At 43.3% G+C, this 57671-nt stretch carries 51 protein-coding genes and 1 riboswitch (2 of these 52 cut by a window edge); of the genes, 31 read left to right on the top strand and 20 right to left on the bottom strand.

What is annotated here, in order from left to right; all coding sequences use genetic code 11:
* From clcA to cqsA, 3 genes are all read left to right on the top strand, one after another.
* On the top strand, positions 1 to 927 hold the 3' portion of the coding sequence (gene clcA, locus L4D74_RS11375; RefSeq protein ID WP_428752220.1) for a H(+)/Cl(-) exchange transporter ClcA. It extends 474 nt beyond the left edge of the window; 927 of the gene's 1401 nt are visible here — the last part of the coding sequence; the start codon falls outside the window, past its left edge; it ends in the stop codon at positions 925 to 927.
* 111 nt (positions 928 to 1038) lie between these two features.
* Positions 1039 to 2007 (top strand): TDT family transporter, encoded by a 969-nt coding sequence (locus tag L4D74_RS11370; RefSeq protein ID WP_428752219.1) that lies wholly within the window; start codon positions 1039 to 1041, stop codon positions 2005 to 2007.
* A 212-nt stretch (positions 2008 to 2219) separates the two neighbouring features.
* A complete protein-coding gene (gene cqsA / locus L4D74_RS11365) occupies positions 2220 to 3401 on the top strand; it encodes an alpha-hydroxyketone-type quorum-sensing autoinducer synthase (protein WP_428752218.1) in 1182 nt (393 codons plus the stop codon).
* Between the two features lie 217 nt (positions 3402 to 3618).
* Here the strand turns inward: cqsA and L4D74_RS11360 are convergent, their stop codons facing one another.
* Together L4D74_RS11360 and folE are read right to left on the bottom strand one after the other, a co-directional pair.
* A complete protein-coding gene (locus tag L4D74_RS11360) occupies positions 3619 to 5667 on the bottom strand; it encodes a hybrid sensor histidine kinase/response regulator (protein ID WP_428752217.1) in 2049 nt (682 codons plus the stop codon).
* 203 nt (positions 5668 to 5870) lie between these two features.
* A complete protein-coding gene (gene folE, locus L4D74_RS11355; RefSeq protein WP_250616004.1) occupies positions 5871 to 6524 on the bottom strand; it encodes a GTP cyclohydrolase I FolE in 654 nt (217 codons plus the stop codon).
* A 174-nt stretch (positions 6525 to 6698) separates the two neighbouring features.
* Here folE and moeA point away from each other — a divergent pair, with 174 nt between their 5' ends.
* From moeA to L4D74_RS11330, 5 genes are all read left to right on the top strand, one after another.
* Complete coding sequence (moeA, locus tag L4D74_RS11350; RefSeq protein WP_428752216.1) at positions 6699 to 7934, top strand: molybdopterin molybdotransferase MoeA; 1236 nt, start codon at positions 6699 to 6701, stop codon at positions 7932 to 7934.
* Positions 7935 to 7944: 10 nt separating this feature from the next.
* On the top strand, positions 7945 to 8694 hold the full coding sequence (gene moeB, locus L4D74_RS11345) for a molybdopterin-synthase adenylyltransferase MoeB (RefSeq protein ID WP_428752215.1): 750 nt from the start codon (positions 7945 to 7947) through the stop codon (positions 8692 to 8694).
* 186 nt (positions 8695 to 8880) lie between these two features.
* Positions 8881 to 9189: a hypothetical protein gene (locus L4D74_RS11340; protein ID WP_428752214.1), complete on the top strand. Its 309-nt coding sequence runs from the start codon at positions 8881 to 8883 to the stop codon at positions 9187 to 9189.
* Positions 9190 to 9201: 12 nt separating this feature from the next.
* Positions 9202 to 10035, top strand: coding sequence for a sulfurtransferase (locus L4D74_RS11335; protein WP_428752213.1), 834 nt, complete (start codon positions 9202 to 9204; stop codon positions 10033 to 10035).
* 191 nt (positions 10036 to 10226) lie between these two features.
* A complete protein-coding gene (locus tag L4D74_RS11330) occupies positions 10227 to 11117 on the top strand; it encodes a LysR family transcriptional regulator (RefSeq protein ID WP_428752212.1) in 891 nt (296 codons plus the stop codon).
* Between the two features lie 81 nt (positions 11118 to 11198).
* Here L4D74_RS11330 and L4D74_RS11325 read toward each other — a convergent pair whose 3' ends face one another.
* Positions 11199 to 12194, bottom strand: a complete 996-nt coding sequence (locus tag L4D74_RS11325; RefSeq protein WP_428752211.1) for a sugar-binding transcriptional regulator — start codon at positions 12192 to 12194, stop codon at positions 11199 to 11201.
* Between the two features lie 420 nt (positions 12195 to 12614).
* Between L4D74_RS11325 and tal the strand changes: the two genes are divergently transcribed.
* The 4 genes from tal to L4D74_RS11305 all read left to right on the top strand — a co-directional run bounded on the left by tal (position 12615) and on the right by L4D74_RS11305 (position 17501).
* Positions 12615 to 13565 (top strand): transaldolase, encoded by a 951-nt coding sequence (gene tal, locus L4D74_RS11320; protein WP_428752210.1) that lies wholly within the window; start codon positions 12615 to 12617, stop codon positions 13563 to 13565.
* 67 nt (positions 13566 to 13632) lie between these two features.
* Complete coding sequence (gene tkt / locus L4D74_RS11315) at positions 13633 to 15624, top strand: transketolase (protein ID WP_428752209.1); 1992 nt, start codon at positions 13633 to 13635, stop codon at positions 15622 to 15624.
* A 343-nt stretch (positions 15625 to 15967) separates the two neighbouring features.
* Positions 15968 to 16435 (top strand): putative pterin-binding protein, encoded by a 468-nt coding sequence (locus L4D74_RS11310; protein ID WP_428752208.1) that lies wholly within the window; start codon positions 15968 to 15970, stop codon positions 16433 to 16435.
* Between the two features lie 4 nt (positions 16436 to 16439).
* Complete coding sequence (locus L4D74_RS11305) at positions 16440 to 17501, top strand: diguanylate cyclase domain-containing protein (RefSeq protein WP_428752207.1); 1062 nt, start codon at positions 16440 to 16442, stop codon at positions 17499 to 17501.
* A gap of 22 nt (positions 17502 to 17523) precedes the next feature.
* Here the strand turns inward: L4D74_RS11305 and L4D74_RS11300 are convergent, their stop codons facing one another.
* The 6 genes from L4D74_RS11300 to L4D74_RS11275 form a co-directional block, all read right to left on the bottom strand.
* Positions 17524 to 19890: an EAL domain-containing protein gene (locus L4D74_RS11300; RefSeq protein WP_428752206.1), complete on the bottom strand. Its 2367-nt coding sequence runs from the start codon at positions 19888 to 19890 to the stop codon at positions 17524 to 17526.
* Between the two features lie 62 nt (positions 19891 to 19952).
* Entirely contained in the window at positions 19953 to 21023 is a 1071-nt protein-coding gene (locus L4D74_RS11295) for an extracellular solute-binding protein (RefSeq protein WP_428752205.1), read from the bottom strand.
* Positions 21024 to 21095: 72 nt separating this feature from the next.
* On the bottom strand, positions 21096 to 21854 hold the full coding sequence (locus tag L4D74_RS11290; RefSeq protein ID WP_428752204.1) for a hypothetical protein: 759 nt from the start codon (positions 21852 to 21854) through the stop codon (positions 21096 to 21098).
* A 91-nt stretch (positions 21855 to 21945) separates the two neighbouring features.
* Positions 21946 to 22560 (bottom strand): LysE family translocator, encoded by a 615-nt coding sequence (locus L4D74_RS11285; protein WP_428752203.1) that lies wholly within the window; start codon positions 22558 to 22560, stop codon positions 21946 to 21948.
* A gap of 145 nt (positions 22561 to 22705) precedes the next feature.
* Positions 22706 to 24106, bottom strand: coding sequence for a sensor domain-containing diguanylate cyclase (locus tag L4D74_RS11280; RefSeq protein ID WP_428752202.1), 1401 nt, complete (start codon positions 24104 to 24106; stop codon positions 22706 to 22708).
* A 258-nt stretch (positions 24107 to 24364) separates the two neighbouring features.
* Complete coding sequence (locus tag L4D74_RS11275) at positions 24365 to 25060, bottom strand: aspartate/glutamate racemase family protein (protein ID WP_428752201.1); 696 nt, start codon at positions 25058 to 25060, stop codon at positions 24365 to 24367.
* A gap of 335 nt (positions 25061 to 25395) precedes the next feature.
* Between L4D74_RS11275 and L4D74_RS11270 the strand changes: the two genes are divergently transcribed.
* Positions 25396 to 27267, top strand: a complete 1872-nt coding sequence (locus L4D74_RS11270; RefSeq protein WP_428752200.1) for a methyl-accepting chemotaxis protein — start codon at positions 25396 to 25398, stop codon at positions 27265 to 27267.
* 148 nt (positions 27268 to 27415) lie between these two features.
* On the opposite strand, the gene L4D74_RS11265 is transcribed toward L4D74_RS11270, so the two are convergent.
* Both L4D74_RS11265 and narQ read right to left on the bottom strand, forming a co-directional pair.
* Positions 27416 to 28048, bottom strand: coding sequence for a response regulator (locus L4D74_RS11265; protein ID WP_428752199.1), 633 nt, complete (start codon positions 28046 to 28048; stop codon positions 27416 to 27418).
* On the bottom strand, positions 28041 to 29759 hold the full coding sequence (gene narQ, locus L4D74_RS11260) for a nitrate/nitrite two-component system sensor histidine kinase NarQ (protein ID WP_428752198.1): 1719 nt from the start codon (positions 29757 to 29759) through the stop codon (positions 28041 to 28043). Before narQ ends, L4D74_RS11265 begins: the two co-directional genes overlap by 8 nt.
* A 256-nt stretch (positions 29760 to 30015) precedes the next feature.
* Between narQ and napF the strand changes: the two genes are divergently transcribed.
* The 6 genes from napF to L4D74_RS11230 all read left to right on the top strand — a co-directional run bounded on the left by napF (position 30016) and on the right by L4D74_RS11230 (position 34605).
* Complete coding sequence (napF, locus tag L4D74_RS11255) at positions 30016 to 30495, top strand: ferredoxin-type protein NapF (RefSeq protein ID WP_428752197.1); 480 nt, start codon at positions 30016 to 30018, stop codon at positions 30493 to 30495.
* A gap of 21 nt (positions 30496 to 30516) precedes the next feature.
* Positions 30517 to 30825: a chaperone NapD gene (locus tag L4D74_RS11250; RefSeq protein WP_265677133.1), complete on the top strand. Its 309-nt coding sequence runs from the start codon at positions 30517 to 30519 to the stop codon at positions 30823 to 30825.
* Entirely contained in the window at positions 30822 to 33311 is a 2490-nt protein-coding gene (napA, locus tag L4D74_RS11245) for a periplasmic nitrate reductase subunit alpha (RefSeq protein ID WP_428752196.1), read from the top strand. Before L4D74_RS11250 ends, napA begins: the two co-directional genes overlap by 4 nt.
* 83 nt (positions 33312 to 33394) lie before the next feature.
* A complete protein-coding gene (locus tag L4D74_RS11240; RefSeq protein WP_428752195.1) occupies positions 33395 to 33856 on the top strand; it encodes a nitrate reductase cytochrome c-type subunit in 462 nt (153 codons plus the stop codon).
* A 25-nt stretch (positions 33857 to 33881) separates the two neighbouring features.
* Positions 33882 to 34460: a NapC/NirT family cytochrome c gene (locus tag L4D74_RS11235; RefSeq protein WP_428752194.1), complete on the top strand. Its 579-nt coding sequence runs from the start codon at positions 33882 to 33884 to the stop codon at positions 34458 to 34460.
* Positions 34461 to 34470: 10 nt separating this feature from the next.
* The gene (locus tag L4D74_RS11230) at positions 34471 to 34605 is read left to right on the top strand and encodes a TIGR02808 family protein (RefSeq protein WP_428752193.1); all 135 of its coding nucleotides are present in this window, start codon (positions 34471 to 34473) and stop codon (positions 34603 to 34605) included.
* A 207-nt stretch (positions 34606 to 34812) separates the two neighbouring features.
* Here the strand turns inward: L4D74_RS11230 and L4D74_RS11225 are convergent, their stop codons facing one another.
* The gene (locus L4D74_RS11225; RefSeq protein WP_428752192.1) at positions 34813 to 35484 is read right to left on the bottom strand and encodes a hypothetical protein; all 672 of its coding nucleotides are present in this window, start codon (positions 35482 to 35484) and stop codon (positions 34813 to 34815) included.
* A gap of 554 nt (positions 35485 to 36038) precedes the next feature.
* On the opposite strand from L4D74_RS11225, the gene L4D74_RS11220 reads away from it, so the two are divergent.
* The gene (locus tag L4D74_RS11220; protein ID WP_428752191.1) at positions 36039 to 38225 is read left to right on the top strand and encodes an EAL domain-containing protein; all 2187 of its coding nucleotides are present in this window, start codon (positions 36039 to 36041) and stop codon (positions 38223 to 38225) included.
* Positions 38226 to 38340: 115 nt separating this feature from the next.
* Entirely contained in the window at positions 38341 to 39204 is an 864-nt protein-coding gene (locus tag L4D74_RS11215) for a zinc ABC transporter substrate-binding protein (protein ID WP_428752190.1), read from the top strand.
* A gap of 91 nt (positions 39205 to 39295) precedes the next feature.
* Here the strand turns inward: L4D74_RS11215 and L4D74_RS11210 are convergent, their stop codons facing one another.
* Positions 39296 to 40270 carry a GGGtGRT protein gene (locus tag L4D74_RS11210; protein WP_428752267.1) on the bottom strand — a complete coding sequence of 325 codons (975 nt, stop codon included), beginning with the start codon at positions 40268 to 40270 and terminating at the stop codon, positions 39296 to 39298.
* A 15-nt stretch (positions 40271 to 40285) separates the two neighbouring features.
* The gene (locus L4D74_RS11205) at positions 40286 to 40978 is read right to left on the bottom strand and encodes an iron-sulfur cluster assembly scaffold protein (protein ID WP_428752189.1); all 693 of its coding nucleotides are present in this window, start codon (positions 40976 to 40978) and stop codon (positions 40286 to 40288) included.
* Positions 40979 to 41081: 103 nt separating this feature from the next.
* Positions 41082 to 41145, bottom strand: a riboswitch (Fluoride riboswitch).
* 312 nt (positions 41146 to 41457) lie between these two features.
* Here L4D74_RS11205 and L4D74_RS11200 point away from each other — a divergent pair.
* Both L4D74_RS11200 and L4D74_RS11195 read left to right on the top strand, forming a co-directional pair.
* Complete coding sequence (locus tag L4D74_RS11200) at positions 41458 to 43176, top strand: ArnT family glycosyltransferase (RefSeq protein WP_428752188.1); 1719 nt, start codon at positions 41458 to 41460, stop codon at positions 43174 to 43176.
* A 449-nt stretch (positions 43177 to 43625) separates the two neighbouring features.
* The gene (locus L4D74_RS11195) at positions 43626 to 43805 is read left to right on the top strand and encodes a hypothetical protein (protein WP_265677144.1); all 180 of its coding nucleotides are present in this window, start codon (positions 43626 to 43628) and stop codon (positions 43803 to 43805) included.
* 214 nt (positions 43806 to 44019) lie between these two features.
* Here L4D74_RS11195 and L4D74_RS11190 read toward each other — a convergent pair whose 3' ends face one another.
* Positions 44020 to 44262, bottom strand: a complete 243-nt coding sequence (locus L4D74_RS11190) for a hypothetical protein (protein ID WP_428752187.1) — start codon at positions 44260 to 44262, stop codon at positions 44020 to 44022.
* 111 nt (positions 44263 to 44373) lie between these two features.
* Positions 44374 to 45342: a LysR family transcriptional regulator gene (locus L4D74_RS11185; RefSeq protein ID WP_428752186.1), complete on the bottom strand. Its 969-nt coding sequence runs from the start codon at positions 45340 to 45342 to the stop codon at positions 44374 to 44376.
* Between the two features lie 100 nt (positions 45343 to 45442).
* Between L4D74_RS11185 and L4D74_RS11180 the strand changes: the two genes are divergently transcribed.
* Positions 45443 to 46789, top strand: a complete 1347-nt coding sequence (locus L4D74_RS11180; protein WP_428752266.1) for an MATE family efflux transporter — start codon at positions 45443 to 45445, stop codon at positions 46787 to 46789.
* Positions 46790 to 46860: 71 nt separating this feature from the next.
* Here L4D74_RS11180 and L4D74_RS11175 read toward each other — a convergent pair whose 3' ends face one another.
* Positions 46861 to 47541, bottom strand: coding sequence for a YSC84-related protein (locus L4D74_RS11175; protein ID WP_428752185.1), 681 nt, complete (start codon positions 47539 to 47541; stop codon positions 46861 to 46863).
* A 165-nt stretch (positions 47542 to 47706) separates the two neighbouring features.
* Between L4D74_RS11175 and mtgA the strand changes: the two genes are divergently transcribed.
* Positions 47707 to 48372, top strand: a complete 666-nt coding sequence (mtgA, locus tag L4D74_RS11170; RefSeq protein WP_428752184.1) for a monofunctional biosynthetic peptidoglycan transglycosylase — start codon at positions 47707 to 47709, stop codon at positions 48370 to 48372.
* Between the two features lie 10 nt (positions 48373 to 48382).
* Here the strand turns inward: mtgA and L4D74_RS11165 are convergent, their stop codons facing one another.
* Complete coding sequence (locus L4D74_RS11165) at positions 48383 to 49600, bottom strand: multidrug effflux MFS transporter (protein ID WP_428752183.1); 1218 nt, start codon at positions 49598 to 49600, stop codon at positions 48383 to 48385.
* Positions 49601 to 49687: 87 nt separating this feature from the next.
* On the opposite strand from L4D74_RS11165, the gene L4D74_RS11160 reads away from it, so the two are divergent.
* The 3 genes from L4D74_RS11160 (at position 49688) to L4D74_RS11150 (ending at position 52264) form a co-directional block, all read left to right on the top strand.
* Positions 49688 to 50590 (top strand): LysR family transcriptional regulator, encoded by a 903-nt coding sequence (locus L4D74_RS11160; protein ID WP_428752182.1) that lies wholly within the window; start codon positions 49688 to 49690, stop codon positions 50588 to 50590.
* 177 nt (positions 50591 to 50767) lie between these two features.
* Positions 50768 to 51115: a hypothetical protein gene (locus L4D74_RS11155; RefSeq protein WP_428752181.1), complete on the top strand. Its 348-nt coding sequence runs from the start codon at positions 50768 to 50770 to the stop codon at positions 51113 to 51115.
* Between the two features lie 264 nt (positions 51116 to 51379).
* Complete coding sequence (locus L4D74_RS11150) at positions 51380 to 52264, top strand: SDR family oxidoreductase (RefSeq protein WP_428752180.1); 885 nt, start codon at positions 51380 to 51382, stop codon at positions 52262 to 52264.
* A 116-nt stretch (positions 52265 to 52380) separates the two neighbouring features.
* Here L4D74_RS11150 and L4D74_RS11145 read toward each other — a convergent pair whose 3' ends face one another.
* The gene (locus L4D74_RS11145) at positions 52381 to 53427 is read right to left on the bottom strand and encodes an FAD-binding oxidoreductase (protein WP_428752179.1); all 1047 of its coding nucleotides are present in this window, start codon (positions 53425 to 53427) and stop codon (positions 52381 to 52383) included.
* Positions 53428 to 53517: 90 nt separating this feature from the next.
* Positions 53518 to 55179 carry a hydroxylamine reductase gene (gene hcp / locus L4D74_RS11140; RefSeq protein WP_428752178.1) on the bottom strand — a complete coding sequence of 554 codons (1662 nt, stop codon included), beginning with the start codon at positions 55177 to 55179 and terminating at the stop codon, positions 53518 to 53520.
* Positions 55180 to 55480: 301 nt separating this feature from the next.
* Between hcp and L4D74_RS11135 the strand changes: the two genes are divergently transcribed.
* From L4D74_RS11135 to L4D74_RS11125, 3 genes are all read left to right on the top strand, one after another.
* Entirely contained in the window at positions 55481 to 56203 is a 723-nt protein-coding gene (locus tag L4D74_RS11135; protein ID WP_428752177.1) for an amino acid ABC transporter ATP-binding protein, read from the top strand.
* Complete coding sequence (locus L4D74_RS11130) at positions 56203 to 57027, top strand: amino acid ABC transporter permease (RefSeq protein ID WP_428752176.1); 825 nt, start codon at positions 56203 to 56205, stop codon at positions 57025 to 57027. The genes L4D74_RS11135 and L4D74_RS11130 overlap by 1 nt, the downstream gene beginning before the upstream one ends.
* 75 nt (positions 57028 to 57102) lie before the next feature.
* Positions 57103 to 57671, top strand: the 5' portion of a protein-coding gene (locus tag L4D74_RS11125) for a transporter substrate-binding domain-containing protein (RefSeq protein WP_428752265.1). Its footprint extends 208 nt past the window's final position; the window shows 569 of its 777 coding nt (coding positions 1-569); its start codon is at positions 57103 to 57105; its stop codon lies off the right edge, out of view.

Here is a 57671-nt window from a genome sequence, read left to right as displayed (position 1 = left end):
ATGGTCACCGACATATTTCGAGTAAAAGATGATGATAGCCGGCATACTCTACTCGCATCGGGTGCGGCAGGTGGCTTAGCTGCGGCCTTCAATGCGCCACTCGCGGGCATTATGTTTGTCGTTGAAGAAATGCGCCCTCACTTTCGTTACTCTTTAATATCAATTAAAGCGGTACTGATTTCTGCCGTTGCCGCCACTATTGTCTTTCGTTCTATCAATGGACAGGGCGCGGTAATCAGCATGCCGCAGTATGACTCACCAAGTATGCAAGTATTATGGTTGTTCCTAGTACTCGGTGCACTATTTGGGATTTTTGGTGTTGCCTTCAATCGACTCGTCACCCTATTTCAAGATTTGTTTGTTAAGCTGCATAAAAATGATCTAAAGCGTTTCCTATTAACAGGTTCTGTCATTGGCGGTATTTTTGGGCTTTTACTGCTCTACGTGCCTGAGTTAACAGGTGGTGGGATTGGCTTAATACCTGAAATCACCAATGGGGATTTTGGTGCAGGATTTCTGTTTATTCTCTTTATTGGCCGTGTATTTACCACGCTTATTTGCTTTGGTTCTGGCGCTCCGGGGGGCATTTTTGCTCCTATGCTTGCCTTAGGCACCTCCTTTGGTTATGCCTTTGGATTGATGGCACAACTTCTCTTTCCTGATCTACCTATTGAGCCCGGTGTTTTCGCTATTGCAGGAATGGGGGCGTTGTTCTCTGCCACGGTACGTGCCCCTATCACTGGTATTCTATTGGTCATTGAAATGACCAATAACTATTACCTTATTCTTCCACTAATTATTACCGCTTTGGGAGCAACAATCATTGCTCAAATGCTTGGTGGTCAGCCAATTTATAGTCAGCTTCTTCACCGCACACTAAAGAATACTAAATTGAAACAAGAGGATCTGCCAAGTCGAGAAAACTAGGGCGCAATTTCAAATGATTTGAGATACAATCAGACGGCTAGACTTCTAGTGCTTAACTATCAGCGCTGGCAGTATTCACTTAAATAATCATAGGGAACTGATTAGGTGACGATGTATATAGCTGCTCTAAAACGACTGACTCAGTTTCATAATGTTCCGACCTCACAGGCCTCATTAGCCCTTGGTATTATAGGGCTTGGACATGCTTGGGCGTTGTACTTGCCAAATATAGGCAAACAAATACAACCGATTCTGGCGAGTATTGGTGCCCTGCTGCTGCTCCCGGTTTTATTAAAATACCTTTTAAATAAGCATATTTTTTCAGCGGATATAAAAAACTCAATTACTGGTAGCTTAATGGCTCCAATGAGTATGGCGTTACTTATTCTTTGTGATTATTTAGCATTAATATTGCCACTTATTGCATATCCTTTGTGGTTTGCAGCTTTAACCCTTCACCTCTCACTTGCCGTTTTATTTTTCTTCTACCAATTACGTAATTTTAAAATTGCAAATATTCTCCCAAGTTGGTTTCTATATCCAGTTGGCTTAATTAGTAGCTCACTCGCAGGCACTCAGTTTGGACATACTGTATATTCTGAGACCATTGCGAGTGTCTGTATTGGCATTTACTTTTTTATGCTACCGCTAGTTCTATATCGCCTAGTTTTTGAAGGCATGCTAAAGAAACGGGCAAGACCAACCATTGCAATTATGGCAGCGCCAATTAACCTCACATTAGCTGCCTATCTAGTAAACTTTGATGAGCCTGATCCGATCCTGACTGGAGCGCTTGCTGGCATCGCTATCACCATGACTCTAATGATATATTTATGTTACTTCCGACTTCTTAAACTCAAGTTTCAACCCTCCATCGCTGCGATTACTTTCCCCTCCGTTATTAGCTCGATCGCCATGCATAGACTCACTGCCTTTTTCGAGGTTGAGTACCCTCAATGGCACTGGCTTCATAAGTTTGGGTTTCTTGAACTCACCATCGCTACGTTTGCAGTTATTTGGGTGAGTGTTGGGTTTGTTGCTATGTATTGGCCTGAGTTAAAATACTCGAACAAAAAATGATGCTTTTATCAGTAACAAGGCTTAAACGATAAGTCTCACTTTGCCTAGACCCCCAACAGGTATAAGCAAAATCAATATATTAATATAAGTTATAGTTCATTCTGCAGGTATCACCAAAGAATAAGTTTTTGGGTAGTGACAGTCATTCTATTATCGGCAATAAATAAGTGCATCGGCCGACATATAATTTCAATTACTCAGAGAATACTGTTATGCATTTAACTCAGATTAAAAAGGCTCTCCCTGACTTTATTACCCAAAAACATGATTTTTTCATAGAAGATCGTATTCATTCTAATGCCGATAAAAAACCGATTATCTGTGGGATGCAACCAAAGGCGGGTGATGTCGTCATGCAGACCAACGATTACCTGAGTCTCAATAGCAACGAAACCATTAAAAATGCACATATTCGTGCCATTCAAGAAAACGACGAAAGCCTGTTGATGTCGGGGGTTTTCTTGCTAGGCAGCGATAAGAAGCCGGCTTTTGAAACCAAACTCGCACAACTTACTGGATTTGAAAGTTGCTTGGTAGCCCAATCAGGTTGGACAGCCAATGTGAATTTGCTGCAAGCGATTTGCAATAAAGACACCAATGTTTATATAGATTTTTTTGCCCACGCATCCCTTTGGGAGGGGGCGAGAATAGCAGGCGCAAAACTTCATCCATTTATGCATAACAATACTCGACACCTAGCAAGGCAAATTAAGCGTAATGGACCTGGCATCATCTTAGTCGATTCGATTTACAGTACCATTGGGACTATTGCGCCACTGGTTGACCTTGTTTCCATTTCTTATGAACATGAATGTGCTCTGGTCGTTGATGAATCGCATTCTCTTGGAACCCATGGTCCAAAAGGCGCAGGCCTAGTGGCTGAGCTTGGCCTCACCGCCCATGTCGATTTTATTACTGCTAGCTTGGCTAAAACGTTTTCTTACCGTGCAGGCGCAATACTTGCCAATCAGAAAACCGCGTACTGTATTCCTATGGTGGCCTACCCTGCTATTTTCAGTTCAGCTATGCTTCCGTATGAAATGAAGCGCTTGGAAACGACTCTTGATGTCATTGTAAAATCAGATGAGCGACGTGCGACGTTGCAGAGCAGCGCAGAATACTTAAATCGAGCATTGCGAAACATTGGTTTTGACATTCGTAGCGAATCTCAAATATTTGGTCTCGATACTGGTGATGCGCAGAACACACTTAAGATTCGTAACTTCTTTGAGAGTAACGGAATTTTCGGTTCAATATTCTGCCCACCAGCGACGCCTAACGGTAAGCATATATTAAGATTCTCGATTAATGCAGAGCACACTATAGATGAGTTAGACCGTGTTATTAATGTGTGTCAGCAAGCGTGGGACAACCCTGAATTCACCTTTGACTAACGGTCGCTTCATGACTTTAAAGTGAGCGCTATCCCACGTAAAGATACGGTTGATAGCGACAAGTAATGAAAGATAAAGTGAGACTTGTAACCAACGGCCGGTGGTAAGCGAACGCCTAATCCGGCCTTCGAAACTCACTGCGCCGTTAGTCAACGATAGACTAACGGCGCAGTGAGTTTACAAATAGAATGCTGAAGCATCGATGATGAATGAATAACTAGATCCAAGACGCGACTTTATCAATTAACTCATCTTTTGGCGTAGGTTTAACAATATAATCGTTCATACCAAAGTCGTTGATTTTGATAACGGTTTCTTCGCTTTTATCTCCGGTGTAGCCGACGATCGGAATAGATGCATACTCTTCATTAGACTCTCTAATCATCCGCGTCGTCGTCAAACCATCGAGTACTGGCATCTCGATATCCATCAATATTAGATCCACTGATTCTTGCTTTAACGTATCTAAAGCGACTTGGCCATTTTCAGCCTGCAAAACGTGCAGCCCTTGCTTTTCTAGCATAATCGATGTGATAGAGCGAAGAGAGTGATTATCATCAACGATCATGACCGTTCTCTGAGTTGAGATCTCATTATACGACTGTACGTGATCAATCTGTTTTAGCTGATCAAACATCAGGTAGTCTAACGAGTCCGCCGTCTTATCAAAAAACTGTTGCCATTCGAACAACTCTATCGCGACATAACGTTGAAAATATAAATTACGAGTATCGTTAGGATCATGTAGAAATGCGATCCTTGCTTCAGTAAAAGACAATTTACCTTCTAATCGAGACATAAACGCCCAGCCTTGGCGATCAAGTCGGCCATCGATTACGATAAGGTTATACTCAAATTGATGCTCTTCGTACTCTGAAGCTTCTTCCATCGATACCGTTTTGAGTGTCAATTCAGTTTGGCTACTCACTTCACTCAGTTTTTCCTGAATCAAAGAATGCGCTTGACCAATATAAAGTAGGGATTTTGATTTCATTAGCTCGCGCTTAATATGAGTGATTTTATTGGAGGTATAATACGGAAATTGAAGTTCAAACTCAGTCCATTTTCCTTGGGTAGAACGACACTTAATTTTTCCTCCAAACGACGTCATCACTTTTTTACAAAATGATAACCCTAATCCAAATGTGCCATTTTTCCCTGTCGTGTAAAAATCTTCAAAAATATTCTTAATCAATTCAGGTTCAATACCTAAGCCTGTATCTTTGAAAAACAAGCTGTAGCCATCGCTAGTTTTCTTTGAGCGTATAGAAATACTGAACTTACCGGTTCCACGGTGGCGAAACGCATTCTTTAACAAATTATAAACCACGTACTTTAATAGTGTGTCACTACCTAGATACTCAAAATCTTCATCGATCTCTAAATGAATCGCTCTACGCTCTGATTCATTTTTATAAGCGTAACTTTTCACCGCGTTTTCCAGCACCACTTTCGCACGGTGTTTGCAAAACGTCGACGTCGATACTCTGTTTTTATCAATCGATGTCAGCAGCAAATCAATGGTTTCATTACCCGCCCAAATAACCTTCATTGAATCATCAATAATGTCATTCATTGTCTGTATTTCTTGTGCATTAAGATGATAAGAGTGTCGATAAGAAGAATTGCTGTTAGGTACCACCGAACGCATCACCTCAAACGAGGATAGCAACGCACTCAATGGATTTCTCATTTCATGGGCAATACCAGCACCAAACGACTTAGCGATCGACACCTTAGCTTCATGTTCAGTTTGATTTCGAAAGTAAAACAGATTTCCGAAAATATAGGTGAAGCCAAAAATAGGGATATAGCTGGCTTTATGTGCTAATTCAATAGCGCCATTAGAAGCAAAGTACGCCGCACCAGTCGCGAGTAACAGTGATATCACAACTTGTATAAACATCACACGTGTATCGTGAACCAGCAAAATATGAATAAAAATAGACGACATGAAGGATAGCACCCACACATCTGACCAATTATTCATCAACATCATATAAAAGAAGAAAAAGGGCAAACAAAGCCCGATGGCGAATAAGTAGTAATGGGGAAGGTATTTCTTAAAGTACCTAGGAAACGAATGACGAAACGCTAGTAACAGTGCAGACGCACTACAAAAAAGTCTTAGCCACACGTTCTCATACGGTTGAGGGAATAGAAACTCCCATACCCAGTAATACAGCGGGTAGCCTAACCCGCCCATTATTACCACTAAAAATAGGTTTGGCTCTGCATAATTGTAGATCTTTTGAAGTCTGCTCATCCACTCGTCCAGCGAGACTGAGGTTAGCGCAAGTGGTGAAAAAAACATCGCACCCATTGCTTAGAGAAATATGCCAACTCTGTCTTATAATTTCCTTCGATTATCAATAGTATGGCTGAAAACGGATACGAAATACAACAACGCCTTCAGATCTAGAAGGCGTTGTTGTAAAAATAGTCATTGGCTAGTGAATAAACATCACATTATCGCAGTCCATGTAAGAATTCATGACGCGTTGCAGGGATAGATTTGAAGATTCCGCCTAATGCCGTTGTGGTGGTTTCACTGGTTGCATCCATGACCCCACGGGATTTAACGCAATAGTGCACCGCATCGATAGTTACGGCGACATCATCCGTTTCAAGTAGCGTTTGCAACGCCACTAAAATTTGTTGCGTCATTCGTTCCTGTACTTGAGGTCGTTGAGCAAAGAACCTTACAATACGATTGATTTTAGACAACCCGATAATTTTACCGCGTGGAATATACGCCACTGCGGCCTTACCATCTATGGTAACGAGATGATGCTCACAGGTACTCGTGACCGTAATATCTTTCACACGTACCATTTCACTGACATTCATTTTATTTTCAATGACGGTGATCTTAGGAAAACGCTCGTAGTCTAAGCCTGAAAAAATTTCATCTACGTACATTTTCGCGATACGTTGTGGCGTTTCCATTAAGCTATCATCAGCTAAATCGAGTTGCAGTAACGTAAGGATTTCCCGCATATGATGTTCAATGCGTTCTTTTTTTTCTTCTCGACTGACGGTGTTTGGCAACATTGGTGTCTCTAACCCGCGCTTCGAGAGAGCTTCCTTGACCAATTGTGCTGATTCGCTTAACTCTGACATTTGTATACCTCTTACTAGTCCCGCAAGGGACGACAGGATACTCGGAATCCATTTGAATTACACCCCCATTTTATCGTTAGTTTTGTCGTACAGCCCTGCTTTACTTAGGGGCTACAGGATAAAAATATGATAAAGTTAGCCTGATATTAGCAATGAATTAGGAAGACATATTTTATGGGTTGCTGCGACGCTCCGGGCTTAATGCCAATAGAAGAAGCATTATCAAAAATGCTCACACCAATCAAACCAATTACAGACATCATTGAACGCTCGCTTCCTGAAGCATTAGGGTTTGTCCTAGCCGAAGATCTACGCTCCCCAATGAATGTGCCACCATTTGACAACTCCGCAATGGACGGATACGCCGTTCGTATTGCCGATTTAGAACAAAGTACCACATTGCCGCTTGCTGGTAAGTCTTTTGCAGGCCAACCATTTGAAGGTGTATGGCCTGAGAAAAGCTGCATTCGAATTATGACTGGGGCAAAAATCCCTACTGGTTGCGATGCCGTGATCATGCAAGAAAATACGCAGGTTAACGGTAATGCCATTACTTTCAACCAAGACAACATCAAGCCCAATATGAACATTCGTCCAACCGGCGATGACATAGAGCAAGGTAATGTTGTACTGGCACAAGGCGCTCGCCTCACAGCTCGCGATATTCCAATGATTGCGACACTGGGTTTTAGCCACATCAAGGTATTCAGAAAACCAAAAGTGGCATTTTTCTCTACGGGTGATGAACTCAGACCGTTAGGTAGTGAGCTGCAAGATGGTCAGATATATGATAGCAATCGCTACGGTATCAAACCTCTCATTGATAACTTTGGCTGCGAAGCCATTGATCTTGGTATTATCCCAGATTGCCAAGAAACACTGCGTAACACCTTTATTAATGCCCAACAAGAGGCTGACGTTGTCATTACCTCTGGCGGAGTTAGCGTTGGTGAAGCAGATTACACCAAAGACATCCTTGAAGAGTTAGGGCAAATCGGCTTTTGGAAGCTCGCTATTAAACCAGGCAAACCTTTTGCGTTTGGCGAGCTTGACCACGCGTGGTTCTGTGGACTCCCTGGCAACCCTGTTTCTGCAGTCTTAACCATGTATGTCTTAGTGCAGCCACTCATTGCAAAACTGGCTGGCCATACACAATGGAAAGCTCCCGAGTCAATCCCTGCAACCACTAAAACCGCGTTCAAAAAGGGACCTGGTCGAACAGACTACCAACGTGGCATTTACTCCATTGTAGATGGCAAGTTTGAAGTAGAGTCAACAGGTAACCAAAGCTCCGGCGCGTTCCGTTCAATGAGTTTGGCAAACTGCTTTGTTGTTCTTGAGCAAGACCGAGGAAATGTGTCGGTTGGAGAGACAGTGCAAATCCAACTTCTCAATTCAACACTTTATTGAGGTGGACGTTGTGGATATTCTCTCCGACAAGGAAATGCTTCGCTACAACCGTCAAATCATCTTGAAGAACTTTGATTTTGAAGGGCAAGAGGCACTTAAACAGTCATCAATATTGATGATTGGTGCAGGCGGTTTAGGCTGCGCTGCCAGTCAATATTTGATTGCGGCTGGTATTGGTCAATTAACTATCGTTGATGACGACCACGTTGAACTGTCTAATTTACAGCGCCAAATACTCCATACTGATGGGGATATTGGTACAGCAAAGGTCGAGTCAGCGAAAGCATCGCTACAAGCGCTAAACCCAAATGCTAAGATTATTGCTATTCAAGAACGTCTCGATGACTCTGCACTATCTGACTTAATACGACAACACTCGCTGGTCCTTGATGCCACGGATAACGTTGACACGCGGAATCAACTCAATCGGCTTTGCTTTGAATCGAAAACACCTCTGGTTTGTGGTGCCGCAATTCGGATGGAAGGACAAATATCGGTATTTACCTATGACGATGAGCAGCTCCCTTGCTATCAGTGTTTAAGTGCGCTGTTTGGAGAAACGTCATTATCGTGTGTAGAGGCTGGTGTCATGTCACCCGTTGTTGGCATTATCGGTGCAATGCAAGCCTTAGAAGCGATTAAAGTCATTGCGAACTATGGTCAAGTTAAAAAAGGCAAACTATTGTTATTTGATGCATTGACCCTGACTTGGCGCGAACTGGGCTTACCTAAATCCCCAACCTGCCCAACTTGTCGCTAACGCGTTAAATGGATGAATGCCTTCGGTTTAGCAAACTATTTTCCGTTTTGCTAAACCGACTTTAATGCTATAGGAGTTTTATGCTTAATGACGTCAGGATTTAGTGCCGTTAAGGTTTAATGACGTTAAAGCTTAATAACGTTAAAGCGTAGCGTTATTTTGTCTCAGAAGTTTAAGGAGTGCACTTTGAAATCATTGAAAGCCGCAATTATCCTACTCGGCGCAGGTCTTGGCCTGCTGGTCGCCCTTCTCTGGTTTCCTTTAACGCATTCGGTCGACACAATACAAGGTCAAGTAATCAGCCAAACTCTGACACAGTCTTTAGATGGCAACCGCTACTATTTAACCATTGAATTACCCGATAAATCGACGGTAAGAGTCAACACAGATCCTGCACGTCGTTGCCAAATCGGCACACTTGCTACGTTGGATCAGCTACAAAGCCCACTCTCTTCGACAAGCACCTATCAACTGGTTTCTTGTCAGCAGCAATAGAAGGAAAATGCTATGACATCGCCACTTGTCACACCCTCATGGTTATATGAAAAATTGGGTGAAGATGACTCACTAGTCATTTTAGATGCCAGTATTGAGTTTCAAATTCCAATGGAGCCAACAAAGGACACCAGTGGAGTAATTCCGCAATCTCAGCGCTTTGACTATGACAACGTCTTTTGTGACTCCAATAGTCCCCTGCCACATATGATGCCGTCAGAGTTAGTATTTAATCAACTAGCCTCACAACTTGGTATCACCCCAACATCGACGATAGTGGTGTATGACAACTCAGGTACATTCGCCTCCCCTCGCGCTTGGTGGATGCTAAAAGCACTAGGGTTAGAGCATGTCTATGTATTATCTGGCGGGCTCCCTGCATGGAAGGCACATCAGTATCCCGTTGATACAGCATTTGTTACCCCCCAACCGAGTACGCTTGAACAGACCATTGACCCAGAGCGCTTTCTTAACGCGGAGCAAGTATTAGCCATTGCCAACAAGCGATCGCGAACTATTATTGATGCTCGCGCACATGCCCGGTTTAACGGCGAAGTAAAAGAGCCTAGAGAAGGCTTGCGCAGTGGACACATCCCTTCTTCTGTTTGTCTGCCATTTTTGGAGCTCATGCGAAATGGTACATTAAAGCCCGTTAATGAACTTGAACCATTATTTTCTTCAATCAATGACGATAAACACACACCACTCGTGTTTAGTTGTGGCTCTGGTGTCACCGCTTGTATTTTGGCGCTTGGTGCTTCCATGTGCGGGTATCATAACCTTGCCGTTTATGATGGTTCTTGGACTGAGTGGGGACAGAGACACGACCTGCCAATCGAGTGCTAATCACTATTTGGCTTATTAATTAAGATCCCGTCCGATTAATTTAAATCACTATTATTTGCAGAGCTTCACTCAACATAAATCAGTGGTTGCGATAATGCAGCCACTGACTCATGAGATGAGATTCGAGTGTTTATAAAGCACTATTTTATCGTATACTGATTACATGATAACGTTTTGTTATGGAGAGATTCATGGTAAACGCGACTTGGCTACATACTTTTAGAACCCTCGTCGAAGTGGGTCACTTTACTCAAACGGCAGAAAAGTTATTCATGACTCAGCCAGGAGTCAGCCAGCACATTAAAAAATTAGAGCGAGATTTAGGCTCTGAGCTTATTCGCCGTGAAGGTAAAACATTCGAACTGACTGAGCAGGGGCATATCGTCTATCAATACGCGGTGAACCTTGCCAAGCATGAAGATTTGCTAAAAGAACAGCTCAGTTTCGATAACCCACATCAAGGTGCTTTTCACATTGCAGCACCCGGTGCTATTGCTACCGCTATCTACCCTGAGCTTATTAAGCTGCAAACCGAATACCGAGGACTATCTACGCACCTAGAGGCAGGCCCCAACAGAAAAATCATTCAAGATGTCCTTTCAGGAAGCGCTGATATAGGCATTGTTACCTACATGCCTAACCAGTCTGAACTCACATGTGAATCCATTGGGCATTTAGAAATCAGCCTCGTGATGCCCAAAAATCATCCTCCAAGCCCGAGTATTTTGAGTGATATTGAATCATTGGGTGTCGTGGCTCACCCAGATGCGCAACACTACTTTGAGAAGTTTTTTGAACACAGTGGTGACAAAGCGCTGCAAGATTTGGACTGGTCAAAATTGACTAAAGTGACTTATATCAACCAGTTGAGTCAAATTCTTCAACCGGTTGCTATGGGGGTTGGGTTAACCGTGCTACCTAAAATTGCCATCAATCACTCAGCGTATCAAAATCAAGTAAGCGTGACTCCTACCCCGAACGTCATCAGCGAGCCTCTTTATCTCATCAAAAAGAAACGAAGAGAACTACCAGCCCGTTATCAAACGCTATTAAGCATATTCAAAGGTTGGGACTTTTCTTGAACCGCTGATTGACAGTAAGTTTGCTGGACAACCCATTTAGAGAACCATACCTATCACTGACTCCGTGCTAGCCAGCACTCATCAAGTTGAAGGGGTTTGACTACTTTCTATATTTCTCATCTGTTCATCGAGGTTCAAGACCGTCAGTGCGTTACTTACGCTTGTTGCGATAACGTCAATAACGCCAGTTCTGAGTGCTCCAAGCAACGCCATAGGTTTACTATTTTCCGATGCAATAGCAATCACTTCAGAAATCATTCGGTACTCTTCCAAACCTAAACCGATAACGCGATCGCTCATAACGGTATTCGCAGCTTGACCATGGATATCAAAAAAATCATAACCTGCAAAATCACCGACAACGCCTTGGTGAAGCCGTGACTGAACCACTTCATCAGCCGTAAACCACCCTAAATCAACCATATAACTATTTTCGCTCATATCACCGACACCAACGAGTGCCATGTCGGCCTTACGCGCTAAATCCAGTGTTTGCTTGATAGTTGCATTTTGCATAAAGGCGAGCTTTTGCTCTTTATTCTCAGCATACGCGGGCGCATAGAGAGTTTCCGATGAGCCGCCATAGATCTTCGCTAACTGTCGGCATATATGGTCGGCATTAAAAAGACCACCTCTCGGGTGAATACCACCAATGCCACACACAAACTTACAGGCGCGCGGGCTGATCACTCCAGTATGATGAGCTACCGCAGATACATTACGACCCTGCCCAACCGTGACCACCATGCCCGTCTTCAATGTTTGCGCAAGATAGTTTGATACTAAACCCGCCACTTGATTACGTTGGGACTGCCCATCTGGCTGGTCTAAAGCAATCAACGCCCGCTTTACGCCAAAGCGCTCCATCAATCTCTGCTCTATTTTGGCACTGTATACAGGGTGATACTTTACCGTAATGTCGACAATCCCTTCATCTCTTGCTTGCTTGAGCAGTCGGCCAATTTTTGCACGAGAAACACCAAATTTTTTCGAGATTTCCTCTTGAGTCGCACCATCTTGATAATACGCGACTGCGATTTCAGTGAGTACGTCTGCACTTGTTTCTGAATTATCCATACACTTAGCTCTATTTTCGAGCCTGCTCGACCACAAACAGGCATACATTAGTTCACACACTGAACATATGTATGAGCATACGACATCCATGACATTTGCTCAATAACATTACAATATCTCAGCCTATTTTGTGAGCTGCCCGAGAATAACCACGGCTTTACCCGCGCTAAGCAATCAACAAAAGTGCGCTGCCGTTATCAGAAACCGAAAGTAATCGCATGAATGAGCAATTTACCCGGTATATTTTATTGACTTTCAGCCTGCATGAGTTAAATATGAATCAACATTTACTCACGAGCCAAACACATGCTCACGCATGAATGCTCGCTGATTAGGATTCTGTGCAGTAGCCAACACAAGCGCTACTGATGTCGACCTTTTATTATGAGACGGCCTTGCCTCAACTATAGGAACGTACCGATGAGCAATAAATTAGCGCAACTACGCAAACTGACGACTGTCGTCGCCGATACTGGCGACATTGAAGCCATTCGTAAATACCAACCAGAAGATGCAACGACTAACCCTTCTCTCATTTTGAAAGCAGCACAAATCGCTGAGTACGCGCCTCTTATCGATCAAGCTATCGAGTATGCGAAAGGTCAGAGCCAAGACAAAAACCAACAGCTTCTAGATGCGGGCGATATGCTTGCCGTTAGCATTGGTAAAGAGATCCTGAGTACTATCCCTGGTCGTATCTCTACAGAAGTTGATGCTCGTCTTTCTTACGATACAGAAGGCAGCATTACTAAAGCTCGTAAGCTTATCAAGATGTATAACGATGCCGGTATTACCAATGACCGTATCCTAATTAAACTTGCGTCAACGTGGGAAGGTATTCGCGCAGCTGAAGTACTAGAAAAAGAAGGCATCAACTGTAACCTAACGCTTCTTTTCTCATTCGCACAAGCTCGTGCATGTGCGGAAGCAGGCGTCTTCTTAATCTCGCCATTTGTTGGTCGTATTATGGACTGGTACAAAGCGAAAGAAGGTCGTGACTTCGACGCACAAGAAGATCCAGGCGTTGTATCGGTAACCTCTATCTACAACTACTATAAAGAGTATGGTTACAACACTGTTGTCATGGGTGCGAGCTTCCGTAATATCGGAGAAATCCTTGAGCTAGCAGGCTGTGATCGTCTAACCATTAGCCCTAACCTGCTGCAAGAACTAGAAGAAGCAGAAGGCGAAGTCGTAGAAAAACTGATCGATTCAAAAGGCGAAGCAGCACGTCCTGCGCCTATGACTCACGCTGAATTCCTTTGGGATCATAACCAAGACCCAATGGCGATTGAAAAACTAGCAGAAGGCATTCGCAACTTCGCTATCGACCAAGGTAAGCTTGAAGAAATGCTTGCAGCAAAACTATAACCCAATTCAAAAAGGCACTGATAACAGGTGCCTTTTTTATTACCCTTTATAAATTTTGGAAGACACCATGAATCGTAAACAACTCGCTAATGCTATTCGTGCTTTGAGCATGGACGGTGTACAACAAGCAAATTCTGGCCACCCAGGCGCCCCTATGGGTATGGCTGACATCGCTGAAGTGCTGTGGCGCTCGCACTTAAACCACAACCCATCTAACCCAGAGTGGGCTGACCGCGACCGCTTCATCTTATCTAACGGTCACGGCTCGATGTTAATTTACTCTCTGCTTCACCTGGCAGGTTACGAGCTTTCAATTGAAGACCTTAAGAACTTCCGCCAGTTACACTCTAAAACACCAGGCCACCCTGAGTACGGCTACGCACCAGGCATCGAGACAACAACTGGTCCTTTAGGACAAGGCATCACAAATGCTGTTGGTATGGCGATGGCTGAAAAAGCACTCGCGGCACAGTTTAACAAAGAAGGCCACGACATCGTAGATCACTTCACGTATGCCTTTATGGGTGATGGCTGTCTGATGGAAGGTATCTCTCACGAAGCTTGTTCTCTAGCGGGTACACTAGGTCTTGGTAAGTTGGTCGCTTTCTGGGATGACAACGGTATCTCAATTGATGGTGAAGTAGAAGGCTGGTTCTCTGACGATACACCAAAGCGTTTTGAAGCATACGGCTGGCACGTAATCCCAGCAGTAGATGGCCACAACGCTGATGCTATCAATGCGGCTATCATCGCTGCTAAAGCCGATCCTCGCCCTACTCTAATCTGCACTAAAACAGTGATTGGCTTTGGTTCTCCAAACAAATCTGGCACGCACGACTGTCACGGTGCACCACTAGGCGCTGACGAAATTGCAGCAACACGTAAAGCATTAGGTTGGGAGCATGGTCCTTTTGAAATTCCGTCGGAAATTTACTCAGAGTGGGATGCGAAAGAAGCAGGCGCAGCTAAGGAAGCAGCGTGGAATGAGAAATTTGCAGCTTATGAAGCAGCATACCCAGAGCTGGCAGCTGAATTCAAACGCCGCGTAAACGGCGAGCTTCCTGCACAATGGGAAGAAAAAGCATCGGCAATCATTGCCGATCTACAAGCTAATCCAGCAAACATCGCATCGCGTAAAGCGTCTCAAAATGCTTTAGAAGCATTTGGTCAAATGCTTCCTGAATTCATGGGCGGCTCTGCTGACCTTGCGCCTTCTAACCTAACCATGTGGTCTGGCTCTAAGTCGCTAACGGCAGAAGACTTCTCTGGTAACTACATCCACTACGGTGTGCGCGAATTCGGCATGACGGCTATCATGAACGGTATCGCTCTGCACGGTGGTTTCGTACCATACGGCGCGACATTCCTAATGTTCATGGAATACGCTCGCAACGCAATGCGCATGGCTGCTTTGATGAAAGTTCAAAACATCCAAGTGTATACGCACGACTCTATTGGTCTTGGTGAAGATGGGCCGACTCACCAACCAGTTGAGCAAATTGCTTCTCTACGTCTCACGCCAAACATGAGTACATGGCGCCCATGTGACCAAGTTGAATCGGCAGTCGCTTGGAAACTGGCTATTGAGCGTAAAGATGGTCCAACATCACTTATCTTCTCTCGTCAGAACCTAGCACAGCAAGAACGTGACGCTGAGCAAGTCGCAAACATCGCTAAGGGTGGTTACATCCTAAAAGATTGTGCTGGTAAGCCAGAATTAATTCTAATTGCTACTGGCTCTGAAGTTGAGCTAGCGGTTGAAGCGGCTGCGCAACTTACAGCGGAAGGTAAAGCGGTACGTGTGGTTTCAATGCCAGCAACTGACGCGTTTGATAAGCAAGATGCGCAGTACCGTGAATCTGTACTTCCATCTGACGTGACAGCTCGTATTGCAGTTGAAGCCGGTATCGCTGACTTCTGGTACAAATATGTTGGCTTTGGTGGCAAGATCATCGGTATGACAACATTTGGTGAGTCTGCACCCGCAGGTGAGCTATTCAAGATGTTTGGCTTTACCACAGAGAACGTTGTTGATACAGCGCGTGAGCTATTAAAGTAAGCGACGCTTTCTCCAAAATACATTAGCAATGTGATGTAACTTAAGCACAAAAAAATGTCGTTCTAATCTATTAAGTGCCATAGCGGGTTCCCGTTATGGCACTTCGTCTTTCCAATGACCGCACTCTATTCGCGACCTTTGGGTGACCGCTCCAACTGCCTATCCCTTTCTTCCTACCTATCCCTTTCACCCAATAACTCGCCCTAACGAACCGCAGCAATTAACACGAGTTGCATAATGATAACTGTCTCAAAAGTGAAACAGGATCGTGCTTGATACTCTTCATGTACTTCCTAGACTATCAATAAGGACACAAAATCGTTAAAGCGGAAGGAATCCGATTATGAGAACGTTGATCATGAAGACGCTGGGAATTGCTATAACCGTGTTTTTCAGCCAGTGGGTCTACTCAAGCCAGTTAACTATTATTGACACTAATAATGTTAAGTATGTCATTTCCGATAGTCAGCTTCTTGATATGCCACAAACTACCATCACCACAACGCTACCTTGGCTTGAAGAAGAAGCGACCTTTCGTGGCGTAACACTGCAAACCCTTTTCGAACAATCCAACCTTACCCTCCCTCAAAACCTGACCTTTATCGCTCTGAACAACTATCAAATCGATATACCTAAATCAGACATTGAAACTTATTCTCCAATTATCGCCATTCACAAAGATGACGCGCCCATGTCTATTCGCGATAAGGGACCATTTTGGGTAATATTTCCAATCGCCTCAAAGCCAGAGTTAGACACTACCGATTATCACGCTAAAATGATTTGGCAGCTCAAAAATATTCAAATGTAGCTCTATGATAAAATACCTAATCGAAACAATTCCTCTCAATATTATAAAACTATTTCTGGCGCTTTTAACAACCATAGCGTTGGCCGTCAATGTGATGACGATTGACAAAGTAAACACTATAAACGATAGCTTTTCTGAGCGTAAGAACGAAGCCACGTGGTTCGTTTTTCAATTAGTCAAAGAGTACTCTCAATTCGTAACTGAAATCCGGATTTCACCCATTGACCCCAAAAATTTGTGGCTGCATTTTGATTTAACATGGAGTCGATTTGATATAATCCTCAACAGCCGTGAGTCTTCAAACTTCATTAAAGACGCTAACTATTATTATTTCTTTTCAGAGCAGTTTGAGAAATTTAAAGAGTTAGAAAAATCTCTCCAACTCTATCAAGAAGGTAAAATCAAACAAGATGCCATTAAACATCGAGTTATCCTTAACTACAATGAAGTTATCACCTTTATTAACGCCAACTTTCGGCTACAAAGCCCATTGTATAAGAAAAATAGTCACGAGTTAGAGCGACTTTTATTTTTACAAAAGATAACGACTATTATCCTTGTTTCTTTATTTACCATTATCATACTTATCTTTTGGCTTGAATCTTTGATTAGAACATCCATTCACCGAAGAGACCCACTGACTCGGTTTATGAATCGCTCTGCGCTCACTTATGACCTTAAACTGCCATTCTCACAGCCTTATTACAGTATACTCTCTGTTCGAGTTTTAAACCTCGAAGAAGTCAATCATAAATATGGTATTGATTACGGCGATATTTTAATAAAATCTGCAGCTGAGAAAGTATCGTCTTTAATCGATAGCCGATTTAATTTGTATCGTTATAGCGGTTCAACTTTAATCGTACTAAGCAAATTCAGTCAAGCCTCTCAAACCGATAACACACTAAGAGCAATGCGAGAAAGTTTGGGCGAACCCATCCTTTTGGGTGATTTAGAGCTTATAATGGATATCTCTTTGATTCACGAAAAAAAAGTACACCGTTCTATGCTACTTGAACGCCTAACACTACTTTCCCGAAGAAAGGCTGCCGCACAGAACCTCTAATAACGCTGACTCACCCACCTAGTCACTCATTAATAGGCTTATTTTTGCTGCTAATCAATGATATTTCATTGATCTGTTTATGGTAGTATTCAGCGTCATAATTACTATAAAGAACACAGAATTCATCAAACGTTAGCGGCTTGCTAAACGCGTATCCTTGTAAAGTGTCACATCCAATATTGCTAAGGTAGTGGCTTTGATAGCTGTCTTCAACTCCTTCTCCAACGACACTTGCTCCACAAGTATGCGCCAAAGCGATAATGGACGTTAACATTTTTTCATTGCCACTATCTGATCCAATTAAATCCACAAAGCTCTTATCTATTTTCAATTCATCTACAGGGTAGTGTAACAGTTGATTAATAGAGGTAAAACCGGTACCGAAATCGTCAAGAGATACCTTAAACCCGAGTTCTCGTAATTTTTCCACCATACCTATGGTATCTTGAGTACTTTTCACATAACTCGTTTCCGTTATTTCTATGACCACTTTCCTTGGTGAGATTTTATATTTTTCACTCACTTTAATAAGCAAATCAATAAATGCCAAATTATACAGTTCTAAAGCCGACACATTCACAGAGATACTCTCTTGATAATTACACTTCTGTCGCATGGCGTCATAAGCAGCGAAAGCATTTTCAATAACCCAATCATCAATAGCAGATATAATATTCGCCTGCTCAGCAATTTGAACAAACTCATCAGGACCAGTATGAAATTCACTTAGGCGTGGACATCTAATCAGCACTTCCATACCTTTAATAGCTAAGGACTTCGCGTCAATCAATGGCATAAACTTAAGCTGAAACTCGCCATTTTGGCTACACAGCAATAGTTTTCTTTCAATTTCATCACGACGTTCTAGTTGTCGGGCAAGGTGCCTATCAAAAATCACTAGTGCTTGACGTGTGCGAATTTGCTTTGCTTTATTAAATGCTTCTTCAAGGCCTTTTTGCCAAAGGTAAGTGTGCTCTGTCAATGACAGTGGGAATATCGCGATGGCCACATCCAAGTTGAAACTATAGCCATCCACCATGACACATTTGTTAAACTTCGCATCAAAACTTTCAAAAAAGTGTTCTACTTCACCCGTATGATAAATATCTATTACAGCCACGAAGCAATTCCCACCGTAGCGACTAATTGCATAATCACTGCACCCTACTCCAATACTAGTTTGGTAGGTTTGAATGAACTTTCTTAAATAGTCAGCGACCTTTACCAGGACATTGTCGCCAATTCTTGTACCATACAGATCATTTATCTTGCGAAAGTCTTTAATATCCCAACCTATAATAAATGCATTGTCGTTTGAGTAACACTCAATCCTTTTATCAATATGTGATATAAATGTTCGACGGTTAGCTAAACGTGTTAAATAATCAAATTCAGCTTCAAACTTCACCTTACTTAGCGTATCAATGTATGCGTTTTTTAAGACCGATATTTCATCATTTCCTTTCGAACGTTTGAAGTAACGCAACTCCTGACCGCCGGACTTAATATCATCAATGAGATGTGCAATAGGCTTTAGAATTCTTGTACGCATAATAGTGATGATAACAAATAACAAGATGGCTTCAATCGCCACAATATACCCAAATACCTCTAACGCTATTTTCTTTTTTTCACTATCATAATGGCTTTCCAAGATATGCAACGTTACCTTCATCTTCGTGCCTTCAAGGCATAATTCCGTTCTACCAGTGGTACTATCTGTAACGACCGTCGTTCTTACCTCACTTTTTAGGTCAAATTGTTCATCACCTCGAACTGAAAAATCAATACTCACATACGGCATCGGTTCTATTTCATTCAGCAAGGTCGTAAGGTGAATTAAAGGCGCGTCGGTAATTAAGAGAGTTCGCTCTTTTTGCACCTGAGCACGAGGGTCCTCTGGAAATAATTTGCTATCATAGGCACCAATGTATGAAAACCGAACTTGGCCACTCTCTGATTTATAAATTAGTCCATCACTCAGAAAAGGCTCGCCTAGCGATATTTTTACATAAGTATCAAATACACGCTGATAAATTTCATCGGGGAGCGCTGGAAAGTAGAATGGACCTCGTTTGATTGAAGTTGCGACAACTGAAAATAACTCATCAACAACAAATACCTGCGCCCCACCAAGCTCTTTTATCCTGCGCTTATCTACCAATTGACTTAAATACTTTTCGAGAAAACTACGTCTAGCGATATCACCAGTCTCTTGAGTTAAGCGAAGGAACTGTATCGTGCCCGCAATCTCATGAGCCAGAGCTGCAATACCATGTTGTTCATAATTTGTCGCGTCAAATGCACTCACAACTTTGTCACGCCACTTGATCACTTCGAGCGCTTTATATCCCTCTATTCGTTGATAGTAAATCGCAATCCCTGCCAATATCACCAAAAACGTTAGGATCGGAACCAACCATAAATGCAGCCGTTTGAGTAACGTCATGCCTACCTCAAATCTTCAACAATTCTTTGTCTAGTTAGTAATCCTAAGTCGGTAACTCGCCTATAGAGATAACTTTTTTCCAAAACGACTTGAGGAGGGTTCAATGACGGGTCGTTTAAGTAATCTTGACCGACAAATTCTAAAGCGAAACGATGAGGAGTGGAAAACCAAGAATCTTCAGCGTTCAAAGCCGCTACTTGGGGTTCTGAAAGGAAGCGAATTGCAGTCACTAGCTCTGGAGAAATTGTCGTTCCCTGCGGAATAGCTAAACATTCTAACCAAATGGTTGTGCCCTCTTTTGGCAACACGTAAGCCCATAGTCCCTCCTGACCTTCTACCTCTTCATTGAGTACAAACTCATCGCCTGAAAACCCAAATGCAATATCGATATCATTTATTTTTTCCGGTGAATCAAGGAAATTAAGAATGTAGTCCGGTGTATATAAGGAAGGGCGCTGTTCTTTCAGCAACTTATAAGCGCTTTCTAAATCTTTGCTGCTGCTGGAAAAAGGGTCTTTATTTTGGGACAGTAGCGCAGAAGCAACAGCGTCAACCGGATGGTAATACATAGCAACACGGTTCTTTAACGCAGCAGTAGGGACTAACAACTCCGACCAAGAGTTCACTGGAACATCAAAAGCCGATTTTCTATAAAGAATACCACTTGTGCCCCATGCATAAGGGACACCATAATCTCCACAGGCATCATTCCACTTACTATCAAAATATGAGGCAAGTTCAGCTTTAAGTTGAGGTGGTACTCTCGCTACAACCCCCTGTTCAGCGAGAAGGTGTAGCCTGACACTTTCTATCACCACAAGGTCAAACGCATGGCGACGCTCACTCAACATTACTTCGTCTCTGATGCCTTCGTCCGAGAAGTACGTTTCTTCGATATAAACACCATGCTCTGTATGCAGTTGATTTTTAACCGACTCTGCTAAAAACGCCTCCCAATTGTATAAAGAAATACTGTTATTTATTTCCGATGCAAAAGTTACAAAACACAGCCCACATAAGAGTACACCTTGCAGCAGTCTAGTGGCCGTGTTTTTTATAATAAGTCCATTCATATTGTCTGACCTAAGCCTGTCCATTACTCATAGACTAGAACAACCAAATACCGAATTCGACTTAGTACTATCTTAATTTTGAGAAAGAGAGCCTTTAATGTCTCCACTTTTATTTGAAGTATCTGACGATTCTAGAGCTAAGCTACCGGTAATCATATCTATGGTAATACGATACTGATTATTAACATCGCCATAATGTTTAAATTGAAACTGATAAGAGTGAACAGAATATAATAGAGGGACATCTGTTACTTGTAGGAGGTCATAGCCATCTTGAACATAAATTTCTTGTATCTCGGCTAATTGAAACGCCGCTTTTTCTTCTAACTGACGATCATATTTAGGTTGCAAAGATGGATTCTGAGGGTATGTCACCCCATCAAAGCTCATAATACGTAGTGAACCGTCACTCCACACATAAAAATCCTTCCAACCCTTTGAATGTCGCTCAGATATCAACACCGGCTCTTTCACCACTGTCATACGATTAAGTAGTTCGCCTTTATCGTTAAAAAGGTAGGCTGTACAGCCTCCTGAGCCACAAAAATAAGGACTTTGCATTAACACCATGATTTCATCACGATCATCACGATTAAGGTCTGCGACGCCGACTTTAAATTGATGACCTTTACCTGAAGTATCTAACTTTTCTGGCAATAAAATTTTTTGATTAACTAGAATATCGACATTATCAAGCCCAAACTTTTCCGGAAGGGGTTCTCGCATCATTTGAGGTTGGCAGCCAACTAAAAACCCAAAGGAGGCCAAACCTACAGTGCTTAGCAAGGTGCTCAATATCAGCTTATTCAATGACAATTTATTTAATGGCAATCGGTTCACCGTCTTCCGAAGATTTTCATTAGGTTAAGTGTATGAACAGATTGTCAATATCACAAGCTAAGAAGGGAGCTCCCAGAGCCGGTTACAGCGTAAATAAAACGCGAATAGCCAAGAGAATAAGAACCACTCCAGAAACCTGATCGATAATACGAGCTTTGGATTTCAAAAAATTCAGTAGGAAAGTCGAAGAAAGCATTATTGTAATGAACGTATACCAAAGCCCGTCAACAAGTAGCGGCGTCACTATAATAATGGCTTTATCGGACAGCTCACTTCCTACGGCGACAAACTGACTAAACAACGCGGTAAAAAAGAGTGCAATTTTAGGACTGAAAAGGGAAATAAATAACCCCTCTTTGGCAGAAGTCACCGCAGAGACTGGCTGCCCAGACTCCAATCGTTCAACAATTCCCCCTTTAGATCGCACCGCGTTATAGCCTAGCCAAGCTAAATATAACGCCCCAATCAATGAAAGAGACTTAAATATCATTGGAAATTGCTGTAACAGTACCGTTAAACCAAGTACGGTGACCAGAGCGTAAATTCCGATACCACAAGCATGCGCCCAAGCGGTAGCAAAACCGTTAATGCGGCCACCAGACAAGCTGTGTTTAGCGACAATAGCCAAGCTCGGCCCAGGCGACATGGCACCAAGCAAACAAATAGTAAAAAGTGAGAACCAAGTAGTTAATGTCATTTGTGCTCCTTAATGTCAGAGCAACTCTACACCAAGTTACCTTAAGTGAGAACACATTAACTTTCGATGAATCAATATAGTATCGCTAATCATCGATGCTTATTATCTATTATCTGATACTTGGCTATGTCAAACCATCTAAACACTAAGATACGGCAGTATAGCAATCTCTAGATGAAGGGATTAGGTCTGAAACTGCCTGGTTTTTACCCCGTTCTTTTGCTTGGTACATCAACTTATCCGCATCAGCCAATGTCATGCAGTCACTCGCCCGTCCATATACGGCACAACCAACACTAATAGTAATAGGCATAAAATCAATATCAGGGATCTCTATTTGCCGCACAAGCTGACAAATGAGGTTAGCCTGCTGCGCAGATTGCTCAAAATTTCGTTGTTGATAAGCAATGGCAAACTCTTCCCCACCTATTCGACCAAACACTTGTCCCTCAGTGACTGCGGGGTGAATGGCATTCGCCACTGCACGGATGACCACGTCCCCTTTAATATGCCCATATTCATCGTTCACCAATTTAAAGTTATCAATATCGATAATTATCACAGTGAGAGTAGACTGGTTTTTTCTGTATGCATCTAAGCACTGAAAGAATCGACGGCGATTTATCAATCCGGTTAACGCATCGGTCTCCGATAGTAATTTTAGGTCTTTATTAATCGCGGCGAGTTCGCCCGTTTTTTTCCGTACATTGTAGCGAAGTAATACCGCGTATCCCCCTAGACACAGGGAGAAAAGAACTAATGCACTAGGTATTAAGTACTCCGGATAGACAGTTTTGATATGCATCCATCGACTGAATATACGCTGCTTTTCATCTGAATCAATGTTATGAAATTGTTCAGAAACCTGAGTCAGTAAGTCGGCGTTAGAAGGTGCGGAAGCGGCGTAGAGCATTCCACTGTATAAATGCTTTACCGCGATAAAATCTTGGGTCCTTCCTTCACTGTATAGGTAATAATTGGCAACCTGTAAGTCAGCACTGAAAGCCAAAATATCGCCTCTGAGTGCGGCGTCAATCATCTCTTCGTTATTTATAAATGCTTTTAATGTCAAATTAGCGAAATGCTTTCGTAAATACGACTCTTCATAGCCACCACTAACGACCCCCACATGATGGCTATGCGAACCAAGTAGAAACTCATCGATATCAAAACGCAATAACTGCTGGTGAAAATAGATCTGGTTGTCTATCTGTAACAAGTTAACACCAAACTCTAAGTACTGTTCACGCTCTTTTGAACGTAGCAATCCAGCATGAATATCAACCTGTTTATCTCGAACTAAATCAATGGAGGGTTGCCAGTCGACCAATTTAAAAACAACATCAACGTTATTGGCTTGGCCATAACTTTTCCACAAATCGATCAGTATGCCTGCTGGCTCGCCATTATCGTCAAGATAAGAGTAGGGTTTCCAAGCTTTAGAATTGGAAATCGTCAATGTTTTGTGGGCGGCTTGAACATTTAACGTGCAACAAATCAGAGCAATCATCAAACAACGACGCAACACCGATTGAAGTGAATTCACAGTATTTCTCCAGCACTCATCACAGTAATTATAATTAGTCCCCTAGGTATAGACACTTTTTATGTGATGTGCTGCCAAAAAATCCAGCAAATACGACACGAATCGCATAATTAACTAATTAGTCATTAAGTATTGATTATCCCATCGGACCGTGCTCATAAGATGTCCAACGAAGACGGTCCAATTTAACAAAGCCCCCTATAACTCGCTGAAAATTAGATGCTCCCCTATTCGGTATTGATAACGACAAGCCTCTCGTTATGACTTGTTTAAGGCAAATCGAACGGCAGCCTGTGAATGAATCTTAGTTGTATCATACAACGGGATAGTCGTTACATTTTCATTAATTAGCATCGCTATTTCAGTACAGCCGAGAATAATCGCCTCTGCGCCCATCTCCCTAAGGTCAGCGATAACTTCTAAGTAGTCCTGACGCGAGCTAACTTGAATATCCCCCTGTACCAACTCTCGATAAATGATGTCATGGACTAACTTTCTTTGAACACCATTAGGAACGATGACTTTTATTCCATTAGCCTCAAGCCGTTCTTTATAGAAGCTTTGCTCCATAGTAAAGGCAGTGCCGAGTAGCCCTACAACTCGACGATCGTCTTTGTTTAGCTCGGCAGCTGTTGCATCGGCAATATGGATAAGAGGAATCGATACGCTACTCGCTATATCATCGGCGACTTTATGCATGGTATTGGTACAAATTAATAAACAATCCGCCCCCGCTGACTCCACAGCATTCGCTGCTTGACTCAAAATAGTCGCGGCTTGCTGCCAATCACCACTGTGTTGTAACGCCGCAATTTCTGCAAAATCGACACTAAACATAGCAATTTTTGCAGAGTGGAACCCCCCTAGCTCAGCTTTAACACCTTCATTGATCGCCTTATAGTAATTGGTCGTTGATTCCCAACTCATACCACCGAGTAACCCTATCGTTTTCATGTATTAGCATCCCTCTTAAACCATCGTCTTAACTTAACTTATGCAATCCACCGCGACTCTTCAAGTTAGCCATGTTATTACTGCGAGTTAATGACGTCCTCAACGTAATTGATAGATTTCATCGCCATACTTTATCTATGTATTCAGAGAAGTGCGCTGACCAGTAAAAAAGTACGCGAATATATTAAAGTTCCTTAAATCCGCACCGATAATATATATTGATATACAAAACAATGTACTTAATAGCAAGTACACATTCAGTACAATAATAATAAGAAAACAACGACAGTTGTCGCTAACTCGTTGAAAATACCAAGTTAAATCTAAGGTAATGTATGAAATTTAGTCACAAAATAGTCTCTGCGTCAGCAGCCTTGCTGCTTGTCACTGTATCAACGCTCGGCATCACGCAATTGATGACGGTTCGAAGTGAATTACAAACTCATATCGACTCTAGCATCCACGAGCTCATATCCGGGGTAAAAAGCACCATTTCATATGATCTGAATGCCAAACGCGATTTAGCTAGCGCAGTAACCGAATCTATCGAGATCGCACCTAACGATCGTAACTACGTTACAAAGGTCATCACTACGCCAACGCTTAGAAACACCTTCCAAGCTGTTGGTATTGGTTATGACGATACTGGTACCTTAGTGAGTAATGATGGTTGGGTTCCTGATGCAAGCTACGATGCTCGTACGCGCCCATGGTATAGCGAGTCTAAGATGGCCCGTGACACTATCATTACTGACCCTTACGTCGACTCCTCGACCAAAAACGTCATTATTTCTCTCGGTTCACCTCTCAATGACACTGATGGTCAATTTATCGGAAGTGTGGTGTTTGATGTTACATTGACCACACTGGCAGACATGGTTAACCAAACCGACCTCTTTGGTGCGGGCTATTTGTTTGTTGTGACAGACAAAGGCATGACGATTGCGCATCCAGATAGCAGCTTAAATGGCGAGCCTATCGGATCTTTCCTTCCTAATGTTGCACTAAAGGAAGGCGCTCAGCAGCTCAGTTTTGATGGAAAAGAGTATCAAGTTAACTTAGTTCTAGTACCTGAAGAAAATTGGTATGTTGGCGCAATCATTGATAAAGGCATCGCTTTTTCTGCGATTAGTGAACTGCGTAACCAATCCATCTTCTTCATAATTTCAGGCCTTATAGTAAGCGTCATTGTACTAACGCTGCTCATTCGTGTGTTAATGAAGCCACTAAACGAACTCAATTCAGCCATCCAAGATGTTGCCAATGGTGACGGCGATCTAACCCACCGCCTTGATACAAATACCGATGAAGAATTTGCAGAGCTAGCGCGCGGTTTCAATACATTTACAGAAAACCTACAGCAACAAATTATTCAATCAAAAGTAATTTCCTCAAAAATCATGCAGTTAACTCAACAAACGACTGAAGGTTCTAAACAATCAGCCCACGCGATGACAACGCAACTGCAAGAGTTGGAGCAACTCGCCACCGCAATGAATGAAATGGCCAGCACTTCTGCTGAAGTTGCCAACAACGCGCAAGGCGCTGCAAGTGCCGCTCAAGAAGCAGACAATGCAACTCAAGAAGGCTCCGCCGTCGTCATGGACACTACAGATGCAATCACAACACTTTCTGCAAGTATTGATGATGCCGTTCATGAAGTAGAAGGCTTAGAAACCGCCACTGACAACATTGAAACCATCTTAAAGGTCATTAACGATATTGCAGACCAAACGAATTTATTAGCTCTTAATGCGGCTATCGAAGCGGCGCGAGCTGGTGAGTCTGGTCGGGGATTTGCCGTTGTTGCTGACGAAGTTCGCACGCTGGCACAACGCACGCAACAATCAACGACAGAAATCCGCAGCATGATCGAACAATTACAATCTGGTGCTCATCTGGTTTCTAATGCGATGACACAAAGTAAAGGCAGCGCCGTTCAAGCAGTAGAACGTGCACAGCAAGCCAACGATGCACTAGAAAAAATTCGCCAATCAATTGCACAAATATCTGATATGAACATGCAAATAGCGGCTGCCGCCGAAGAGCAAAGCCTAGTTGCAGAGGAAATCAACTCTAATACCATAAAAATTAAAGACTTAAGTGAACAAGTATCTGATTCAGCAAAAGGGGCGAACGAAGCAATGAAAGAGCAAACGTCGAATGTTCACCAACAAGAGCAGTTACTAGGAAGCTTCAAGGTTTAAGGTTTAAGGTTTAAGGTCATATACTAAAAGTGCCTTAATTAACTTATTAAAAAAGGGTCAGCACTAAGTGCTGACCCTTTTTACTGACATTTGGTTTTAGAAACGAGAGAGCAAATGATATTTATACCAAAATCATACAAACCCAAAGCTACTTAAGCTCACCATAACGCTCAAGATACAAAATAGTCGCAGCAGTCCTAGACGGCACTTGAAGCTTTCTTAGTAAGCTCTTCATGTGGACCTTCACTGTCGATTCAGAGATAAACAAACGATCTGCAATCTGCTTGTTTCTAAACCCTTTCGCGACTTCTTGAAGAATTTGCGTTTCGCGCTCGGTAAGCGAAGAAAAGACATCTTCAGCGCTACCACGTTCTTCAAGGTATTTTTCAATCACGCTACTGAATGCTTTTTCACCATCAGACAAACCGTTCAATCTATCAATAATCTCATCCGGTTCAGTATCTTTAAGCAAATAACCGTCTGCGCCTGCCTTAACGAGTGATTCAATGTCTGCGGGACTGTCTGAAACCGTTAAAATGACGATATATCCTTGAAAGTCATCTTCGCGTAAGGCTTTTAGTGTATCTAAGCCCGACATACCTTTCATATTCAAATCGAGCAAGATCAGGTCTGGATCATGCTCTTTGGCCATAGCAACAGCGTCTGCGCCATTGCTTGCTTCTGCAATAACATCAAACTCATCTTCAAAACTCAATAGCTGCCCGATACCACGTCTCATTAACGGGTGGTCATCGACTAATAGGACCTTACATTCACTCACTCTGTGGCTCCTTACTTCTTTGAAACATTAGCACCACTTCACATCCGACATTTAGCTCTGCATTCACCTTCAACTGCGCATTTAAACGCGCAGCGCGCTCTTGCATAATACTCATACCATAGTGATTTAGCTTTTCAGTATTTTGGTCGAACCCTACACCATCGTCTGTAATTTTAACAGTAACAAACCCATTATCCTCTTCGATACACGAAACCGTAATGGTAGTAGCGTAGGCATGTTTAATTGCATTAAGTACTGCTTCACGAATTAATTGCAGTAGATGCACTTGTTCGTTTGCTCCTAGTTCTAGCGACGATAATTGATTGTCGAGATTGATCTCCGCCTCAGTCCGCTCATCTAGTTGATGCAACATTTCAGAAATCGCCTCGCCAAACGTCCCTTCTTTAATTGACAATCGAAAGGTTGTGAGCAGCTCTCTAAGCTGCGTGTAGGCGCTATCTAAACCGGCTCGAATATCATTCAATACCACTAGGGAACGGCTTCGTTGAAGATCTGTCATTTCTTTCGACAATGAACGATTTAACAACGTTACCTGTATTTTCAAGTAAGACAGTGATTGTGCCAACGAATCATGTAATTCACGGGCAATAGTGGCACGCTCTTCCATTAAAATAATATGCTCACTTTGTCTCTGCGCTTTATTGTAGTAGACCGCTCGCGCGAGAATCAGCACAAAGTTATCAATCAAATTTTCATCTGGACACGGTAAACCCGGCTGATAACGAAGCGTCCCCAGTGTCTGTCCGTCGAGGTACAGCACTTTCGTGTGAATGGGTTGCCCGTTAAACGTGCCCTCCGTTGCAATCCATGGGCGACCTTCAACTTCATCGACTTTTAGTTCAACAGCGATTACCCCTTCAACACTGTAAATGTAAGTGAGTATGGCACGAAAATTTTCATGTGAAATTCTCGTCGCGGCTAATTCTTGTGAAGACTTATACAGAACTTGAAGTGACTGATGAGCATGTTGCAACTTATGCGTTTTTTCATTCACCGCAAACTCTAAACCTCGATACAGCTTCCCAAGGTCTTCAGCCATATTCTGAAACGCCCGTGACAAGATACCCAACTCATTATCGGAACGAATATCAACCGACACATCAAACGACCGATTTTGGATTTGCTCACTGGCTAAAATAAGCTGACCAAGTGGCCGTACAACCTGTTTTCTCACGAACAATACGACATAAACAGCGACAATCAAGATGCCACCTAAACCAAAACCACCCGCCCAAGCCAAACGAATAAGTTTATTTTCAGAGTGCTCCTGTAAATTAAGGACAAAATGGTCGATTCGATCGACAAAATCAGCGACTAAAAGTAAGTACTCTGACCGATTGTCTCCATCGAGCACTTTTCTTAAGTCATGCCAACGATAAATCAGCTGATAGTATTCATGAGTAATATTTTCAGGCACATCCCATGCTTGTAGCGCAAGCATGGATGGCGAGTACAAAGACGCTTCAAATTGTTTAACATGGAGATAGTAAAGCGAGGAGTCCGATTGAATATCATGGGCAAGTCGATAACTTTGCATTCTCATCGAACCTGATACGTTCACGGCTTCTGCATCATTTAAACTTGACGCCAACGTGAGAATAGCAAAGTTCACTGTCACCACCGATAACAGCAAAATACAAATCATGGCTTTTGCTATTGTTCCAGTCAATGATTTGTTCGGTTTCTTCATATTTTGTTCATCTCATCTATAACTTTCTAAATGCGTCATATTTATCAGAATTTTAAGATCACACTATGTCTACCAAAGGCGCGTAATTTATTGATCCAAAACAATGATAGCCTATAATTACCTCCTAAGGGGTATTTATACAAATGTATCAAAACTTACAATTTATATGTTTATTAATTAAAGATTGTTAACAGATCATATCACTCCTAACTAGAGTATAAAAAGGTATGGAAAACAGTCTTTAGCGGTGGTGTGAATGGTTGATATTTCGAAGCGTCGTTTTTTTACTCGAAAAAAAATAGATAGCAAACAAATACGGTTACCTTGGGTTAAAGAGCTCCTTACTTTTACGGATTTATGCACTCGATGCGGACATTGCGTCGATGCATGCGAAACCAAAATCATCCAACATGGTGACGGCGGTTACCCTAGTATCAACTTCACAATTGACGAATGCACATTCTGTTATAAGTGTGCAGAAATTTGTCCAGAGCCTATATTTAATACCAAAGACAGCCAACCTTGGGACGCTAAAGCGAGCATCAATGACTCATGCTTAGCACATAAAAATGTCGAATGCCGAAGCTGCGGGGATGCCTGTGAAACAATGGCAATCCAGTTCAAGCTAAGATTAGGTGGCGTGGCTTTACCAAAAATCGAGTTGGGTGAATGTAATGGTTGTGGCGCATGCGTGTCTATCTGCCCTTCTTCATCAATCTCTGTGAGCAATTTATAAAAACAATGAGAAGAACTGTTTATGTCACTAAATGAAGTGCACATTTCAAGTTTAGTAGTTCACTGTCGGGCGGAATGCCTAACAGAAATCAAAGCGCAAATCGAAGCATTCGATAACGCTGAGATTTATGGTGAAAGTGAAGACGGCAAAATTATTGTCGTTTTAGAAACCGAAAACCAAGGTTACGTCACTGACACGATTGATGCTATCAACAACTTACCGAATGTCCTTAATACCGCTTTAGTCTATCACCAAATAGAGACTGGGTTGGAAGAGGATTCAAACGATAACACTGGAAGTAACCATTCCCAACTTGAGGGTGAAGTATGAAAATGACAAGACGAGCGTTCGTGAAAGCGAACGCAGCGGCATCAGCTGCCGCAGTGGCCGGTATAACGCTACCAGCTTCTGCGACGAATCTGATTGCTAGTTCAGATCAAACAAAAATCACATGGGATAAGGCGCCTTGTCGCTTTTGTGGTACTGGCTGTTCAGTATTAGTCGGAACACAAAATGGTAAAGTCGTCGCGACTCAAGGTGACCCTGAAGCACCAGTGAACAAAGGTCTAAACTGCATCAAAGGCTACTTCCTCTCAAAAATCATGTACGGTAACGACCGTTTACAGCAGCCTTTGCTGCGTATGACTGATGGCAAATACGACAAAGAAGGTGAGTTCACCCCTATTTCTTGGGACCAAGCATTCGATATTATGGCTGAGAAATGGAAAGCCTCATTGAAAGCGAAAGGCCCTACCAGTATCGGCATGTTTGGCTCTGGCCAATGGACGGTAATGGAAGGTTACGCCGCGGCGAAGATGATGAAGGCGGGTTTCCGTTCAAACAACATTGACCCGAACGCGCGTCACTGTATGGCGTCAGCGGTTGTAGGTTTCATGCGCGCATTTGGTATCGATGAACCAATGGGCTGTTACGACGACTTCGAAAATGCGGATGCGTTCGTACTTTGGGGCTCTAACATGGCAGAAATGCACCCAGTACTTTGGACTCGCATTACAGACCGTCGATTAAGCCACCCACACGTAAAAGTGAACGTCCTTTCTACTTATTATCATCGTTCATTTGAGCTTGCTGATGAAGGTTATATCTTTGAACCACAATCTGACCTAGCGATCGCAAACTTCATTGCAAACTACATCATTCAAAATGACGCAGTGAACTGGGACTTCGTTAACAAGCACACAAACTTCAAACAAGCTGACACAGATATCGGTTACGGCCTTCGAGATGATAATCCACTTCAAAAAGAAGCGGCGAATCCAAACTCAGGTAAGATGAGCTCTATTAACTTTGAACAGTACAAAGCCTCTGTTGCCCCTTATACTGTTGAAAAAGCGTCTGAAATTTCAGGTGTCTCAGAAGAAAAACTGATTCAGCTTGCGAAGCAATACGCAGATCCAAACATTAAAGTGATGTCACTATGGACAATGGGCATGAACCAACACACCCGTGGTGTTTGGATGAATGGTCTGGTTTATAACATCCACTTATTAACAGGTAAAATTGCGACTCCTGGTAACAGCCCATTCTCTCTAACGGGTCAACCGTCTGCGTGTGGTACTGCACGTGAAGTAGGTACGTTTGCTCACCGTCTACCAGCAGATATGGTCGTTGCTAACCCTAAACACCGTGCCATTGCCGAAAAAGAATGGAAATTACCAGAAGGTACAATTCCACCAAAACCAGGTTTCCACGCTGTACTACAAGACCGTATGCTTAACGACGGTGTACTAAACTGCTATTGGGTACAATGTAACAACAACATGCAAGCGGGCCCTAACATCAACGAAGAGCGTTTACCTGGTTATCGTAATCCAGAAAACTTCATCGTCGTTTCTGACCCATACCCAACCGCAACGGCACAAGCCGGTGACCTTATCCTTCCAACTGCAATGTGGATTGAAAAAGAAGGGGCATACGGCAATGCAGAACGTCGTACTCAAGCTTGGTATCAACAAGTTGGAACTGTCGGCGAAGCGAAATCTGACCTATGGCAAGTTATGGAGTTCTCTAAGCGCTTCATGATGGAAGATGTTTGGCCTGAAGAACTACTTGCAAAAGCACCAGAGTACCGTGGTAAAACCATGTACGACATGTTGTTTGCAAATGGTCAGGTAGATAAATTCCCTATCGAAGAATCTCGCGAACTGAACGATGATGCTCACCACTTTGGTTACTATGTTCAAAAAGGCTTATTTGAAGAATACGCTGCGTTTGGTCGTGGTCATGGTCACGATTTAGCCCCATATGATACCTATCACCAAGTTCGCGGCTTACGCTGGCCTGTTGTTGACGGTAAAGAAACGTTATGGCGTTACAAAGAAGGTTCTGACCCATACGCTAAGAAAGGCTCTGGCTGGGACTTCTACGGTAAGCCAGATGGAAAAGCTTGGATTATCTCTGCGCCATATGAAGCGCCACCAGAAGTACCAAACGAAGAGTTTGACCTTTGGTTATGTACTGGCCGTGTTCTTGAGCACTGGCATACAGGTACAATGACACGCCGTGTTCCTGAGCTGTATAAAGCGGTCCCGGATGCTGTATGTTACATCCACCCAGAAGATGCCAAGTCACGCGGTCTACGTCGTGGTGATGAAGTTGTGATGTCTAACAAACGTGGAGAAGTACGAGTTCGTGTCGAAACACGTGGTCGTAACCGCCCGCCTCAAGGATTGGTATTTGTACCATTCTTCGATGCACGAATCTTGATTAACAAATTGATCTTAGATGCTACCGACCCTCTGTCCAAACAGACAGACTTCAAGAAGTGTCCAGTGAAAATTACTAAAGTTGCGTAATTGGAATCAAGAACATGTTGTGAAGCTGTCCAACTTTGCTTGGACAGCCTTCGAAGAATTAGCCATTTGGCGGAGAATATAAAATGAAAAAACTGTTAGTCGCTGTTCTTTCTGTTGGTGCATTGCTTACTGGCCTAGCACAAGCAGAGCTGAATAATCCTGGTGGCATCGGTGGTGTTGAATCACTACGCGGTGTGTCTGAATTGGAAGACACTCGTCCTGCAGACAATTTCAAAAAGTACCCACGAGATCAAGTGATCGAAAGTGATTATGTATACCAACCACCATTGGTACCACATCAAATCCGTGGATATGAAGTGTCACTTAACGCAAATAAATGTTTAGCCTGTCATAGCTGGAAAAATGCGAAAGAAATGGGAGCAACTAAAATCAGTGTGACTCACTACATGAACCGTGAAGACGCTGTGCTTGCCGATGTTTCTCCTCGTCGTTATTTCTGTTTACAGTGCCACGTTCCTCAGGCAGATGCTAAGCCACTAATTGGTAACGATTTTGAACGCGTTGATTCACTGCGTGATAAATAGCCATAGACGTTAAGAGAGGCTATATATGAAACTTTTAAAAGCATTTTGGATGCGTTTAAAGTCCCCAAGTAAAGCCGCGGCAGGCATCATACTCTTTATGGGTTTTGCCGGCGGTCTATTATTCTGGGGTGCTTTCAACACAGGAATGGAAGCAACCAATACCGAAGAGTTCTGCTCTGGTTGTCACGCGCCTATCGTCGCTGAGATCCAAGAAACCATTCACTACTCTAACCGCTCTGGTGTCCGTGCAATCTGTTCAGACTGTCACGTTCCTCATGAATGGACAGACAAGATTGTACGTAAAGTTCAAGCATCAAAAGAGCTATTTGCTCATTTTGTTACTAAGACGATTGATACACCAGAAAAATTCCAAGCACGTCGAGCACACCTCGCTGAGCGGGAATGGGCTCGCTTTAAAAACAACGATTCTCTGGAGTGTCGTAACTGTCACGAGTTTGAATTTATGGATTTCTCAGAACAAGGCCCTCGTAGTGTTAAGCAGCACTCTACCGCTTTAGCATCTGGTGAAAAAACCTGTGTAGATTGTCATAAAGGCATCGCGCACAAACTACCAGACATGCATGGCGTTGAAGGTTGGCAATAAGGAGCACTAAATGAGTACATTAGAGTCGTTTATTTGGCACGCACTTGGCTATGCCGCCATGCCAGTTATTATACTTTCAGGCTTTGCTGTGGTTGCCGCGATATCACTTTGGTGCTTATCATTAAGCAAAGATAAAGAGTTATAATGCTGTCGTGTTATTAACTAAAAAAGCAGACGCCTAGCGTCTGCTTTTTTGTTTAGTTTGATACGAGGGAAGCGATATGTAGAATCTTAGTCGAGTCCTGTCCACTTATTTACTTAAGAACAAGCGATAGTATCACCTGTATAGCTCTAACTTTTTATAATGGCAACAATATAAACTCTGGCCATACGAACAAACAGCTTCGTTGTACTAAAAAACAACACCCGTTGTCGTATTGAGATAGACTTTATTCATTACCTCAATTCCACCACAATAAGTAAAATAAACATTGTCAGGATGATTAACCGATTTAATCCACCCTCCCACCTGCTCAAAATCAAATAGACGACACTGTTCACTCTCTACCAATGCCGTGGATGCTTCAATAAATCGATCTTTATACTGATTGTAGTCATCACTATTAGATAAATAACCAGACAGAACTTCTTGCCACCTCTCCCCCATTAAGGCTACTGGCTGTGTTGACAAGCCCGCAATGCTTACCCATTGAGACACTTCTTCTTCACCTTCATCCAGTTGATAAATAGGGGCAATACGAATCCATTTCTCGGTATGGTCCATGACTTGTAGTTTTTCACCATAGTATGCCGTCCCATCCACTAACGCATCTTTACTAGGCTGAACTCTAATAGGGGTGGAAGCTTCCGAAACGAAGTAATATTTAGGTAACTCAACCGTAAGTTCTTGGGTAGGCTCCTCTACCGCTGGAGTGTTCACTGCCATGGTAGGGGTTATCGACTTCTTTACCACAGCACTCTCCGCCGCTTCCTCATCGTCAGCTGCAAAGCCAAACCAATAAACAGAACCTGCAACACCGATAACAATGATGCCACCCAAAACGGCCCATAACTTTTTATTCACATTAGTCTCGCAAAAATACTATTAACGCATTGCTATATTACCGCTGAAATTAGGCGAAAGTTAATACGCAGATTAGAACTAAGGTCACAATCTCAACATGCCATTTTATAAGTTACTGCAATATTACCTTGAAAACCAATCGGAACAAATGATACAAACACACATAACTCTCATTGAGGCCCTGAGAGTCATGTTTTGCCCATGACATACTATCGTTTGATGCGTAACGCATTAAATTGCTTAACAATTGTACTTCTTTAGTTAGCCTTCAGTAAGGTTGCTTAAACCGCTACTTGTCCATTACTATGTGCTACACAACAATACTTATTTTCTCGCTACTGCGACAAAATCAACTAGTCTAACTTAGAGTTACATCTACAAGGAATATCGGTGCCGAATATCAATAACTGCACATCATTGTCACGCAAAGACGCGATAATTAAGTGGAGTAACCACTGTGAAGCGGCTCATTGGCCACCGTTGAACTATGTAATTGACAAGCTTATAAATATCCAATGTCACCCATTCACCGCGTTATTAGGCAAAGTGAATTAATGAGACTCAAATTTAGGCTTCAGGGCCAATATACATTCGTCACTTTTATGCTTGCTGTTACTTTGATACTGGTGAGTGGCTCTATCCATTTTTGGTTATCTGCGAAGCAATCAGAGCACCTTCGTAGTGAGCTGACCGCTCGTTATGAACTGGCGACTAAAAATCATTTAGCTCAAAATGCACAACAAGTTGCCGTCTACCTGTCCCGTGTTCTGGCTACCCCACTGCAGCAATCCAATATGGCGCTCGTAGAGCAACTGATCGCACCATTACAATCATTGCCTGATAATCAGACAATCTTACTTCTAAATAAAGAAGCTCAGTCTTTAACATCTGATAAAACGACACAAGTGACGCGGGATATGCCGGCACAAAACAAGGCGTCCGCTTTAGAAATGAAGCGGCTCAAACTGCATATTGAAAACGTTTTTTCTCAACACAAAGCAATCACAGAGTTCGACCAAGATACCTTTACTCGCCTTCAACCTATCATCGTCGACGGAAAAGTTATTGCTGCGCTTTACATCAACATGACAACAAATAGCATTCAAAGTCATGTTAATGCTGCAGATGCGGTCGTCACCACGATCAGTGACCAAGTCAATCAAGAACTCACTGTTATCCTATTAGCAGTGTCTGCCGTTATGCTAATTTTTTCTGCGGTTGCTGCCTCTATTATCTCCAAGCGCTGGAGTGACCCTATTACCAGCTTAACTCAACACACCAATGCCATTGGAAGAGGAGACTTTGGCTCGACAGAAAATATCGCTACTATTGAGCGCAACGACGAAATTGGAGAGCTGAGCACTGCAATTCGCGCGATGGCGGCAAAGCTAGAACAAAGAACACAGAAAATCACTCACCTTGCCTATCATGACGCGTTGACCGACTTACCCAACCGCACGAGGTTTATCCAGCATCTGCAAAATACCATTAAGTCTTATCCCGCGACTTCGTTTTCGGTACTTTTTTTAGATCTCGATGAATTTAAAGTCGTTAACGATAATTATGGACACGATAGTGGTGACTTCCTACTAATCCGGCTAGCAGAAAAACTCACCCTTTGCGCGAAAGAGCTGACCAATAACCATCCTCTGACTATGATTTCACGTATTGGGGGCGATGAGTTTTTAATGCTCATTCCACACCTAAAATCGATACAAGATGTAGATTCGGTCGTGAGAAAGATTTTTGTCGCGGTACGCTCTCCCATTCTCATGGAAAACGAAGAATTAGTCGTTGGCGGCAGTATTGGGGTGGCACGCTACCCTTATAATGGAAAATCAGCAGATGAACTGATAAAGCACGCCGACATTGCGATGTATCGTGCCAAGTCTGATGGTAAAAACACCCACAAACTGTTTACGCCAAAAATGTTCAAATCTGTTGTGCATAGAGCGAATATGGAGCGAGAACTGCGTCGTTCACTCGCGGACCTAAAACAATTCGAACTGTGGTTCCAACCGCTTGTTTGCCTAAAAACTGGAAAAACCGTTGGTGCGGAGTCTCTTGTTCGCTGGAATCACCCAACAATCGGGCTCATTTCGCCATTAGACTTCATCTCCATTGCAGAAGAAACGGCAATGATTCTTCCGCTAGGCCAGTGGTTAATTGAAAACTTGTGTTTTCAAATCCAACAATGGATGCCCTATTTCGATAGCAACTTTCACGCATCAATTAATATTTCATCAAAGCAGCTATATAGACAGAACCTGGTCGAGATGTTCGCCTTCTATATGGAAAAGTATCAGGTTCCACCGCGTACCATTCGTATGGAAATAACGGAAAGTCTCTTATTGCAAGATGAAGACGAAGCAGAAAAGTCCCTCAAAGCCATTCGAGAAAGTGGTATAGAAGTGTGGCTAGATGACTTCGGTACGGGCTACTCTTCGTTAAGCTACTTACGTCGTTTTACCGTTGATGGTATTAAAATCGACCAATCTTTCATCAAAGAGATTACCACCGACGTTAAAGACCAGCAGTTAGTTCAAGCGATGATCGCCATGGCAAAGAACTTAGATTTATTAGTCGTAGCTGAGGGTATAGAAACACGTGAGCAAGCAAGAAAACTTGCCCAATTTGGCTGTCAAATCGGGCAAGGATATTACTATGACCGTCCAATCCCAGTCGATCAGTTCGTCAATCGATTAATCGACGAAAACGAATCCAACGTCATTAAGCTTTAACCTGTTTCGAGAACGCTTTCTAGCAAATTCGCCATGCTCGCGAATTTGCTACTAAACAGATGCCAGTTATAACGCTCTCACCACTCTTTCAACTTAAACGACAATGAAATACACGATGCTTTTGGCTCTATTTAGCCTATTCCTTTCTGCTAAATCTAATGCCGTCGAAATATTAAGCTCCATCAGACCATTCCAAATGATCGCACTTGAACTCACTCTGGATCAAGACAACGTCTCATCGCTACTTATTACCAATGCCTCCCCCCATGACTATGCACTCAAACCGTCTGATATTAAACGTATCCAAAGTGCCGATTTGGTTATCTGGTTTGGCCAAGATCTGGAAACCTTTTTAGCAAAGCCCATTTCACAAACAAAATCACACCTCGCACTGTCAGAAATCGCGGGGATCGCTTTGAATAAACAACAAGGTAAATGCGGCTGTGGACATCATCATGGCAGCTACGACCCACATGTTTGGCTAGGTCCTGATCAAGCAAGCGCTATTGCGACTGCCATTAGTAAGCACCTTATCAGTCTTAACCCTCAATCCACGGTTCAATACCAAGAAAAGTTAACCATCTTCCTGGACAACTTGCACCGCGCAACACAACAGATAGAGCATAAGTTAAACCACACGCGGAACATCGGTTACTACGTGTTCCATGATGCCTATGCGTATTTTGAGACCTACTTTGACCTGAATAACCTAGGGCACTTCACTATCCACCCAGAACGAAAAACCGGTGCTAAAAAACTTATTGAGATCAGAACTGCATTGAATACTCACAACGTCAAATGTGTCTTCTCTGAGCCACAGTTCACACCAAGCATCATCCATAAAGTGGTACAAGGCACTAACGTCAAGATAGGTCAACTCGACCCTCTAGGCACTCACATCGATATTGGGCCTGGTAGTTACTTCCAATTTTTACACTCCATTGCCGATAGTCTAAATGACTGCTTGCTCAGTCACTAGCTTACTGCGCTATGCATCACAATCGGTAGCCCTACATTATCTGCGCTCAGAGCTCTGAGCGCATGATCTGGTTTAACTACCGCTAACAGCATTAACGATTGAGCCGCATATCGACTTCAACAGCGAGAGCAACCGATGCCCCCACCATTGGATTGTTCCCCATACCAATAAAACCCATCATCGCAACATGTGCAGGTACTGATGAGCTCCCTGCAAATTGGGCATCAGCATGCATTCGCCCCATGGTATCGGTCATACCATAACTCGCAGGGCCCGCTGCCACATTATCAGGGTGTAGTGTGCGCCCCGTACCGCCGCCCGAAGCAACTGAAAAATACGGTTGACCTTGATTCAATCTTTCTGATTTATATATCCCCGCAACGGGGTGCTGAAATCGCGTTGGATTGGTTGAATTTCCGGTAATACTTACATCGACGCCTGCGGTATGCATGATAGCAACACCTTCACGCACATCGTCGGCCCCATAACACAAGATCTCTCCTCGCTCACCTTTTGAAAACCGCTTACGGCTCACTTCCGTTAGATCACCGGAGGTATAATTGAATTGGGTACGTACATAAGTAAATCCATTAATTCGCGCAATCAAGTACGCTGCATCTTTGCCTAGCCCATTAAGAATCACTCGTAACGGGGTTTGGCGGGACTTGTTCGCATTCAGTGCGATTTTGATGGCACCTTCCGCCGCCGCAAAAGACTCATGTCCAGCAAGAAAAGCAAAACATTGGGTGTCGTCACTCAGTAAACGAGCGGCTAACGCACCATGGCCTAATCCGACCAACCTTTGCTCCGCCACACTGCCTGCCTTACAAAAAGCTTGTAAGCCTTCGCCAATTATCTTCGCCGCGCTAGCGGCATTATCTGCCTGCCTATGAATGGCTAGCGCGGTGCCAAGCGTATAAGCATCACTGGCATCGTCAAAGGCTATTGGCTGTGTGTCTAATACCAATCTTTTGGGGTCAATCTGTTTTTCAAGACAATACTGGTAAGCCTCTTCAATCGAGGTCAGATTCATTTCACTTAGTAACATTTGTTTGGTCGCGGTCATCATCGTGTCCTCAATTTAGTTTTGACGTGGGTTAACTATTGTCGTTGCTTCATCAAAGCGGCCATACGTCCCCTTGGCAGCTTTCATCGCTTGATCAGCACAGGAGCCGTTATTAACCTCGGCCATCATCTTTCCTAAATTAAGATATTCATAACCGATGATTTCACCATTTTCGTCTAGTGCAAGGGCCGTCACATAGCCTTCCGCCACTTCCATATATCGTGGGCCTTTGAGCAATGTTGAGTAGCTGGTACCGACTTGGCTGCGTTGCGTTTTACCTAAATCTTCTAACGCCGCGCCAATTTCTAGTCCATCCAAGGAAAACGCTGATTGCGTACGCCCATAAGCAAACTGTAAAAATATTTCCCTCATTGCGACGTTAATAGCGTCACAAACAAGGTCGGTATTCATCGCTTCAAGGAGAGTTTTACCGGTAAGAATTTCTGACGCCATTGCTGCGGAGTGTGTCATGCCAGAACAGCCTATTGTTTCAATAAGCACTTCTTGAATGATGCCTTTTTTCACGTTAAGGGTAAGCTTTGCCGCGCCTTGCTGTGGAGCACAAGACCCTACACCATGGCTAAGCCCAGAGATCGCGATAACCTCTTTCGGATTTACCCAACGGCCTTCAACAGGAATCGGTGCTGACGCGTGAAGATCGCCCCTTTGGATCGGGCACATTGATTGGATTTCTTGAGCATATTGCATGGTGTTTTCCTTAATCAAGGAAAACAGGCGGTTAGGGAAAATGAAACGCCACTACAGTTCACAACCTAAAGCTAGATTGCCTAAACAGAACCACCTGTTTTCAAAAACTGTAGGAGTCATCAGCCGAACGGCGGTTAAGTAGGTGGAACCCCATCACCTGTGACAAATAGTAGATCGAAATCACACTTCTATGCAATACGCCTCTCAATAACCATTTCTCATATCAATAATCGCCTTAATACTCATTAAAGAATAAGTATCATGGTATCTTTCGTTACAAATTGCAGACATTAATAACATCAATGGTAAGATATAGTGATGTCAAGATATCGTCAGGAAGCGTTTTTTATTGCCATATTTCAGTAAGTAAGCGTTGCCGGGTTACCTATTGCTATTTAGAATCACCCCCCTTTTAATTAAATTTGTTAACTGTTTAAAGTAGTCGCATTCTCACAAGACTACTTTGAAGGAGAAGAAAAGTGTCAATAACACCTTCGAGCCAGCAGACCAATGCCACCCATTGGAAAGTATGTTTGTTGCTTGCCATTGTCGCGGTCGTATTCAGTGGGCTATTTGACCACGACGTATGGACGCCCGATGAGCCGCGCGTGGCAGCGATCATTCACAGCATGTACTTAACCGGAGATTACATTATTCCACAGTTTGCTGGCATCGCTTTTGTTGAAAAACCCCCTGTGTTCTTCGTCATGTCAACGCTGCTTATGCAACTTACTGGGCTTGATGCCATCATGGCAGGTCGACTTGCACTCGCGCTTCTCTGTTTAGGCTCACTCGCGGCAACATATCGTATTGCGTTTCTTTTCAAAGGTGAAAATTTTGCTTGGACGGCGCTTGCAGTCTTGGGGACGTTAGAAGGGTTTATTCTCAACTTTCACTGGCTACGCGTTGACGCTGCGCTTATGTTTACCACTATTGCTGCGGTATGGGCATTTTCTGAAGCTTACCTACGTCAAAAGCTTGGCTATTTAATTGTGGCCGGTGCGTTCACTGGCTTAGCGTTCTTAAGTAAAGGACCTGTCGCCATCGTATTGTGTATTGGCTTAGCTTGGGTTCCATTAGTCCTTAGAGCACTCTCGTTACGTAAACAGTTTCCTGATGAAGCGGCCTCCATGGGCCGATTCGTTGTTATGCATATTGTCGGTATTGCCGTCATGTGTCTTGTTGCCGCTAGTTGGATCTATCCGTTTTATAAAACAGCGTCACCGGAACTGTGGAAAGCCTGGTTTTGGGATAATCAAGTCGGTCGTTTAACCGGAAAAGCAACAGATACACTTGGCCATAATCACTCAGGGAAACCTTTCTATTATGTTAAAGGAGTAATGGAATACGGCGCACCATGGACACCGCTGCTTATTTTATGGCTTGGGCATTTCTTCTATAAGCTTCGTCAACCTAAACAGCTTAACTGGATTGATGGATTTTTAATCTTCTGGTTCACCTTAGCGATCTTCGTATTGTCTTACTCGGTGACAAAGCGCTCTATGTATTTGGCACCATTAATGCCTCTATTCGCCCTTATGATTGCGGACGCACTGCAAACATTTGCTGGAAAATGGTTAGATTGGTATCGTCGTGGGTGGTTGGCACTGATGTCATTCGTGCTAATTGCATTTGCTGTTGTTCCACTATGGGCGGGCTTGCTTCCAGCACATAAAATTCCACCTGCGCTGATGGCGTGGCTAACCTCTTGGCACTGGGTAGCGTTAATCCCGCTGGCTGCAATCGCGCTAATGATTGTCGTTGAACGCAAACCATGGCCTCAATGGAGTAAATTTGCCATCATCACTGCGCTGTTCTTTTCAAGCGCCTTTACTTATCTATTCCCAGCTATAGATATCGCTAAAGATATGAAGCCAGACTTACAAACATTTGTGAATCAAATACCTGAAGAGAAAAGAGAGCGTACTGCTAGTCTGCGTTTCTCGGAAACAATGACATCTATCTTCTTCCTCTATCATGATTGGGCTGTACCTGAAGTAAGTCTAGCCCGAGCTCAAGATATCCTTGATGGCGTCGATCCAGATTATGATTACGTTCTTCTAGACCGTAGTAATTCAGTGACTGAAATTCGCGAATTTACCGGGCTACGAGGTGATACTCAATTCACGGTTCTTGCGAAGGGTACCCCAAGAAGTGATAAAGTCAAAGACGCTGTTTTTTGGCTATCTCCTGACTAATTCGTCACTTAATTGCGAGACACCTTAAACTTCAAATAAACGAGCGGTGACGCTCGTTTATTTTTCATACAAGGCCCACCCTTACTTAATATGAAACATATATTTGCGCTAAGGATCACACTATTAGGGGTTGAATAACTTATTATGCAACTTCGCAATTTGTAACGTTAAATTCCATTCGACACAGAAAAACATAAGTGATTGTTTTAAAGGGTAAAAATAACAACCGCTTACTCAACAATCCAAGTGAGTAATGCTCTCAGCCTATCTATATCATCTTTCCATTTGATTCGAAATTCGCAAACGACTACCATGCTCGGCGGTAAATTGGCTTACCCATAAAAACTATAACGATAAAATTCGTTGGTGTTTGAGTAGCATGCTATTTAATAAAGCAACGCTCATGTTTCCGACATTAATACAGACAACATCAAAGGCGGACTACTTACATGTTTGAAGAGAAAACGTTCCAATTGATGCAAAGTACGCTCATTGGAAAAGTTAAAAATATCGATATGATCCCTTGCTGTAGCAAAGAATCACTTATTGAAGCGCTAAATAGTGCCTCCTCTATCAATGATCTCATCGGCATTAACAAAGCGATTCTCAGGTTAATCAGCAAAGCTTAAATATCGATTCATTAAGCCGTGTCACGTCGAACTTACTGTCGCATAGTTCTAAGTACTACGGGGTTCTATGTATTACGTGGTTGTAAGAGTTACGCAGATTTATCCACGCAAGAGATAAGTAAAGAAGGCGTTAACGATGATCATCGTTAACGCCTTCTTATATTCCGGTACTTCTATTTAATGGGTAACGGATCTTTCGACCTAAGCATGGTAATTATGAATCTTGGCTCCGACGCTGACTTTTAAATTTTCGCCCTAGATAGACGACACCAATCAACAACGCAATGTAGTAAAACCCTTCACTGACGTATTGCGCAAGTTCATCCTTACTTGGCAAGGTAACGTCATGCAAACTAAGCCCACTCAGTAATGACATCACCTGCTCAGACTTACCTGAATCAAATACCATCCAGACTGTAATAGCAATACACGCTAATAAAAACATCCCACTTCTCATGTACTTGAACCTATATTGCTTGGGTCTATGCTGTTAACCATATAATCAACAATTCCCTATCATCCCAAAATCTACTTGCAACCTACCAAGTCCGGTCAAAAAATTCAGTGATTAATCGCTAGTTTTTGGCAATAGCGAAGCAGGTAACCCCCAATTATGCCGTTGAGATAGACGAGCAAGCTGGTCTAATTCATGTTGTGTTTCCTGCTTGAGCCATTCTACTAACTCATCAACGATAGGTGAATCGGTACGTTTGTGACAGTAATAGCGCCATGCACTATAGTGAACGGGGGCTTCTTGGGGGCAAAAAAGATACTCTCGCTCAAGCTCCGGCAAAGCTAGCAACAGATCTGTCACGGCAACACCTTGACCAGATAAACAAGCGCTTAGCGTTAAATCAAGAGTATAAAACGTCGAATTTCTCACCGGTTCCTCATCGGTATGACCAATCTTCTTTAACCATACTCGCCAATCATGGTGATCGAGTGTTGGATGAAGTCTGGGTAACGATAATAAGGTATTCATATCCCCATGATTGTTCATTAATGGCTTAGTACAAACTGGCGCCATGTATTCCTCGCGTAGAAATAGTATTTCTGGGTCATCTTCAAATTGCTTTCCATAACGAGTGGTAAAGACAAACAGATCATAATCTCCCGCTCTTAACCCCTCTTCTTCATCAATCACAGGAATAACTACAATTTCATTGTTCGGATAACGTTCACTGAGCTGTTGTATCTTGGGCAGTAGAGCACGAGTTGCAAAACTTAGCGCTGCTCGAATGACTATTTTTTGATTCGGCAGCATACGCCAAGAGTCCAATAATGACTGCAACGCTAAATAATTGCGACCAAGCACTTCATACAGTTCCTTGCCTTTCAGTGTTAACTGTATGCTGCGATGACCTCTTACAATTAAAGATGCGTTTAACTCATCCTCAAGCTGTTTGACCTGACGACTCACGGCGCTTTGAGTAACATGAAGCTCATTGGCTGCTAGCGTAAAGCTCATATGCCTTGCAACAACCTCAAATACTTTAAGGCTATTGTGCGAATAGGGAATACTTGAATATGGGTTCATATTTGCTCACATAATTATAAGTCATGCCAGAGTGACACAAATGTTGCTTGAACACCACCAGCACCAATATAAAATAGCCAAATCATTACCCGAGGCTATCATGAAGAAAATCCTGTCCCTTGCGACCCCACTTATTATTTCTCAACTTATATCCATGGCGCTAGTTCTCACCGATGTCTGGATGATGGCTAAACTTAGCGTAGCTGACCTCGCCGGTGGTGGATTAGGGGCGTCCGTTTACACCTTTGTTTTCTTAGTTGCTGGTAGTACGGTAGGGTGCGTCGCCAATTTGATCGCCATTGCCTACGGTCAAGCCGTGGCTAGACCTGAATTTGGACACAAACAAATTAGGCTAGCCATCAAGGGAGCCGTGATACTGTCCGTTGTCCTTAGTGTATTGCTAACACTACTCTTTGCTTTTGCGCCTCAATTCTTGGTTCTTGCCAAACAACCTGAAAGCACTATTGGTATTGCTATGGCGTATTTAGATACTCTCAAATGGGCAATGCTTCCTACCCTTTTACTATTAATTTTACGTGGACTCACCAGTAACTTTGGTGATGCGAAATCGGTAATGGTTATGTCTCTCGTTACAGTTCTGCTAAACGTACCACTTAGCTATTGGCTAGCATTTAGCTTCGGTATGGGAATCGCGGGCCTAGGGATTGGTACGGTTCTAGCCGCGTCTATCGTACTCATTGGTTATGGCATCTGGGTATTTAAACGTCCTGTCTATTATAAATATGCACCTTGGTTACATTTTGAAGAGTATACCTGGAAACTGGTGCTGCCACTGATTTCAATGGGCTTGCCTATCGCTATTGCAGCAGCTCTTGAAATGGGGCTAATTTACGGAGGGACACTGATGTCAGGCATGATTGGTGTTGCCGCGTTAGCGCTCCATCAAATCCTGTTACAGTGTCTCAGTTTTACTTGGAATATTAACTTTGGGTTCTCACAAGCGGCGGCTATTTTAGTCGGTAAAGATTTCGGTAACGACAATTTGACGGGTATCAAAGCCACTGCGAAACGCAGCTTTACCCTCGTTACCATTCTCAGTGCCGTGTTGGCTGTTGTGTTTCTCGTTTGGCCTGATGCCATTGCAAACTTGTTCCAACTCGATGAGCAAGGTGATTCTCACCTAACACAAATGTTGTCATCGCTAATTTGGGTTGTGGCATTATGTTTCGTGGTAGACGCATGGCAACTGCTTGCTATGAATCTACTGCGAGGGATGAAGATTGTGATTGTTCCGACCATCATGAGTGGAATTGGATACTGGGTGTTTGGTCTTCCTTCAGCTTGGTATCTTATGCAACATTACCAAATGGCGGGAATTTGGGGCGGTATTTTAATTGGGCTTGCCGTAACTGGTATCATGCTTCTTATACATTTAGTCGCAAAACTAAAAACCAATATGCCTCTACAGCAGGCAACTAACCATTAGATTTTTCCAGTGATTTTTTATTTGCTAAATTGCCTCCAGGTTTCAACTTGGAGGCAATTTTTAATTCAGTGTCATTGGTTGTCGTAATTGTCATTGGGCGCAAAGGTAAATCCTTGCCCACCAATGGCAGCTTCATACATCAGGCCACCTTTCGTCATAGTAAATACTGACATTCCATTAATGTAAGCCGCTTTACTTTGTTTATCACCAGCTTGTGCTCCAGCTCCCATTGAGCCTGCTTGAGCACTGGCACCTAAAGTAATCGCGACGGCAGAAGCTTGCGCACCAAACTCAAAACTGCCACTCGTAAACGCATAATAGTCCGCTTTTGTTTCAAAAAATATGATCTCACTATACGCCTGCGCACCAAGTTGTAGACCGAAACTCAACTGAGCTAAGGTCGTTTCCCCAACGTGTACACCTTGACGAAATACCTGCCCCTCACCGTAAGAACCACCTAGCCCAAACCCGCCTTTTCCCACTGTTGGGAAGACAGCATATCCATATGCATTATCGAAAAAAGAGTGAGTAGCCTGAGCCTCTTTAAAGCGATTCATCGTCGCTTCAATCTTACTGCTCGGCGAATCTGAAACCATGTCATGACTTTCTGTTGCTACCACTGTACTTTCTTCAAGCGGCGATGTGTCAGTGACATCCCTTACGGGAGCTGACTCGGAGCTTTGTGCCAACACCAGCGGTGTCACTGTCAAACAAACAAGTAGCGTCGCCTGTCGCCCAAAGTTAACTAACATATTGTTCCTTAATAAATCTATTACTGATGATATAGACGGGTACGCCTCTGGATAGTTCAAATAAATACAAAAAAGCACAACAAATATGACAATTCAAGCTAGCCGTCGTTATAGGTTAGACTTACAATACCCTAAATACGATTGCTGAGTAACATTCTGAATTTTATGATAAAGAAGCTCTTAATCAATATAATACTCATTCTAGTCGGTGTACCAATCTTACTTGTTACGTCGCTGAAATTTATTAACCCCCCTGTATGGGGCTGGCAAATTAGCCGCACCTTTTTCCCGCCAGAAAGCTACCCAGATACTGTACTCCATAGCTGGGTGCCCATTGAAGGTATATCACCAGATATGGCATTAGCGGTCATCGCCTCAGAAGACCAGCAATTTACAAACCATTATGGTATCGATGTAAGCTCAACAATAAATGCCTTAACTGAAAATAACGGCTCTTCTATCCGCGGCGCTAGCACAATCACGCAGCAAACCGCAAAGAATGTCCTTCTTTTCCCTAGCCAAACATACGTTAGAAAAGCGTACGAGCTCTATATTGCCCTACTAATGGAGCTAATTTTAGGAAAACAGCGAATTATGGAGGTTTACCTCAATGTTATTGAATTCGGTCCAGGTATTTATGGGGTAGAAGCTGCGAGTCAATTCTATTTTGGCCGTTCAGCAAACGAGTTATCGCAAGTGCAATGCGCACAACTCGCTGTTGTCCTACCCAACCCCTATCGCATTAGACCCATGCCGGCGACAACTTATGTTCAGCAACGAACCAACTGGGTGGTACAGCAGATGAACAACCTTGGATCGATCCCATTATAAAAGTCGATGTCTATGCATTGCTATCTTCAATGACGGGCTGCGAAGAATATCGCCTAACTTGACTGAACAACAATACCAACGCCATCATTATTGATGAAGCGATGTAAAAGCTGCCTAAACTCTTAGAGCCTATGATCCAATGCTCAACAAGATAAGCCCCCAACACACCAGCAATAACCATTTGAATAGAACCAGATAACGCCGACACAGCACCAGCCTGCGATTTATGCGGGCCCAATAGTAAGCTAATTGAAATTGGAAATGACAAACCCTGCGCCACCGTGAGTAAGGTAAAGGCAAAAATCAGATTCGCCACCGACATCGGCGTCATCAATAACCACAAGCCAGCCAGCGCCATAATGCTTATCGAAAGCAGTAGCAACCATGCATTGGAGAAATAACGGTTGAGTATATTTAGCGACACGCTCCCCATCAACAAACCTGCCGATGGGATGATCATAATTGTGCCGTACTCAGCCACCGTCAAACCAAGTTCATCCTGCATTAAGAATGGAAAAATACTTAATGACACGACCGCCCCTAAGTAGCTGATCCAATTGTAGCTTGCGCTGCCTATCACTTGAGGGTTAACAATAAGCTTAGAATAGGTCTTCAAAATCCCCCTCACTTCAAAGCGCTTAGGGCTATACGGCAAGGTTTCTGGCAAAATAAGCCAACCAAGAAGGTAAATCGCCACAAGATAGACAAGAACACAGATAAAAACAGCATGCCAGCCTAATTGAAACGCCACCCAACCACCAAATACTGGTGCAATAATAGGCATAATTGAGGCCGTCATGGAGATATACGACAACGCTTTTGTCAGTTGCTTTCCATCGTAACTATCTCGCAGCACACTGCGCCCCAGCACCGATGCACTTCCCGCACCAAGTCCTTGTAATAACCGGCCCGATTCCAACGCGATTAAGTGGTCAGCGAAAACAATACACAGTAGCGTTCCGAGTAGGTAAATCCCCTGCCCTAGCAAAAAGACCGGCCGCCGGCCAATCGAATCCGATAAAGGCCCATAAAACAACTGCGATAGACCAAAACCGACTAAAAACAGCGTGACTAACATTTGCGCATCAGCCTGCGTAAGTGATAACGACTCACTAATCAAAGGTAATGATGGTAAATAAATACTCACGCCGACCTGCCCAGTGGCAATGATCATCATCGCCAAAAGCATAGGAGTTTTATTAAATGATTTTGAGTTTTCTTTATTCATACACATATTCTATATTGCGTATTAGTTTATGATAATAGAGTATGATGGAAATAGATTATGTCTTAACAGGAAACAATAGGCGCACGTATGGATTGGATTCAAAGTATCAATAGCTATATCAAAGTCGTTGAGGAAGGCAGTTTCAATGGTGCCGCCAGACGCATGAACACCACCAACTCTGCGATTAGCAAGCGTATCCATTGGTTAGAAGAGATCATCGGAGTACAATTGCTTAAACGAACCACTCGCTCCGTGACACAAACTGAAGCTGGCGCACTGTTCTACCAACGAGCGAAGGATTCAATGGACCGATTTCAGTCTATTATCGACGAGACTCGCTCTGTTAACCAAACACCAGCAGGATTGTTAAAGATTGGCGCTACCATCGCGGTAGGGTCGAAGTTTCTTGTTCAGTACTTTAATGATTTCCTCACTCAATACCCTGAGATTCGTATCCAACTCACCACAACAGCACCTGGACAATTACCCGACTCTAATCTGGATGTATTCATCAGTCGTGAAATTGAGCAAATGAACTCTTTGAGCATGAAACAAACCAAACTATTTGAACAAAAAATAGGATTTTACGCCGCCCCTTCATACATAGAGAAGCATGGGGAACCAACATCTATCGAAGAGCTAAAGCAACACAATATTCTGATATGGGGAGAACGCCCACAAAGAGAGTACAAAATAAATAAGAATCAGAGATTGATGTTATCTGGCAACTTTGCCACTACTAATCCAGAAGCCCTCTTTTTCGCCGCTAAAAGTGGTATGGGCGTATTAATAAGTAACGATATTATGATCAAAGAGGATATTAAATCCGGAGCACTTACGCGAATTTTGCCCAAGATACAGGCTGAGGATTCCACCGTCTACGCCTATTACCCCGCACTGGATTATGAACATACCAGAACCAAGCTATTTCTTGATTACATCAAATCCCGGCTGGCACAGTCGAATGAAAGCGAGCAAAGCGTGTCGTAAAGTCACAACAGGTCGTTCGCTTAAACATTATCGTTAGACCCTCGATAGGCCTAAGCGAAGCGCGATTTATCAATCAAATACAATGATATTTCCTCATACATTTTCTATACAATTCCACGCAATTACTGGCAAGACGATATGCAATAATCAGTAATCTGGTTCATTTGGAGTTTCGTCTTGATCGTTTTCTTTTTTTTCTGTTTGCTCAGCTACTTGTTGCTGGTTGGTTATGCAGGGCTCAAAGCACATCAAAATCAGCAACTCAAGCTAACAGATACCTTGCTTCCTGTTTGGGTCATTGCATGTTGGTCATCGCTCGCGACTCTGGGCTTTGGACAGCAAAGTCTAGCTAACCTCATTGAGCTTCCCCTGCTGCTCTTCATTGCCAGTCTGCTCTATAATGGTCATGTCTATCTCGTGCTTTCTAACCCAAACCAAGCATTCACAACACGGGTTGCTATGTATGCGTTAACTCTGCTCATCACTATCGCGACTCGCTTATTTTTTCCACTTATCACTGAATAATGCCACAGCACCACAACGAGCCGTGGTATCAATCACTGCCGATCGTGCCCTCATATAGCGACCTAACCCTATAGCGGTATACCTATTACCAATCAGACTACGCTTAGATAAAACATACTTGGTCGCGCTTAGTTCATCATTTCACGTTATCATCATCAGAATACCGTATAATCACGGAACAACCGTGCGGCAATAGTGACACAGCATAGTTAATAGTTAATCGGTAATAGTTAACCACTCGACTCCCAGAAAGGACCTGATTTAATGGCAACGACGAACGTACTGATTGCAGGTGCTACTGGCTACCTAGGTCAATATATTATTAGCGAAGTAGCAGCCCGTGGTATGAACTTAAAAGCGCTAGCTCGTAATCCAAGTAAGCTCCATGAACAACCGTTTCTGCCAGAACAAATTATCCAAGCAGAAGTCACTAAGCCAGAAACGTTACGCGGTGTCTGTGCCAATACAGACGTGGTTATTTCGACGGTTGGGATTACTCGCCAAACGGATAAATTGTCATATGAAGATGTCGACTATCAAGCCAATCTCAACTTGCTGCGTGAAGCAAAAGCGGCTGGCGTCAAAAAATTCATTTATGTGTCGGTATTTCGAGGTGAGCAGCTACAAGAGGTGGCGATTTGCCGCGCAAAAGAAAAGTTTGTGGCGGAACTCAAATCATCAGGTCTCGAATACTGCATTATCCGCCCCACTGGTTTTTTCGCCGACCTAAGTGAAATATTTCATATGGCACAAAAAAACAAAGCCTATTTATTTGGTAACGGTGAGTTTCGTAGTAACCCAATACATGGCGCCGATTTAGCCGCCATTTGTGTCGACGCTATCACAACCAATGTGGATGAAATTGCTGTTGGAGGACCCGAGGTTTTAAGCCACAAAGAGATGGTTGATGTTGCTTTTGATGTGCTAGGCAAGCGCGCTCGGATTCGCTACATTCCTGAATGGATTCGAAAAAGTGCACTATGGTCTGCTCGTCACCTCACCCCCAAATACGCCAGTGGACCCCTCGAATTTTTTATGACGGTGATGGCAATGAATATGATTGCTCCAACCTACGGTACACGTACATTGCGCGCCCACTTTCAGAACTTGCATAACCCACACAACACTGAGTCTGATACTCACCGTTAAGGTTTTCAGTGATAGCCTCATTCCAATAAACAAAGGTGGCCGTATTCGCCACCTTTGTTTTTACCAAGTACCAATTCAAGTGAAATACCTAGTAACGTGAAGTACGAAGGTCGATATCAATTTAGCGCAATTTCAACATCTGACTGTATTTGGCTAGAACACGCCAGTACAAAACCATTTCCTACGTCTTCTGCCGTTAATGTTTCCGTACTTGAAGACTGCACTTGCCCCACTTTCACCTTACATTTGCAAGAACCACAAATACCGCTACGACAGGCCGCGATAACGGGAACACCGCCTTTTTCTAACGCATCCAGCAATAAGCTACCCGGCTTCGCGTCCAGCTCTACACCAAAGCTAGGAACCGTCACTTTAACGACAGCTTGATCTTGAGTAGTCCCAGCGACGATGGAGGCAACAACAGGCTCTGATTCTGCTGGGGTAAAGCTCTCTTGATGGAATTGTGACATGTCAAAATCAGCGTGTTCTAAAACAGACTTAACCACTTCCATAAACCCGGTAGGGCCACATAAATAAATGGTACGATCACGAAAATCAGCCACGAGTTTTTGTAACCACTCTAAGCTAATTAAACCTTGTGGATGATCGGTGCCACGGTTGTCTTCTAACAACATATTAAGGTTAAAGTGATCAACCTGAAGATTCAGCTCATGAATTTTATTGAAGTAAATAGCATCTTGTTTGCTTTTTGCTAAGTGTAAAAACTCAATATCAACAGGAATCTCATTGGCTAACCAATCATCTACCATGGACATCACTGGCGTAATACCACAACCAGCACTGATCATAAGCACCTTGGCTTGTGGTGCGCAGTCCACATTGTTGAACTGCCCTACAGGTGTCATTGCCTCAACCGATTGACCCACTTCCAGCTGCTCGACGACATGGTTTGAAACAAGGCCGTTGGGCACTCGTTTAACCGTAAAACGTAATCGACTGTCACCTGGCTTCGAGCTAATAGAATACGCGCGAAAATGTTTATTGCCTTCTATATCGAAGCCTAGTGATGAAAACTGACCGGGCTTAAACTGAAACGTTACCTCGTGACTATTTGGCGACAACTCAAATGTGACTGAATCTGGCGTTTCATACCATTTTTTCGTGCACGTAAGCTCCACTGCCCCTGACTGAGACCATGCCATATTACTCTCCTAACCATCAGCAATGGTGCCCGAAGACACCATTACAATTTTACTTTACAACGTTGTGATTGAGTTTCATTCGCTGCTTAATTACGCCGCTAAAATGGTTTTAAGATCTTCTTCAGCCGTTGTAATACCACGCATATCAAACTTGTCTTGCATGATCTTCAGCAGATTATCCGTTAGGAACGCAGGAGCCGTTGGACCCGTGTAAATACCCTTAACGCCTAGCGCAAAAAGTGTCAGCAAAATAACAATCGCCTTTTGCTCAAACCAAGATAACACCAGTGTTAATGGCAATTCATTGATTCCACAATCAAACTCATCAGCAAGTGCTAACGCCAGTTGAATTGCCGAGTACGCATCATTACATTGGCCCACATCTAACAGACGGGGAATACCGTTAATGCTACCAAACTCATTCTTATTGAAACGGAATTTACCGCAAGCCAACGTCAAGATAACGCTGTCTTCCGGAGCTTGGGCCGTGAAGTCGGTATAGTAACTACGTTCAGACTTATCACCATCACAACCGCCAACTAAGAAGAAGTGCTTGATCGCGCCCGCTTTTACTTGCTCAACCACGGCAGGTGCCGCCTGCATCAGCGCATTACGTCCAAATCCAACCGTAATCATGTGTTCAATTTCGTTGTGCTTAAAGCCCTCTAATGCGAGTGCACAATCAATCACTTGACTGAAATCGTCACCTTCAAGGTGAGCCACACCCGGCCAGCCAACAATACTACGAGTGAATAGGCGATCGGCGTATTGCCCTACATCTGGGCTCAATAGACAATTAGATGTCATCACGATAGCGCCAGGGAAATTAGCAAACTCTTTTTGCTGGTTCTGCCAAGCACTACCGTAGTTACCAGCTAAATGAGGGTATTTTTTCAACTCAGGATAAGCATGGGCAGGTAGCATTTCACCGTTGGTGTATACATTAATACCCGTACCCTCTGTTTGCTGAAGGATTTTTTCTAAATCATGCAAATCATGCCCAGAGACCAAGATACATTTACCTTGGATGGTCTTAACATTGACTTGGCTTGGCTCTGGGTGGCCAAATGTATCGGTTTCACCTTTATCCAGCATTTCCATGATTTTGTAGTTCATCAAGCCAATTTGCATAGAGGTATTGAGCAACGCCTCTAGCTCCGTAGGATCTGTACCCAACCAAGACATGATCTGGTGGTATTCCGCATAGACGGTTTCATCGGTTTGCGACAACACGCGAGCGTGCTCTAGATAGGCTGCCGCACCTTTCAAGCCATAAAGACACAACAAACGAAGCCCAATAACATCTTCATGCAAGCTATCGTGACCACGGTTTACCGCGGCTGTGGGTGCAAACGCCAACAGCGCCTCTTTTGAAGTTGGTAGATCGAACAACGCCGCTGAAGACAAAGTATCAAGCTGAACGTCTTGTAGGATCGCAGCGGCAGTCACCTGCTCTTGCAATCGTTGTTTATAAGTTGCAGCTAGGTTCGCGAGTTCAATAATACGCTCAGGGTCGAAGTTTACATTGGTCAATGTAGAGAAGAATGCACGCGGAGCCCATTGATCAATTTCCTGATCAACAATGCCGAATTTTCGGCCTTGATCGGCCCAGAAAGAAACACCTTGTAACGTATAGACCAACACGTCTTGTAAATCGGAAACATCCGACGTTTTTCCACACATGCCTTGAGAGTATGAACAGCCCTTAGAAACAGGGGTTTGGATAGTTTGTTCGCATTGAATACAGAACATATTAAGAACTCCAGTATTTTAAATTCCTTGCTTTGATGCATTGCCAAAGCCATTTATTCACTCTTGGGCTAATTGCACTAACCGTGCCAAAAATTAAAAATGACATAACCCACTAATAAAAAAGGGATTTAACAATAAAACCACATTTTCACTGTGTCATTTAGACCACACAAAAAACAACAACAAAAGACCCGATAGAGTTAAAATGACACAATGATTCAATTATCAATAAGCGTTAAGTGATTGTGAGCCGTTACCGTTGTTGGTAAGGTATGAGAAAATATAAAGAAAATAGGCTCTAGTGAACGCAGTAGTATTTGACAATGTCGATAAATGGTTTGGTGAATTTCAAGCGCTCAACGCAATCAACCTAAACATTAATCAAGGCGAAATCGTCGTAATTTGCGGCCCATCTGGTTCTGGAAAATCAACGCTGATTCGTTGTGTTAACGGGCTTGAGCAACACAATAGTGGTGCTATCACGGTACTTGGTCATCCAAATGACTCTAAAAGTATTGCCCCTGGCCAAGTTGGAATGGTATTCCAGCATTTCAATCTATTTCCGCACCTAACCGTTCTTGAAAACCTCACGTTAGCGCCGATACGAACACTCAAACTGTCAAAAGCCACTGCCAATAAGCGGGGGCTAGAGATGCTCGCTCGTGTCAAAATTGCTGAACAAGCTCATAAATATCCCTCTCAGCTGTCCGGCGGACAACAGCAACGCGTCGCAATAGCTCGCTCGCTGTGCATGAAACCAACCATATTGCTCTTTGATGAACCCACTTCAGCACTTGACCCAGAAATGATCAGTGAAGTACTGAACGTGATGATTGAACTTGCAGAAGAAGGAATGACCATGCTTTGTGTCACCCATGAGATGGGGTTTGCTAAGCGCGTTGCTGACAAGGTGGTGTTTATGGATGAAGGTCGTATTATCGAGTCAGCTTCACCTAACACGATCTTTGACGCCCCTGCTCACCCTCGTACCAAAGCATTTTTAGATAAGATCCTTAACCATTGATGACCTCGAAAGCTGCATCATCCAGTTCAACTCTGGTAAACATCATTAAACCCGTCGCATCAGCATTACTGCAAATAGCGATAATTATCTATGCCTTGGTTTGGCTGCTAGATAGCGGCGCACAAAACATGGGATATCGTTGGCAATGGGAACGAGTTCCTGACTACCTCGCCTTTTATGAAGATGGAGCATGGTGGCCTGCGGAGCTACTTGAGGGCTTGTTAGTCACTATACAAATTAGTGCCGTGGCGCTTATTTTCACTCTCATCTTTGGTTTGGTTACTGCGCTACTTAAACGTTCAGACTCAATTGTAGGACGAAGCATTGCTCACTGCTACGTAGAGACCATTCGAAATACACCGCTACTCGTACAAATTTACCTACTTTACTTCGTCTTTGGCCCAATCATAGGACTCGACCGTTTCTCTACCGCTGTACTGGCACTCGCACTATTTCAAGGCGCGTACACAGCAGAGATACTCCGAGCGGGATTAATGAGTATCCCCAAAGGACAAAGTGAAGCGTGTCGAAGCATCGGACTTTCACCATTTTTTACCTATTACGATGTGATATTACCTCAAGTCGTGCGCCGGACTCTGCCACCGCTAACCAATGAAGTCGTTTCACTAATTAAGAACTCTTCTATTGTCAGTGTTATGGCGATTTTTGACCTCACTACCGAAGGGCGAAATATCGTCGCTGAAACGGCAATGCCTTTTGAAATATGGTTTACCGTTGCGGCAATTTATCTCGTATTAACACTCTCGCTATCAGCAATTTCAGCTTGGCTAGAGCATAGATTAAACACCGAAAAACACACCTAACCTCATTTGTACCCAAGGAGCCACACGATGAAAAGGACATTAACGACAATAACCAAGGCCGCGGCTATCCTGCTGATGGGACTAAGCGCATCCATAAGCGCTTATGCCAGCGATACACCGAACCTTGATAAAATTAATGAGCGAGGTACATTGCGCGTTGGTATGTCTACCTTCGTTCCATGGGCAATGCGTGATAAGCAAGGTGATCTCGTCGGTTTTGAAATTGATGTAGCAAAACGATTAGCAGCAGACTCCGGCTGGAAAGTGGAATTTGTTCCAACCGCATGGGACGGTATCATTCCAGCACTATTATCACAAAAGTTTGATGTCATCATTGGTGGGCTCTCCATTACACCTGAACGCTCTAAAAGCGTGCTTTTTACACAACCTTACTCACACTCTGGTGTTCAAATTGCAGCAAGCAAAAAGCTTGCAGCTGACTTCTCAACTGTTGAAGACTTTAACTCACGACGCATTAAAATAGCCGCTCGTCGAGGCGCTTATACTGTACAGGTTGCGCGCGAAACCTTCCCTAAAGCCAAAGTTCTTCAATTCGATGACGACGCTCAAGCGTTCCAAGAAGTGCTTAATGGCAACGCTCATGCGGTTATTGCCTCTAGCCCAAAACCAGAACATGAAGCAGT

Source organism: Vibrio cionasavignyae, from assembly GCF_050337155.1.
Taxonomy (GTDB): Bacteria; Pseudomonadota; Gammaproteobacteria; order Enterobacterales; family Vibrionaceae; genus Vibrio; species Vibrio nomapromontoriensis.
Note: the sequence above shows the minus strand (reverse complement) of the source record. Positions and strands in the feature narration are given on the sequence as shown.

Bases quoted from the DNA above. Each gene is read 5' to 3' on its own strand.
- L4D74_RS11325 (WP_428752211.1), bottom strand. From the start codon at position 12,194: ATGGATAATTCAGAAACAAGTGCAGACGTACTCACTGAAATCGCAGTC.
- L4D74_RS11175 (WP_428752185.1), bottom strand. From the start codon at position 47,541: ATGTTAGTTAACTTTGGGCGACAGGCGACGCTACTTGTTTGTTTGACA.
- L4D74_RS11285 (WP_428752203.1), bottom strand. From the start codon at position 22,560: ATGACATTAACTACTTGGTTCTCACTTTTTACTATTTGTTTGCTTGGT.
- napA (WP_428752196.1), top strand. From the start codon at position 30,822: ATGAAAATGACAAGACGAGCGTTCGTGAAAGCGAACGCAGCGGCATCA.
- L4D74_RS11235 (WP_428752194.1), top strand. From the start codon at position 33,882: ATGAAACTTTTAAAAGCATTTTGGATGCGTTTAAAGTCCCCAAGTAAA.
- cqsA (WP_428752218.1), top strand. From the start codon at position 2,220: ATGCATTTAACTCAGATTAAAAAGGCTCTCCCTGACTTTATTACCCAA.
- L4D74_RS11165 (WP_428752183.1), bottom strand. From the start codon at position 49,600: ATGAATAAAGAAAACTCAAAATCATTTAATAAAACTCCTATGCTTTTG.
- L4D74_RS11335 (WP_428752213.1), top strand. From the start codon at position 9,202: ATGACATCGCCACTTGTCACACCCTCATGGTTATATGAAAAATTGGGT.
- L4D74_RS11145 (WP_428752179.1), bottom strand. From the start codon at position 53,427: ATGGCATGGTCTCAGTCAGGGGCAGTGGAGCTTACGTGCACGAAAAAA.
- L4D74_RS11310 (WP_428752208.1), top strand. From the start codon at position 15,968: ATGAGAACGTTGATCATGAAGACGCTGGGAATTGCTATAACCGTGTTT.
- L4D74_RS11305 (WP_428752207.1), top strand. From the start codon at position 16,440: ATGATAAAATACCTAATCGAAACAATTCCTCTCAATATTATAAAACTA.
- L4D74_RS11295 (WP_428752205.1), bottom strand. From the start codon at position 21,023: ATGAATGGACTTATTATAAAAAACACGGCCACTAGACTGCTGCAAGGT.
- L4D74_RS11215 (WP_428752190.1), top strand. From the start codon at position 38,341: ATGCTTTTGGCTCTATTTAGCCTATTCCTTTCTGCTAAATCTAATGCC.
- narQ (WP_428752198.1), bottom strand. From the start codon at position 29,759: ATGAAGAAACCGAACAAATCATTGACTGGAACAATAGCAAAAGCCATG.
- L4D74_RS11190 (WP_428752187.1), bottom strand. From the start codon at position 44,262: ATGAGAAGTGGGATGTTTTTATTAGCGTGTATTGCTATTACAGTCTGG.
- L4D74_RS11230 (WP_428752193.1), top strand. From the start codon at position 34,471: ATGAGTACATTAGAGTCGTTTATTTGGCACGCACTTGGCTATGCCGCC.
- L4D74_RS11205 (WP_428752189.1), bottom strand. From the start codon at position 40,978: ATGCAATATGCTCAAGAAATCCAATCAATGTGCCCGATCCAAAGGGGC.
- L4D74_RS11240 (WP_428752195.1), top strand. From the start codon at position 33,395: ATGAAAAAACTGTTAGTCGCTGTTCTTTCTGTTGGTGCATTGCTTACT.
- L4D74_RS11270 (WP_428752200.1), top strand. From the start codon at position 25,396: ATGAAATTTAGTCACAAAATAGTCTCTGCGTCAGCAGCCTTGCTGCTT.
- L4D74_RS11220 (WP_428752191.1), top strand. From the start codon at position 36,039: ATGAGACTCAAATTTAGGCTTCAGGGCCAATATACATTCGTCACTTTT.
- L4D74_RS11150 (WP_428752180.1), top strand. From the start codon at position 51,380: ATGGCAACGACGAACGTACTGATTGCAGGTGCTACTGGCTACCTAGGT.
- tal (WP_428752210.1), top strand. From the start codon at position 12,615: ATGAGCAATAAATTAGCGCAACTACGCAAACTGACGACTGTCGTCGCC.
- L4D74_RS11195 (WP_265677144.1), top strand. From the start codon at position 43,626: ATGTTTGAAGAGAAAACGTTCCAATTGATGCAAAGTACGCTCATTGGA.
- L4D74_RS11370 (WP_428752219.1), top strand. From the start codon at position 1,039: ATGTATATAGCTGCTCTAAAACGACTGACTCAGTTTCATAATGTTCCG.
- L4D74_RS11160 (WP_428752182.1), top strand. From the start codon at position 49,688: ATGGATTGGATTCAAAGTATCAATAGCTATATCAAAGTCGTTGAGGAA.
- napF (WP_428752197.1), top strand. From the start codon at position 30,016: ATGGTTGATATTTCGAAGCGTCGTTTTTTTACTCGAAAAAAAATAGAT.
- hcp (WP_428752178.1), bottom strand. From the start codon at position 55,179: ATGTTCTGTATTCAATGCGAACAAACTATCCAAACCCCTGTTTCTAAG.
- mtgA (WP_428752184.1), top strand. From the start codon at position 47,707: ATGATAAAGAAGCTCTTAATCAATATAATACTCATTCTAGTCGGTGTA.
- L4D74_RS11185 (WP_428752186.1), bottom strand. From the start codon at position 45,342: ATGAACCCATATTCAAGTATTCCCTATTCGCACAATAGCCTTAAAGTA.
- moeA (WP_428752216.1), top strand. From the start codon at position 6,699: ATGGGTTGCTGCGACGCTCCGGGCTTAATGCCAATAGAAGAAGCATTA.
- L4D74_RS11330 (WP_428752212.1), top strand. From the start codon at position 10,227: ATGGTAAACGCGACTTGGCTACATACTTTTAGAACCCTCGTCGAAGTG.
- L4D74_RS11130 (WP_428752176.1), top strand. From the start codon at position 56,203: ATGACCTCGAAAGCTGCATCATCCAGTTCAACTCTGGTAAACATCATT.
- L4D74_RS11210 (WP_428752267.1), bottom strand. From the start codon at position 40,270: ATGACCGCGACCAAACAAATGTTACTAAGTGAAATGAATCTGACCTCG.
- tkt (WP_428752209.1), top strand. From the start codon at position 13,633: ATGAATCGTAAACAACTCGCTAATGCTATTCGTGCTTTGAGCATGGAC.
- L4D74_RS11360 (WP_428752217.1), bottom strand. From the start codon at position 5,667: ATGAGCAGACTTCAAAAGATCTACAATTATGCAGAGCCAAACCTATTT.
- L4D74_RS11250 (WP_265677133.1), top strand. From the start codon at position 30,517: ATGTCACTAAATGAAGTGCACATTTCAAGTTTAGTAGTTCACTGTCGG.
- L4D74_RS11275 (WP_428752201.1), bottom strand. From the start codon at position 25,060: ATGAAAACGATAGGGTTACTCGGTGGTATGAGTTGGGAATCAACGACC.
- folE (WP_250616004.1), bottom strand. From the start codon at position 6,524: ATGTCAGAGTTAAGCGAATCAGCACAATTGGTCAAGGAAGCTCTCTCG.
- L4D74_RS11180 (WP_428752266.1), top strand. From the start codon at position 45,443: ATGAAGAAAATCCTGTCCCTTGCGACCCCACTTATTATTTCTCAACTT.